The sequence below is a fragment of the Mesorhizobium sp. AR07 genome (assembly GCF_024746815.1).
In the GTDB taxonomy this organism is placed as follows: Bacteria; Pseudomonadota; Alphaproteobacteria; order Rhizobiales; family Rhizobiaceae; genus Mesorhizobium.
Map to the genome: position 1 here is coordinate 4,738,776 of NZ_CP080525.1, position 56,212 is coordinate 4,794,987.

Annotated in this window: 54 protein-coding genes and 1 tRNA gene (1 of these 55 running past the window's edge); 29 read left to right on the plus strand and 26 right to left on the minus strand. The window is 62.9% G+C overall.

Features of this window, described 5'->3' with window-relative positions:
- Positions 1–10 precede the first annotated feature (10 nt).
- The gene (locus tag BPNPMPFG_RS23930; protein WP_258591101.1) at positions 11–1,192 is read right to left on the minus strand and encodes an HlyD family secretion protein; all 1,182 of its coding nucleotides are present in this window, start codon (positions 1,190–1,192) and stop codon (positions 11–13) included.
- 126 nt (positions 1,193–1,318) lie between these two features.
- Here BPNPMPFG_RS23930 and BPNPMPFG_RS23935 point away from each other — a divergent pair, with 126 nt between their 5' ends.
- Complete coding sequence (locus tag BPNPMPFG_RS23935) at positions 1,319–2,050, plus strand: TetR/AcrR family transcriptional regulator (protein WP_258591102.1); 732 nt, start codon at positions 1,319–1,321, stop codon at positions 2,048–2,050.
- Positions 2,051–2,065: 15 nt separating this feature from the next.
- On the opposite strand, the gene yihA is transcribed toward BPNPMPFG_RS23935, so the two are convergent.
- The 3 genes from yihA to BPNPMPFG_RS23950 form a co-directional block, all read right to left on the minus strand.
- Positions 2,066–2,725 carry a ribosome biogenesis GTP-binding protein YihA/YsxC gene (gene yihA, locus BPNPMPFG_RS23940; RefSeq protein WP_258591103.1) on the minus strand — a complete coding sequence of 220 codons (660 nt, stop codon included), beginning with the start codon at positions 2,723–2,725 and terminating at the stop codon, positions 2,066–2,068.
- Complete coding sequence (locus BPNPMPFG_RS23945; protein ID WP_258591104.1) at positions 2,722–3,360, minus strand: CatB-related O-acetyltransferase; 639 nt, start codon at positions 3,358–3,360, stop codon at positions 2,722–2,724. Before BPNPMPFG_RS23945 ends, yihA begins: the two co-directional genes overlap by 4 nt.
- A 124-nt stretch (positions 3,361–3,484) precedes the next feature.
- A complete protein-coding gene (locus tag BPNPMPFG_RS23950; RefSeq protein ID WP_258591105.1) occupies positions 3,485–3,799 on the minus strand; it encodes a hypothetical protein in 315 nt (104 codons plus the stop codon).
- A 177-nt stretch (positions 3,800–3,976) separates the two neighbouring features.
- Here BPNPMPFG_RS23950 and BPNPMPFG_RS23955 point away from each other — a divergent pair, with 177 nt between their 5' ends.
- The 3 genes from BPNPMPFG_RS23955 to BPNPMPFG_RS23965 are packed head-to-tail and all read left to right on the plus strand — an operon-like array spanning position 3,977 to position 7,270.
- A complete protein-coding gene (locus tag BPNPMPFG_RS23955) occupies positions 3,977–4,441 on the plus strand; it encodes a MarR family winged helix-turn-helix transcriptional regulator (RefSeq protein ID WP_258591106.1) in 465 nt (154 codons plus the stop codon).
- Positions 4,434–5,726: an HlyD family secretion protein gene (locus tag BPNPMPFG_RS23960; protein ID WP_258591107.1), complete on the plus strand. Its 1,293-nt coding sequence runs from the start codon at positions 4,434–4,436 to the stop codon at positions 5,724–5,726. Before BPNPMPFG_RS23955 ends, BPNPMPFG_RS23960 begins: the two co-directional genes overlap by 8 nt.
- Positions 5,723–7,270, plus strand: a complete 1,548-nt coding sequence (locus tag BPNPMPFG_RS23965) for a DHA2 family efflux MFS transporter permease subunit (protein WP_258591108.1) — start codon at positions 5,723–5,725, stop codon at positions 7,268–7,270. The genes BPNPMPFG_RS23960 and BPNPMPFG_RS23965 overlap by 4 nt, the downstream gene beginning before the upstream one ends.
- A gap of 218 nt (positions 7,271–7,488) precedes the next feature.
- Here BPNPMPFG_RS23965 and BPNPMPFG_RS23970 read toward each other — a convergent pair whose 3' ends face one another.
- The 4 genes from BPNPMPFG_RS23970 to rpmH form a co-directional block, all read right to left on the minus strand.
- On the minus strand, positions 7,489–8,049 hold the full coding sequence (locus BPNPMPFG_RS23970) for a fasciclin domain-containing protein (RefSeq protein WP_258591109.1): 561 nt from the start codon (positions 8,047–8,049) through the stop codon (positions 7,489–7,491).
- 171 nt (positions 8,050–8,220) lie between these two features.
- On the minus strand, positions 8,221–10,035 hold the full coding sequence (gene yidC / locus BPNPMPFG_RS23975) for a membrane protein insertase YidC (RefSeq protein WP_258591110.1): 1,815 nt from the start codon (positions 10,033–10,035) through the stop codon (positions 8,221–8,223).
- 14 nt (positions 10,036–10,049) lie between these two features.
- Entirely contained in the window at positions 10,050–10,403 is a 354-nt protein-coding gene (rnpA, locus tag BPNPMPFG_RS23980; protein ID WP_258591111.1) for a ribonuclease P protein component, read from the minus strand.
- A 16-nt stretch (positions 10,404–10,419) separates the two neighbouring features.
- The gene (gene rpmH, locus BPNPMPFG_RS23985) at positions 10,420–10,554 is read right to left on the minus strand and encodes a 50S ribosomal protein L34 (protein ID WP_008833937.1); all 135 of its coding nucleotides are present in this window, start codon (positions 10,552–10,554) and stop codon (positions 10,420–10,422) included.
- Positions 10,555–10,833: 279 nt separating this feature from the next.
- Between rpmH and BPNPMPFG_RS23990 the strand changes: the two genes are divergently transcribed.
- The 17 genes from BPNPMPFG_RS23990 (at position 10,834) to BPNPMPFG_RS24070 (ending at position 31,440) form a co-directional block, all read left to right on the plus strand.
- Positions 10,834–12,321, plus strand: a complete 1,488-nt coding sequence (locus tag BPNPMPFG_RS23990; RefSeq protein WP_258591112.1) for a sensor histidine kinase — start codon at positions 10,834–10,836, stop codon at positions 12,319–12,321.
- A 287-nt stretch (positions 12,322–12,608) separates the two neighbouring features.
- Positions 12,609–12,685, plus strand: a tRNA-Arg gene (locus tag BPNPMPFG_RS23995).
- A 563-nt stretch (positions 12,686–13,248) separates the two neighbouring features.
- On the plus strand, positions 13,249–14,055 hold the full coding sequence (locus BPNPMPFG_RS24000) for a COG4705 family protein (protein ID WP_258591113.1): 807 nt from the start codon (positions 13,249–13,251) through the stop codon (positions 14,053–14,055).
- On the plus strand, positions 14,052–14,636 hold the full coding sequence (locus tag BPNPMPFG_RS24005; protein ID WP_258591114.1) for a dual specificity protein phosphatase family protein: 585 nt from the start codon (positions 14,052–14,054) through the stop codon (positions 14,634–14,636). Before BPNPMPFG_RS24000 ends, BPNPMPFG_RS24005 begins: the two co-directional genes overlap by 4 nt.
- 161 nt (positions 14,637–14,797) lie before the next feature.
- Positions 14,798–15,475 carry a winged helix-turn-helix domain-containing protein gene (locus tag BPNPMPFG_RS24010; RefSeq protein ID WP_258596894.1) on the plus strand — a complete coding sequence of 226 codons (678 nt, stop codon included), beginning with the start codon at positions 14,798–14,800 and terminating at the stop codon, positions 15,473–15,475.
- Positions 15,462–16,820, plus strand: coding sequence for a sensor histidine kinase (locus tag BPNPMPFG_RS24015; protein ID WP_258591115.1), 1,359 nt, complete (start codon positions 15,462–15,464; stop codon positions 16,818–16,820). The genes BPNPMPFG_RS24010 and BPNPMPFG_RS24015 overlap by 14 nt, the downstream gene beginning before the upstream one ends.
- A gap of 50 nt (positions 16,821–16,870) precedes the next feature.
- Complete coding sequence (locus BPNPMPFG_RS24020; protein ID WP_258591116.1) at positions 16,871–17,026, plus strand: hypothetical protein; 156 nt, start codon at positions 16,871–16,873, stop codon at positions 17,024–17,026.
- Between the two features lie 188 nt (positions 17,027–17,214).
- Positions 17,215–18,147 (plus strand): VirK/YbjX family protein, encoded by a 933-nt coding sequence (locus BPNPMPFG_RS24025; RefSeq protein ID WP_258591117.1) that lies wholly within the window; start codon positions 17,215–17,217, stop codon positions 18,145–18,147.
- A gap of 108 nt (positions 18,148–18,255) precedes the next feature.
- Positions 18,256–18,621, plus strand: coding sequence for a PepSY domain-containing protein (locus BPNPMPFG_RS24030; RefSeq protein WP_258591118.1), 366 nt, complete (start codon positions 18,256–18,258; stop codon positions 18,619–18,621).
- A 281-nt stretch (positions 18,622–18,902) separates the two neighbouring features.
- On the plus strand, positions 18,903–20,003 hold the full coding sequence (locus BPNPMPFG_RS24035; protein WP_258591119.1) for an efflux RND transporter periplasmic adaptor subunit: 1,101 nt from the start codon (positions 18,903–18,905) through the stop codon (positions 20,001–20,003).
- A 3-nt stretch (positions 20,004–20,006) separates the two neighbouring features.
- On the plus strand, positions 20,007–23,210 hold the full coding sequence (locus BPNPMPFG_RS24040) for an efflux RND transporter permease subunit (protein ID WP_319945951.1): 3,204 nt from the start codon (positions 20,007–20,009) through the stop codon (positions 23,208–23,210).
- A gap of 361 nt (positions 23,211–23,571) precedes the next feature.
- Positions 23,572–25,230 (plus strand): ATP-grasp domain-containing protein, encoded by a 1,659-nt coding sequence (locus BPNPMPFG_RS24045; RefSeq protein ID WP_258591120.1) that lies wholly within the window; start codon positions 23,572–23,574, stop codon positions 25,228–25,230.
- Positions 25,231–25,273: 43 nt separating this feature from the next.
- On the plus strand, positions 25,274–26,818 hold the full coding sequence (locus BPNPMPFG_RS24050; RefSeq protein WP_258591121.1) for a hypothetical protein: 1,545 nt from the start codon (positions 25,274–25,276) through the stop codon (positions 26,816–26,818).
- Between the two features lie 119 nt (positions 26,819–26,937).
- Positions 26,938–28,305, plus strand: coding sequence for a pyridoxal phosphate-dependent decarboxylase family protein (locus tag BPNPMPFG_RS24055; protein WP_258596896.1), 1,368 nt, complete (start codon positions 26,938–26,940; stop codon positions 28,303–28,305).
- Between the two features lie 166 nt (positions 28,306–28,471).
- On the plus strand, positions 28,472–28,645 hold the full coding sequence (locus BPNPMPFG_RS24060) for a hypothetical protein (protein ID WP_258591122.1): 174 nt from the start codon (positions 28,472–28,474) through the stop codon (positions 28,643–28,645).
- Between the two features lie 111 nt (positions 28,646–28,756).
- Positions 28,757–30,274 carry an ArnT family glycosyltransferase gene (locus BPNPMPFG_RS24065; RefSeq protein ID WP_258591123.1) on the plus strand — a complete coding sequence of 506 codons (1,518 nt, stop codon included), beginning with the start codon at positions 28,757–28,759 and terminating at the stop codon, positions 30,272–30,274.
- Complete coding sequence (locus BPNPMPFG_RS24070; protein ID WP_258591124.1) at positions 30,271–31,440, plus strand: glycosyltransferase; 1,170 nt, start codon at positions 30,271–30,273, stop codon at positions 31,438–31,440. The genes BPNPMPFG_RS24065 and BPNPMPFG_RS24070 overlap by 4 nt, the downstream gene beginning before the upstream one ends.
- Before the next feature lie 45 nt (positions 31,441–31,485).
- Here BPNPMPFG_RS24070 and BPNPMPFG_RS24075 read toward each other — a convergent pair whose 3' ends face one another.
- The 8 genes from BPNPMPFG_RS24075 to BPNPMPFG_RS24110 form a co-directional block, all read right to left on the minus strand.
- Positions 31,486–31,812, minus strand: coding sequence for a hypothetical protein (locus BPNPMPFG_RS24075; protein ID WP_258591125.1), 327 nt, complete (start codon positions 31,810–31,812; stop codon positions 31,486–31,488).
- Positions 31,809–32,915 carry an IS5 family transposase gene (locus BPNPMPFG_RS24080; RefSeq protein WP_258591126.1) on the minus strand — a complete coding sequence of 369 codons (1,107 nt, stop codon included), beginning with the start codon at positions 32,913–32,915 and terminating at the stop codon, positions 31,809–31,811. The genes BPNPMPFG_RS24075 and BPNPMPFG_RS24080 overlap by 4 nt, the downstream gene beginning before the upstream one ends.
- A 210-nt stretch (positions 32,916–33,125) precedes the next feature.
- Positions 33,126–33,380 (minus strand): DUF1344 domain-containing protein, encoded by a 255-nt coding sequence (locus BPNPMPFG_RS24085; RefSeq protein WP_258591127.1) that lies wholly within the window; start codon positions 33,378–33,380, stop codon positions 33,126–33,128.
- A 187-nt stretch (positions 33,381–33,567) separates the two neighbouring features.
- Complete coding sequence (locus BPNPMPFG_RS24090; protein ID WP_258591128.1) at positions 33,568–36,222, minus strand: FtsX-like permease family protein; 2,655 nt, start codon at positions 36,220–36,222, stop codon at positions 33,568–33,570.
- Entirely contained in the window at positions 36,219–36,899 is a 681-nt protein-coding gene (locus tag BPNPMPFG_RS24095) for an ABC transporter ATP-binding protein (RefSeq protein ID WP_258591129.1), read from the minus strand. The genes BPNPMPFG_RS24090 and BPNPMPFG_RS24095 overlap by 4 nt, the downstream gene beginning before the upstream one ends.
- Positions 36,892–37,554 (minus strand): ABC transporter ATP-binding protein, encoded by a 663-nt coding sequence (locus BPNPMPFG_RS24100; RefSeq protein ID WP_258591130.1) that lies wholly within the window; start codon positions 37,552–37,554, stop codon positions 36,892–36,894. The genes BPNPMPFG_RS24095 and BPNPMPFG_RS24100 overlap by 8 nt, the downstream gene beginning before the upstream one ends.
- Positions 37,555–37,556: 2 nt before the next feature.
- The gene (locus BPNPMPFG_RS24105; RefSeq protein ID WP_258591131.1) at positions 37,557–38,162 is read right to left on the minus strand and encodes a hypothetical protein; all 606 of its coding nucleotides are present in this window, start codon (positions 38,160–38,162) and stop codon (positions 37,557–37,559) included.
- Between the two features lie 156 nt (positions 38,163–38,318).
- Positions 38,319–38,822, minus strand: coding sequence for a DUF2127 domain-containing protein (locus BPNPMPFG_RS24110; protein WP_258591132.1), 504 nt, complete (start codon positions 38,820–38,822; stop codon positions 38,319–38,321).
- A 260-nt stretch (positions 38,823–39,082) separates the two neighbouring features.
- On the opposite strand from BPNPMPFG_RS24110, the gene BPNPMPFG_RS24115 reads away from it, so the two are divergent.
- On the plus strand, positions 39,083–39,304 hold the full coding sequence (locus BPNPMPFG_RS24115) for a hypothetical protein (RefSeq protein ID WP_258591133.1): 222 nt from the start codon (positions 39,083–39,085) through the stop codon (positions 39,302–39,304).
- Here BPNPMPFG_RS24115 and BPNPMPFG_RS24120 read toward each other — a convergent pair whose 3' ends face one another.
- From BPNPMPFG_RS24120 to BPNPMPFG_RS24150, 7 genes are all read right to left on the minus strand, one after another.
- The gene (locus BPNPMPFG_RS24120) at positions 39,305–40,153 is read right to left on the minus strand and encodes an undecaprenyl-diphosphate phosphatase (RefSeq protein WP_258591134.1); all 849 of its coding nucleotides are present in this window, start codon (positions 40,151–40,153) and stop codon (positions 39,305–39,307) included. It lies immediately after the preceding gene.
- Between the two features lie 248 nt (positions 40,154–40,401).
- Positions 40,402–40,617: a hypothetical protein gene (locus BPNPMPFG_RS24125; RefSeq protein WP_258591135.1), complete on the minus strand. Its 216-nt coding sequence runs from the start codon at positions 40,615–40,617 to the stop codon at positions 40,402–40,404.
- Complete coding sequence (locus tag BPNPMPFG_RS24130) at positions 40,614–41,369, minus strand: COG4280 domain-containing protein (protein ID WP_258591136.1); 756 nt, start codon at positions 41,367–41,369, stop codon at positions 40,614–40,616. The genes BPNPMPFG_RS24125 and BPNPMPFG_RS24130 overlap by 4 nt, the downstream gene beginning before the upstream one ends.
- 67 nt (positions 41,370–41,436) lie before the next feature.
- Entirely contained in the window at positions 41,437–42,480 is a 1,044-nt protein-coding gene (locus tag BPNPMPFG_RS24135) for an ABC transporter ATP-binding protein (protein ID WP_258591137.1), read from the minus strand.
- Complete coding sequence (locus tag BPNPMPFG_RS24140; RefSeq protein WP_258591138.1) at positions 42,477–44,306, minus strand: ABC transporter permease; 1,830 nt, start codon at positions 44,304–44,306, stop codon at positions 42,477–42,479. The genes BPNPMPFG_RS24135 and BPNPMPFG_RS24140 overlap by 4 nt, the downstream gene beginning before the upstream one ends.
- A 31-nt stretch (positions 44,307–44,337) precedes the next feature.
- Complete coding sequence (locus BPNPMPFG_RS24145) at positions 44,338–45,291, minus strand: ABC transporter substrate-binding protein (RefSeq protein WP_258591139.1); 954 nt, start codon at positions 45,289–45,291, stop codon at positions 44,338–44,340.
- Positions 45,292–45,416: 125 nt separating this feature from the next.
- Positions 45,417–46,340, minus strand: a complete 924-nt coding sequence (locus tag BPNPMPFG_RS24150) for a MurR/RpiR family transcriptional regulator (RefSeq protein ID WP_258591140.1) — start codon at positions 46,338–46,340, stop codon at positions 45,417–45,419.
- A gap of 262 nt (positions 46,341–46,602) precedes the next feature.
- On the opposite strand from BPNPMPFG_RS24150, the gene BPNPMPFG_RS24155 reads away from it, so the two are divergent.
- Positions 46,603–46,920, plus strand: a complete 318-nt coding sequence (locus tag BPNPMPFG_RS24155; protein WP_258591141.1) for a twin-arginine translocation signal domain-containing protein — start codon at positions 46,603–46,605, stop codon at positions 46,918–46,920.
- A 2-nt stretch (positions 46,921–46,922) separates the two neighbouring features.
- On the opposite strand, the gene BPNPMPFG_RS24160 is transcribed toward BPNPMPFG_RS24155, so the two are convergent.
- A complete protein-coding gene (locus tag BPNPMPFG_RS24160) occupies positions 46,923–48,032 on the minus strand; it encodes a LacI family DNA-binding transcriptional regulator (RefSeq protein ID WP_258591142.1) in 1,110 nt (369 codons plus the stop codon).
- A gap of 575 nt (positions 48,033–48,607) precedes the next feature.
- Between BPNPMPFG_RS24160 and BPNPMPFG_RS24165 the strand changes: the two genes are divergently transcribed.
- From BPNPMPFG_RS24165 to BPNPMPFG_RS24190, 6 genes are all read left to right on the plus strand, one after another.
- The gene (locus tag BPNPMPFG_RS24165) at positions 48,608–49,570 is read left to right on the plus strand and encodes a sugar-binding protein (protein WP_258591143.1); all 963 of its coding nucleotides are present in this window, start codon (positions 48,608–48,610) and stop codon (positions 49,568–49,570) included.
- Positions 49,571–49,746: 176 nt separating this feature from the next.
- The gene (locus BPNPMPFG_RS24170) at positions 49,747–51,285 is read left to right on the plus strand and encodes a sugar ABC transporter ATP-binding protein (protein WP_258591144.1); all 1,539 of its coding nucleotides are present in this window, start codon (positions 49,747–49,749) and stop codon (positions 51,283–51,285) included.
- 76 nt (positions 51,286–51,361) lie between these two features.
- Complete coding sequence (locus tag BPNPMPFG_RS24175) at positions 51,362–52,357, plus strand: ABC transporter permease (protein ID WP_258591145.1); 996 nt, start codon at positions 51,362–51,364, stop codon at positions 52,355–52,357.
- Between the two features lie 84 nt (positions 52,358–52,441).
- Positions 52,442–53,221, plus strand: coding sequence for an SDR family NAD(P)-dependent oxidoreductase (locus tag BPNPMPFG_RS24180; RefSeq protein WP_258591146.1), 780 nt, complete (start codon positions 52,442–52,444; stop codon positions 53,219–53,221).
- A gap of 8 nt (positions 53,222–53,229) precedes the next feature.
- Positions 53,230–53,814 (plus strand): SDR family NAD(P)-dependent oxidoreductase, encoded by a 585-nt coding sequence (locus BPNPMPFG_RS24185; protein ID WP_258591147.1) that lies wholly within the window; start codon positions 53,230–53,232, stop codon positions 53,812–53,814.
- Complete coding sequence (locus tag BPNPMPFG_RS24190; RefSeq protein WP_258591148.1) at positions 53,798–54,697, plus strand: aldose 1-epimerase; 900 nt, start codon at positions 53,798–53,800, stop codon at positions 54,695–54,697. Before BPNPMPFG_RS24185 ends, BPNPMPFG_RS24190 begins: the two co-directional genes overlap by 17 nt.
- Here BPNPMPFG_RS24190 and BPNPMPFG_RS24195 read toward each other — a convergent pair.
- A complete protein-coding gene (locus tag BPNPMPFG_RS24195) occupies positions 54,694–55,455 on the minus strand; it encodes an SDR family NAD(P)-dependent oxidoreductase (protein ID WP_258591149.1) in 762 nt (253 codons plus the stop codon). The two genes, BPNPMPFG_RS24190 and BPNPMPFG_RS24195, sit on opposite strands and share 4 nt — an antisense overlap.
- Positions 55,452–56,212, minus strand: the end of a protein-coding gene (locus BPNPMPFG_RS24200) for a sugar ABC transporter ATP-binding protein (protein ID WP_258591150.1). Its footprint extends 802 nt past the window's final position; only the last 761 of its 1,563 coding nucleotides appear in the window; its start codon lies off the right edge, out of view; it ends in the stop codon at positions 55,452–55,454. The genes BPNPMPFG_RS24195 and BPNPMPFG_RS24200 overlap by 4 nt, the downstream gene beginning before the upstream one ends.

The following is a 56,212-nucleotide window of genomic DNA, read 5'->3' on the forward strand; positions in this document are numbered from 1 at the left end:
CGGCGGCCGCTCAGTTCGACGCGGCCGGCGCGGTGCGGCTGTCGACGGCGACGACGACGCTCAGGCCCGCGCGCAGCCTGCCGGTCTTGAGCACGTCCGCCGGCACGTCGATGCGAACGGGAACGCGCTGCACGACCTTGGTGAAGTTGCCGGTGGCGTTTTCAGGCGGCAGCAGCGAGAACACGGCACCCGAAGCCGGCGCCAGCGACGAGACGGTTCCTTCGAAGTCCTGGCCGTCGGTCGCATCGACCGAGACCTTGACCTTCTGGCCGGGAACCAGCCGGGCAAGCTGTGTCTCCTTGAAGTTGGCGACGATGTAGAGCTTGTCCATCGGCACGATGACGGCGAGCTTCTGGCCGGGGCTGACGAGATCGCCCTGTTCGACCGAGCGGTTGCCGACGACGCCGTCATAAGGCGCCTTGAGCACGGTGAAGGAAAGATCGCGCAAAGCCTTGTCGCGGGCCAGCTGCAGCGATGCGAGCGTGCTCGCCGATTCGGCGCGCTGCGCCTGCAGCACGCCGATATTGGCCTGTGCCGCGGCGATCTGAGCGTCGGCGCCGACAAGCGCCGCATTGGCCTGCTGGACCGCCGTCTGGGCGTCGTCCAGCTGCGCCTGCGTGCCGACATGTGTCTTGAGCAGTTGCGAGGCGCGCGCCTCGACCTTCGCCGCATTGTCGGCCGCGGCCTGGTCGGCGACCTTCTGCGCCTGCGCCTGCTGCAGCGAGGCCCGCGCCGCTTCGGTCTGGGCGTCGATACGGTCGAGCGTCTTGCTCAGCGTGGCGATCTGCGCCTCGGCCTGGGCAACGGCTATTCTGTAGTCGCCGTCATCGACGACGAGCAGCGGGTCGCCGGCCTTGACCAGCTGGTTCTCGCTCACCCTGACCTGATCGACATAGCCCGAAATCTTCGGCGAGATGAATGCCATGTCGGCCTGGACATAGGCGTCGTCCGTCGAAATCATGAAGCGGCCCGTGGTCCAGTAATTGTAGCCGTACCAGGCGCCGGCGCTCAGCAGCGCAAGGCCGATGATCGGCAGCAGAAACGAGCGCGGCGAGCGCTTCTTCCTGGCCGGCGCTTCGACCGGCGCGGGTATGGCAGGCTGGACAGGCATTTCCGGCGCTTCGGTCGCAGGCGCGACCTTGGCATTGGGGAAAGGACGGACTTCGGCGGTGCTCGGCGCGTTGGAGGACATGACATCTCTCTAAAATTATAATACTGAACCGTTCGGTTCGATCCGGCCGTTGACATAGCGCGTAAAGAGGGCCATATCAAGGGCAATCGAACCGGTCGGTTCGAATTATTTTCGAGGTGTCACTCTATGGCCGAAACCTTACCCAATGTTGACACGGACCCGTGCGATTTGCCGGAGAGCCTGCGACGTGGGCGCCCGGCAGCGGGCCAGGATCCGGTCAAGCGCAGCCAGATCATCGACGGCGCGCGTCGTGTCTTCATCGACAAGGGCTTCGAAGCCGCCTCCATGAACGACATCACCCGCGAGGCCGGTGTCTCCAAGGGCACGATCTATGTCTACTTCGCCAACAAGGAAGAACTGTTCGAAGCGCTGATCGAGGAAGAGCGCGGCACGATCTTCAAGAACATGTATGACGTGCTTGATAACGCCGACGACCTGCGCGAGACGCTGGTGAAGTTCGGCAAGGTTCTTGCCCTCAAGATCACGTCGGCCAAGGTCATCCAGGCGCAGCGCACGGTGATCGGCGCCTCCGACCGGATTCCGGAACTTGGCGCGCGTTTCTACGAACGCGGCCCCAAACGCGGCCATGACAAGTTGATGGTCTTTTTCAATGCCGCCATCGAGCGCGGCCTGCTGCGGATCGACGATGTCGATCTTGCCGCCTATCAGTTCACCGACCTGTGCCTGGCCGGGCTTTTCCGCCAATGCATATTCGCTTACCGCACCAAAGCCCCGAGCCAGGATGAAATCGACCACATCGTCAGGTCGGGCGTCGGCATGTTCCTGAAGGCCTACGGCACCGAAAGTCTTGCCGCGGAAGAAAGCCACCAGATGATTGCACTGGAGGCGAAGCGCTAGCCATCTGGAATTGACCTAGCCACCATTGGCGGCAAGCACGATCGCGGCCTGCAATTCCTGGAGGCCCTCGGCCTTTTCCGAAGACGTCGCCAGAACGAACGGAAACGCCGCCGGCCGCTTCTTGATCTTTGCCAGCGTCTCCTCGATCAGCCGCGGCACGCCGGCAACCTTGATCTTGTCGGTCTTGGTCAGCACGATCTGGTAGGACACCGCCGCCTTGTCGAGCAGCGACAGCACTTCGTCGTCCTTGGCCTTGATGCCGTGGCGGGCGTCGATCAGCACATAGACCCGCTTCAGCGTGACGCGGCCCTTGAGATAGTCGAAGACCAGCTTGGTCCATTCGTCGACCTTCTCCTTCGGCGCGGTGGCGTAGCCATAGCCCGGCATGTCGACCAGCGCCAAGGGCGGCAGGTCGGCGCCCTCGCCGGAAAATCCATCCGGCACGAAGTAGTTGAGCTCCTGCGTGCGGCCCGGCGTGTTCGAGGTGCGCGCCAGCCCCTTCTGATTGACCAGCGCGTTGATCAGCGACGACTTGCCGACATTCGAACGGCCGGCAAAGGCGATTTCCGGAGGTCCCTCCGGCGGCAGGAACTTCATTGCCGGCACGCCGCGGATGAATATCCACCCGCGCGTAAACAGTTCGGTGCCGATCACAGTGCTGTTCAGAGCGTTCAAGCTGCTGCCTCCAGAAGAGAAATATTGGCACCCCGGATAGCATCGAGGTTGCGGCCGATCTTGTCTACCGGCCAGTCCCACCATGCTACTGCCAGCAGGCGCCTGATCGTCCGGTCGTCGAAACGCATCTTCACCACCTTGGCCGCGTTGCCGGCGACGATCGCATAGGACGGCACGTCATGCGTCACCACCGATTTCGCGGCGACGATGGCGCCATGGCCGATCGTCACGCCGGGCAGGATCACCGCCTCCATGCCGATCCAGACATCATTGCCGAGCATCGTGTCGCCGCGCACTTCCTTCGTCCATGTCGCCGGATCAAAACCCTTTTCCCAGCCATGACCGAAGATGTTGAACGGATAGGTCGAAAAACCGGACATGGCGTGGTTGGCGCCGTTCATGATGAAGCGCGCGCCCTCGGCTATGGCGCAGAACCTGCCGATGATGAGCTTGTCACCAATGAACGGATAGTGGTGCAGCACGCATTTCTCGGCGAATTTGTCCGGCCCGTCCGGATCGTCATAATAGGTGTAGTCGCCGATCTCGATGTTCGGTGCGCTCACCAGTGCCTTGAGGAAGCCGACGCGGGTGTGCATCGGGATCGGGTGCTTGATGTCGGGGTTGGGTCCGTCCATGTCGATGTCCGTCGAATAATTGGCCGTCAGGCGCCAAGCGACGTTCGCAGGCCCTGTTCAAAATAGCGTGATCCGCCCTATAGCACCAATCGGCCGGCGAGCGAGCCTTCCCAGGCTTCGATGCTCATTTGCCGCCGCGGCAGATCACGATCGGATTGGAAAGCGCGCTGTCGAAACCGCTGCCCTGGTAGACGGTGACATTCGAAGCCCCGGGCGGCAACATGAAGGTGCCTTCGACGATTTTCTGATCTCCTGCCGGCGTGTGCAAGGCCCAGCTATACGTACAAAACTGAGGCGGCGCCTGGGGTTCGACGTGGCTGCAGTTCAATTGCGCTCCACCCAGCATGGCGGCGCCGCCGCAGCTGACCGCCTCCTTTGCGAGCGCAATGCCAGGCCATCCTGCGAAGGCCGCCACGGTCGCGATCTTGAGCCAATTCATCGTCATACCCTCGTCCGGCAACTGCCTGCCGCCGGGCCTTTCTGTTGCGCCGCGGCACGTGCGACATTTTTTCCGAGCCGGCTTAGTCCGTCTTGCGCACCACGTCCAGCAGGATTATGTGCATGATGATAATAAGCATGCTCACTAAAAGTCGCGCCAAGAAATCCAGCCCCTCCCATGCTATCCTCGCCCAACATCAGCTTCATACTGCACGATGTCGCGCGTCTGCTTCGAAAGCGGTTCGAGCAGCGTTCGCGGGCCTCGGGGCTGACCTGCGCCCGGTGGCAGGTGCTGGCCTGTCTTTCCCTTCATGAAGGCATCCACCAGAACAGACTGGCCGACCTGATCGAGATCATGCCGATCACGCTCGCCCGGCTGCTCGACAAGATGGAAGCGCGCGGCTTCATCGAGCGCCGGCCCAATCCCGCCGATCGTCGGGCATGGCTGCTTTACTTGACGCAGCGAGCCCATCCGTTGCTCGAAATCATGCGCGGCAACGGCCAGAAAACGCGCGACGAGGCCTTCGTCGGCCTGTTAGCGGACGTCCAGCTGCACCTGCTGAAAACCCTATCCCTCGTCAAATCCAATCTGCTCGAGGCTTGCGCCCAGCCAGCCGTCGACCGGGAGAAAGTACATGGCTGAACCAACCGCACCAAAGAAGCTCGCCGGGGATGCACTTTCCGCCGATCGGAAGAGCGACCAGATCATCCAACTGGACAGCGAACGCGAGCAGAGGCGTGCCAACGCCGTCATCGCCGATGACGAGCTGGAAGTGCCGGTAGCCCTGGAACCGGCGGCACTCGAGGCTCCGTCCAGGGAACCGCAGCAGCAAGCCGCGGTCGCCGTTGCACCACCGGCGCCGGTCAAGCCCAAGCGCAGCCGGACACGGCCGATCCTGTTTGCCCTGCTTCCGGTCGCGCTGATCGTCGGCGGCTACTACTACGTCGTCGGCGGCCAGGTCATGACCACGGACAATGCCTACATCCAGGCGCAGTCACTCGGCGTTTCCACCGACGTCTCCGGCACCGTGCTCGAGATCGACGTGCATGAGAACGAGGCGGTGAAGAAGGGCCAGGTGCTTTTCCGGTTGAGGCCGGCTTCGTTCGAAACCGCTCTCGCCGCCGCCCAGGCCCAGCTCGGGACCGTCCGCAACCAGGTGCTGACCTTGCAGGCGAGCTACCAGCAGTCGCTGGCGCAGATCGAGCAGGCGCAAGCCGACATTCCCTATTACGAGGCCGCATTCCAGCGCCAGCAGGACCTGCTCAAGACCTCGACCGCCTCCAAGGCGACCTTCGACAGCGCCCAGCACGACCTCGTCGCCGCCCGCCAGAAAGTGGCCGTCGCCACGGCAGTGGCCCAGGCGACACTGGCCCAGCTGGGTGGCGACGCCAACCAGCCGGTCGAGAAGAACCCCTTCTACCTGCAGGCCCAGTCGGGCGTTGACGATGCCCAGCGCAACCTTGACGATTCCGTCGTCAAGGCGCCGTTCGACGGCATCGTCACCAATGTCGACGCGCTGCAGGTCGGCAAGTACCTGCCGGCTTCGCAACCGGCGTTCAGCCTGGTTTCGGCGACCGATCTGTGGATCGCGGCGGAGCCGAAGGAAACCGAACTGACCTATGTGCGGCCGGGACAGACGGCGACGATCAGCGTCGACAGCTACCCTGGTGCCGTCTGGCACGGCACGGTTGCCTCCATCAGCCCGGCGTCATCGTCGAGCTTCTCGCTGCTCCCGGCGCAGAACACCACCGGCAACTGGGTCAAGGTCGTGCAGCGCATCCCGATGCGCGTGACGGTCGATGATCTCCAGGGCAAGCCGCCGCTGCGCGGCGGGATGAGCGTCGTCGTCGGCATCGACACCGGCCATGCGCGCGGCCTGCCGGACTTCGTGACGGATCTCATCAACCGGTTCGAGCAGAAGTCATGACCAGCGCGTCCGCGACAGGTGGCACATCGGTGGTCGCCAATCGCGGCGCCATCACTGCCTGCGTGATCCTGGCCGTGATCATGCAGGCGCTGGATACGACCATCGCCAACGTGGCGCTTCCCTATATCCAGGGCAGCGTTTCGGCGAGCGCCGACCAGATCAACTGGGTGCTGACGTCCTACATCGTCGCGGCGGCCGTCATGACGCCACCGTCGGGTTACCTTGCCAATCGTTTCGGCCGCAAGCGCATCCTGCTGACGTCGATCACCGGCTTCGTCGTCGCCTCGGTGCTTTGCGGCTTCGCGCAGTCGCTGCCGCAGATCGTCGGCTTCCGCCTGCTGCAAGGCCTGTTCGGCGCCGCCCTGGTGCCGCTGTCGCAGAGCATCCTGCTCGACATCTACAGCGTCGAAGAGCGCGGCTCGGCCATGGCATTGTTTGGCGTTTCCGTCATGGTCGGACCGGTGCTCGGGCCGGTCATCGGCGGCTGGCTGACCGAAAATGTCAGCTGGCGCTGGGTGTTCTACATCAACGTGCCGATCGGCGCGCTGGCTTTCGCCGGCGTGTCGATGTTCGTCCAGGAAACCAAGACCGACCTCAAGGCGAGGCTGGACTGGCTGGGCTTCGGCATGCTCAGCCTCACCATCGCGTCGCTGCAGATGTTTCTCGACCGCGGCGAGCAGCTCAACTGGTTCTCGTCATCCGAGATCATCGTCGAGGCGCTGATCTGCGCGTCGGCCTTCTACATCTTCCTGGTCCACACCTTCACCGCCCGCAACAGTTTCGTGAATCCAAGGCTGTTCCTCGACAGGAACTTCGCCGTCGGCATGGTCTTCATCTTCATCATCGGCATCACCTATCTCGCCTCGCTGGCCCTGATGACGCCCTATCTGCAGACGCTGATGGGCTATCCGGTGGTGACCGCCGGCATCGTCATGGGGCCGCGCGGCCTTGGCACCATGGCTTGCATGTTCCTGGTCGGCAGGCTGGTCGGCAAGGTGGATACGCGCTGGCTGCTGTTGACCGGCCTGCTGATCACGGCCTGGGCGATGTACGACATGACCGGCTGGACCCCTGATGTCTCGCAATGGACGATCATCAGCACCGGTTTCATCCAGGGTGCGGGGCTCGGCTTCCTGTTCGTTCCGCTGACCACCATCACCTTCGCCACGCTTGCGCCGGAGCGGCGCGCGGAAGGCACGGGACTGTATAATCTGTCGCGAAACATCGGCTCCAGCGTCGGCATATCGGTGGTCACCGCGCTGCTGACGCAGAACGTCCAGATCAACCACGCCAACATCGCTACCTATGTGACGCCCTACAACCAGGCGTTCAGCAACCCGGCGATCTTCCAGGCGATGAACCCTTACAGCGCCGCCGGCCGCGCCGCGCTCGACGGCGTGGTGACGCTGCAGGCGACGATCATCAGCTACATGAACGATTTCAAGCTGATGATGATCCTGTCGCTTGCTGCCATCCCGCTGGTTCTTTTGCTGCGCAAGCCGGCGACGCCGGCCAAGGTCGACCACAGCGCCGTCATGGAGTGATGTTTTCAGCGGTCGAGGCCCGTCTGCCGGGACAATCCGCTGCCTTAAAACAGCCTTCGAATGTCAGACAAAAGAAACCGGGGTCCTGTGAGGGACGCCAGGACCCCGGCCCGTGCCGATACGGCTTCCCAAGAAACATGGCACCTCGTCTGAGGTGGGGATGGCAGGCCGAGAAAAGCCCCAACCGGCCTGCCATTATCCCCTTTCGCCGGAAGCCGTTACTTCGGCAACAGCACCTTGTTGACGACGTGGATGACGCCGTTCGACTGGTTGACGTCGGCGATCGTCACCTTGGCCTCGCCACCGGACTCATCCATGATGTAGAGGTTGCCCTTCTTGACCTCGGCGGTCAGCGTGTCGCCGGAGACGGTTTTCATCTCATATTTGCCGCCCATCGCCTTGGCCTTGGCCATCATCTCCTTGCCGGAGATTTTGCCGGCGACGACATGGGCGGTCAGCACCTTGGTGAGCTGGCCCTTGTTCTCCGGCTTCAGCAACGTGTCGACGGTGCCCTTGGGCAGTGCCGCGAACGCTTCGTTGGTCGGCGCGAAGACGGTGAACGGGCCGGCGCCCTGCAGCGTGTCGACAAGGCCGGCGGCCTTGACGGCGGCGACCAGCGTCGTGTGATCCTTCGAGTTGACGGCGTTCTGGACGATGTTCTTGGTGGCGTACATCGGCGCGCCGCCAACGTTCGGGTTCTTGGCGTAAGCTGGAGCGGCAATTGCCACGCCGGCGACGAGTGCGGAAATCGCGATGATCCTGAATGACGGCAAGCGCATGTGGTCTTCCTCCGGGTGAGGGCTGATCGGAATTGATAGCCTTTGGAAACGCACAGGCAGTCACGCCCGGTGATGGCTTTCAGTTTCGCCGATCACGGGAACGTGAACGGACGCCGGCCCAAACAAAAAGCCCCGGACCAGCCGGGGCTTTTTGACAACAAGAGAGGCCTGCTATTCCGCCGGCGAGGGTTTCTTTCGAAACAGGGCTACCAGATTGTCCCACAGTTCGATCTTGGCGCCCTGGCGCTTCATGATCACGCCCTGCTGGAGGATCGACAGCGTGTTGTTCCAGGCCCAGTAGATGACGAGACCTGCCGGGAAACCCGCCATCATGAAGGTGAAGATGACTGGCATCCAGGTGAAGATCGCGGCCTGCGTCGGGTCCGGCGGCGTCGGGTTCATGCGCATCTGCAGGAACATGGTGACGCCCATGATCAGCGGCCACACGCCGATCATCAGCATGTGCGGCAGAGTGACCGGGATAAGGCCGAACAGGTTGAACAGCGATGTCGGATCCGGCGCCGCCAGATCCTGGATCCAGCCGAAGAACGGCGCATGGCGCATCTCGATGGTGATGTAGAGCACCTTGTAGAGCGAGAAGAAGACCGGGATCTGCAACGCCACCGGCCAGCAGCCGGCCAGCGGATTGATCTTCTCGGTCTTGTACAGCTCCATCATCGCCTGCTGCTGCTTCATCTTGTCGTCCGCGTATTTTTCGCGGATCTCGAGCATCTTCGGCTGCACCTTCTTCATGTTCGCCATCGACGCGTAGGACTTGTTGGCGAGCGGGTAGAAGATGGCCTTGACGATGACGGTGGTGGCGAGGATCGCCAGGCCGAAATTGCCGAAGAATTTGTAGAGCGTGTCGATCAGCCAGAACATCGGCTTGGTGATGAAGTGGAACCAGCCCCAGTCGATCAGGAGGTCGAACCGCTTGATGTGACGATCTTCGGCATAGGCGTTGATCTTGGCGACCTCCTTGGCCCCGGCGAAGACCTCGCTCTCGACCGTCGCCGATTGACCGGCATCGATGGTGATCGGGTCGGTCAGGAAGTCTGACTGATAGCGATGGCGGCCGTCCTCGAAATAGGCGTAGCGCGGCTGGAACGGCTGCTTCTCGCTCGGCACCAGCGTCACCGCCCAGTATTTGTCGGTGATGCCGAGCCAGCCGTCGGTCGACTTGCCTGGCATCGCCAGCTTGTCCTTTTCGATCGAGGCGTATTTGTGCTCCTGCAGGCCTTCCGTGCCGGTGAAGCCGATCAGACCTTCATGCAGCACATAGGTGCTGGCGACAGCCGGCTTGTCGAACCGGGTGACACGGCCGTAATTGGACAACGAGACGGCAACCGCGCCCGAATTCTGGATCGTATCGGAAACCGTGAACATGTAGTTGGTGTCGACGGAAAAGGTGCGCTTGAAGGTCAGGCCCTTGTCGTTCGAATAGGTCAGCGTGACCGGCGTCGTCGGGGTCAGCGTCGCATTGCCATCGACGGACCACACAGTCTCGGGACCGGGCACCGCGCCGGTCTTGTCATTGCCGACAAAGCCGATCTCGGCATAATAGCCATCGGGCAGTGCTGCCGGGTTGAGCAGGCTGATCTCGGGCGAATTCTTGTCGACCGTCTCGGTGTAGTGCTTGAGCTTGAGGTCGTCGAGACGGGCCCCGGTCAGGTTGATCGAACCGGCGAGGCTCGGCGTGTCGATCTTGATGCGCTTGCTGGTCTCCAGCGCCTGTTCGCGGCCGGCCGGCGTCACGGCATCGGTGCCGGGCGTGCTGGGAATGGCGCCAGGCGCGGCGGGCGTTCCGGCATCAGTGCCGGGATTGGTGCCTTGGGCCGCCTTCTTCTGCTCTTCGATGCGCTGCTGCTCGATACGGGCCGCCTCGCGCTGCGCTTCGCTGCGCGGCAACACATAAAAATATTGCCACACGGCCAGGATCAGCACCGACAGCGCGATGGTGATGAAGAAGTTCCGGTTGTTTTCCATCGAAAGCCCTTGGCCTATCGTGTTCCGCGCAGTCGGCGGGAGAGTTCGGCCTTCAACTGGCCGAACGGAATGGTAAGCACGTCTTCACGCCCGACGATGACATAGTCATTGCCAGGCGCCATGTCACTTGCCGCATGCGTGCGGACGGCCTCTCGCAGCCGCCGCCGGACGCGGTTGCGGACAACCGCATTGCCGACCTTCTTGGTGACGGTGTAGCCGACGCGCGGCGACAGGCCGTCGCCGCGGTCGAGAACCTCAACGAGAAAAAGCCGCCCGCGTCGCTTTTCACCACGACGGACAGCCAGGAATTCCGCGCGCTTCAGAAGCCGCTTGGGATCGGGTCCCACTGGCTTGCCGGATGCGGGCAACGATCTCGTCTTCCGTTCAGGCGCTGAGCCGCTTGCGACCGCGGTTGCGGCGGGCTGCGACGACGCCGCGACCACCCTTGGTGGCCATGCGGGCACGAAAGCCGTGCCGACGTTTGCGGACGAGTTTGGACGGTTGGTAGGTACGCTTCATTTGTTTTAATACCGCGGGGTGCGGCCCTTCTTGATTCTGTCACTGTGTAACAGGAGCTTTGCCGGGCCGGTTTTGGCGCGATCGAAACCGCGCCGGGACGAATGGCCCGAGCGTGAGCGGGCTTATAGAAAGAAGGGTTTTGGAAGTCAATCCGGTGTCGACGGGCGGCAGTCGGTCGTCATTCAGGCACCTTTATGTTTCCGACGAAGGATGAAATTGGCAAAAAAGCCGTAATCGCCTAATCTGCGTTGATCAAGTGATCGTGAAGACATAAGCCGCATGAGCGAAACCATACAAGCGGAGGAAAGGGTCAGCACGGCGCCAGCCGCCGGGCGCACTGTGCCGTTGTCGCGCGGCCTGTCGACAAAGTTGCTGCTCCTGACCATCGTCTTCGTGCTTCTGGCCGAAGTGCTGATCTTCCTGCCCTGGATCGCCAGCTATCGGCTGAGCTGGCTGAAGGAGCGGCTGAGCACGGCCGCCGCGGTGTCGATCGTGCTGGTGCAAGGTGAATCCACCTCGCTGTCGCGCACGGCCCAGAACGACGTGCTGATGGCGATCGGCGCCAAGGCGATCGCGGTGCGCGATGGCGGCGTCTCGCGGCTGCTGGTGGTGGCCGAGATGCCGCCGCAGGTCGACGAACACATCGACATCGCTTCGATCGGCATGATCAAGGGCATGACCGGCGCGCTGGACACATTGTTTTTCGGCGGCAACCGGATGCTGCGCGTCTTCGGCCCGGTCGGCGACAGCGACAAGGAGTTCGAGCTGATCATGCCGGACAACAGTCTGCGCAATGCGATGCTCAGATATTCGCGCAACGTCGCCTTCGTCTCGCTGCTGATCTCGCTGTTCACCGCAATGCTGGTCTATGCCGCGATCGACCTGATCATGATCGGGCCGATCCGCACGATGACGCGCTCCATGCTGTCCTTCTCGGAAGCGCCCGACGATCCCGGACGCATCATCCATCCCGCCGCCCGTGCCGACGAGATCGGCGTTGCCGAGCGCGAGCTGTCGCAGATGCAGGAGCGCCTGCAAAAGATGCTCTCCGAGCAGAAACACCTTGCCGACCTCGGCCTGGCGGTCTCAAAGATCAACCATGACATGCGCAACATCCTGGCGTCGGCGCAGCTGATGTCGGACCGCCTGCGTCAGGTCAAGGACCCGACGGTGCAGGCCTTCGCGCCGAAACTGCTGCGCGCGCTCGATCGCGCCGTCTCCTACTCCGAAGGCGTGCTGGCCTATGGCCGCACCCAGGAGCCGCCGCCTTCGCGCCGCAGGCTGAGGCTGCGCCAGCTGGTCGAGGACGTGCATGGCCTGCTCGACATCGAGCAGGGCATCGAATTCGTCAATGCGGTCGAGCCGGCCTTCGAGGTCGACGCCGATTCCGATCAGCTGTTCCGCGTGCTCACCAATCTGTGCCGCAATTCCGTTCAGGCCATGGCGGCGGACACCGAAAGCGCGCTAATCCGCCGTCTGGCCGTGTCAGGCGAACGGCTTGGCAGCGTCAGCCGCATCGTCGTCACCGATACCGGCCCCGGCCTGCCGCCGAAGGCGCGCGAAAACCTGTTCGCGGCCTTTCGCGGCTCGGCCCGCAGCGGCGGCACCGGCCTTGGCCTGGCGATCGCCCATGAGCTGATCCGGGCGCATGGCGGCACGGTGGAACTGGTCGAGAGCATTGGCGGGCGCACCACATTCGCGGTCACCATCCCCGACCAGCCGGTCCGGCTAGACCAGGCCCGCAACGGCCTGCGCCGCCCGGCATGATGGCTGGCTTTCCGCCCGGCAACCTTTTCCTTCCAAATACATGTCGCCTCCAGAAGTGGCTCCGGCTTTGGGAGGACGGAATGCGTAAAACAACCCGCCCAGACACGGCGCGCTTTGGCTGTTTTGAAGCGCTGCGAAACGGGTTGTCATTGCCGGACGAGACGCCTTTGACAAAACTTTTGCCGGATCGGCTTGCTTTTCGGAAATTCAGTCGCTAGGGAACACGTCTCGTCGCGGCCGGTCGTTCATGATCGGCTTGCGGGGTCATGGAAAGCATGGCCTGTTGCGCGCCCGTAGCTCAGCTGGATAGAGCACCAGACTACGAATCTGGGGGTCAGGAGTTCGAATCTCTTCGGGCGCGCCAACTTCAATGAAAATCATGCGTCAAGCCGTCCCGGCTTAAATGCAGGAACAGAACCGCAACTTGCGGCGCTTTTTTTCGTACAAAATCCGTACAGAGGTCTCGGTTCATCCCTCGTGCCAGATCGGCCTGCGGTCACCGATGGCCGCGCATTTCGGGGCGGACAGGATGCACCGGCTGATGGCTGATGATGGCAGCGCCAGCCCGCTGAATGAAGCAGCAAGCGGACCCTCGCGGGCGGGGGACAGTCGGTCCCGCGTCCCGCGGCCGGAATTATTGTGCGGCGTGCGAGGCAAGGATGTTTTGCCAGCCTTGCCGGGAACATACCGATCCGCAAGCGGGCCGACCTTACGAAATAGTATGCTCGGGGAAAGGTGCTTGCAAAGGAGCTGTCCCATGGTCGGGTGCCGGCAAACAGACGGCGCTTCGACGAAGGATCACCCATGAAAATCCGTACCATCGCGCCGCTCTGTGCCATTGTGCTCGCGCATGCCGACGATTTCTTCAAGCAGGCCATGGACCTGCAGGGCAAGTAACCGGCTCCGGCCAGAACTGGAGCGACATCAATGCTTGCGATTCAACGTTCACCGAACCCGTCAGTCAACCGGGTGCCGGAAGTCACCGTGGAATTTTGGCTCATCAAACTCATGGCGGTCACCATGGGCGAGACCGCTGCCGACTATCTGGCGGTCAACATGGGTTTTGGCCTCAGCGCCACATCTGCATTGATGGTTGGGGTGCTGTGCATCGCCCTCGTCATCCAGTTCAGCAAAAAGCGCTACGTCCCGTGGGCCTATTGGCTGGCCGTCGTCCTGATCAGCGTTGTCGGCACCCTGGTTACCGACAACCTCTCGGACAATTTTGGCGTCCCCCTCGAAACCAGCACAATTCTGTTCACGGTGTTGCTCGCGGCAACGTTCGCGGTCTGGTACGCGCTCGAAAGGACGCTCTCGATCCACACCATCTTCACGACGCGGCGCGAAGCTCTCTACTGGCTCGCGATCCTGTTCACCTTCGCGCTCGGAACGGCGTCGGGCGATCTCGTCGCGGAGCGGTTCGAGGTTGGCTACCTGACCACCGGGCTGCTCTTCGGTGCCGTCATTGCCCTCGTCGCGGCCGCGCATTACCTGCTCAAGCTGAATGCGATCCTTGCATTCTGGCTGGCCTACATCTTCACCCGGCCGCTGGGTGCTTCGTTCGGCGATTTGCTGAGCCAGCCGATGGAGTACGGTGGCCTCGGCCTTGGCACGACGTATACGAGCCTGCTGTTCCTGACGGCCATCGTGCTCATCGTTATGTGGATAACGATCCAGCGCGGTCGAAACGAGGATGGAGCCGTGGAGCCGGAACCCGAGCCCATCGGTCCGACATGACAGCCATGGGCAATCCGGGAACAAGGCGACGCCGCATCGCCATCTGGATAGCCTCGGGGGCGGTGGCCCTGGCTCTGACGCCGGCCGCCGCCCCCCACATCAACAACAACTTCCATACACTGGTGGAAGGGGAAGCCTATCGCTCGGCGCAGCCTATGCCCGAAGAGATCCGCAGCTATTTCGGCCAGCACAAGATTGCGACGATCATGAACCTGCGCGGACCCAGCCCAGGCAGTCCATGGTATGACGACGAGCTCCGGACGGCCAAGGAGCTCGGCATCACGCACATAGACTTCGCCATGTCTGCCCGTCGCGAGCTGACGCCGCAACAGGTTCTCCAACTCGTTTCGATCATGAAAAGCGCAGCCAAGCCGCTGCTCATTCATTGCCAGGCCGGGGCGGACCGAACCGGCCTCGCCTCGGCACTCTACATGGCTGAGATCGCCGGCCAAGGCGAGGCGGCATCGGAAAGCCAGCTCTCGCTCCGTTACGGCCATTATGCCATCCCGCTTGTCGGGACTTGGGAGATGAACCTGACCTGGGAGAAGGCGGAGCCATTTATCGGGTTCTCGAAATCCTAATGCATGTCGCCCAAAAGTGGCTTCGGTTTGGGAGAACGACATGCATGAAAACAAAGACCTGAAGCGCGGCGCCTGAATCCGTTCAAACACGACGCGCTTTAGGCTCACGTAACCTGTCGATGAAATTGTTCATTCACAACCAGCGAAAGCCAGGCAAGGGCATGCGTATCCTGCTTATCGAAGATGATCCCAAGACATCTCACTATATTGCGCGAGGCTTGTCGGAAGCGGGACACATCTGCGATACTCTCTCCGACGGCCGTGACGGCCTCTACGCCGCCACCAGCGGCGACTACGACGTCATCGTTGCCGACCGGATGCTGCCGGGCATCGACGGACTATCCCTAGTCAGATCGGCGCGGGCGGCCGGTATGCGTACACCGGTCATTTTCCTGACTTCTGTGTCCGGCGTCGACGACCGTGTTGAAGGCCTCGAGGCGGGAGGAGACGACTACCTGGTCAAGCCCTTCGCGTTCTCCGAACTCCTTGCACGCGTGAATGCTCTCGGTCGCAGGCCGCCACCGCAGGAGCAACAGACCGTTCTGCGGGTAGGCGATCTGGAAATGGATCTCATGTCCCGCCGCGTGACCCGGGCAGGCGAGGATATCGATTTGCAGCCCAGGGAGTTTCGCCTGCTTGAAGTTCTGATGCGAGCGACCGGGCGGGTGATCACCCGCACCATGCTTCTGGAGCAGGTCTGGGACCTGCACTTTGATCCGAGGACCAGCGTCGTCGAGACTCACATCAGCCGTTTGCGCAGTAAGATCGACAAGCCGTTCGCGTCCCCGCTGCTGCAGACGGTACGAAACACAGGATACATGTTGCGTGTGGGCGGCTAGAAGCCTCGCACGGAGCACGCCGTTCCGCCTTGCGGTGACGTTCGCGGCGTTCCTGATCCTGGCGTTCCTGCTCGCGGGAATTGTCGTCTACCAGCTCATGGACAGTGACCTCACCGACCGCGTCGACGAGGATCTTCAAAAAACCTACTCGCTGCTGTCGGCAACTTATGACCAGAACGACCAGGAGGACCTGGTCTCCACTGTACGGCAACATGCGGCTCTATCCACCGGCGGGAATCAGTTGTTCGGCCTTGTCGCTGCCGACGGCACGCGTCTGGCCGGCACTTTGAACGTCCCGCCCGGCGCGCGGATCCCCGGCTTCGCAACGGTTTCCTCGGACGAACTTGGTCAGAACAATGACGATCCTTACCGAGTGCTCTCCGGTAAAGTCGGCCCGAACACGCTGATCCTCGCCTTCAGCTACGGTGACACCAACGAATTGCGGATGATCGTTCTGTCCGGCTTCGCATGGGCCACGATCATCGTCGCGGTCCTCGCGGTCGCCGGTGGCGCGCTGGTTGCCGCCCGTATCCAGCGAAGGCTGGACGCCATAGCCAGCACCATGCACAAGATTTCACAGGGACGCCTTGACGCCCGCATCCCGCTGATCGGCAATCAGGATGATGTCGATGCGGTCTCGTCGCAGGTCAACGCGGCGCTTGACCGTATCGTTGCGCTCATGGAGGGCCTGCGGCAGGTCGGTTACGACATCGCGCATGATCTGCGCACGCCTCTCAACCGGCTGCGCATCGCGCTCGACAGTGCCGTTCAGAAGGCCGATGCGCCGGCGATCGTGGCAGACCTCGAAGAGGCGACGGCCGAACTCGAGCGCACCACGCAAACCTTTGATGCACTGCTGCGCATTGCCCAGATCGAGGCCGGCGCGCGCCGTGCTCGATTCCAGTCCCTCGACCTGGGCGAGGTCATTGGCAGCGTCCATGAAATCTACGAGGAAGTCGCGATCGATCACGGCAAGACCATCTCGACCAAGGTCGACCCGGTTCCGACGCTGCAGGGTGACCGCGAGTTGCTGGTGCAGCTGTTCGCAAACCTTGTCGAAAACGCGCTCAGACACACGCCCAGCGGCGTCGATATCCTTATCGGCTGCAGCAAGATCGGCAGCCAAATTCAAGTGTCGGTGGCTGACAATGGTCCCGGCATCCCGGCCCAGGAACGCGGAAAGGTGTTTCAGCGTCTTTATCGCATGGACAAGAGCCGGACCTCGCCAGGCAATGGTCTCGGGCTCAGCATGGTCAAGGCGATCGCCGATCTTCACGGAGCAAGCGTTACCCTGGGAGATGCAGGACCGGGGCTGATCGTGACTGTCACGTTTCAGTCGCCATGATCTTCAGCTCGGTTCGAACGGTCACTGCCGCATGGAATTGGCGCTGCGGCATGTTGTCCTCGACCATCGATCCCGGCGCGCTGCTCGACCACGGGACGATGGCCCCAAGGTCAGGAACCGCTTCCGACGCCGCGAGCAGGAACGGCCACGCCGGCGGCAACAGGATGGTCGGCCGCCTGGTGAGCCACGCCCCAGACCCGACCTGAGAACATTGTCCGCACTCCGCTTGGAGCCTGGTCTCAAGCGGGCAAACTCACTACGATTTTTCCGCTTGCTAATTCGCAAGGCAGCCCTTTAGCAGGTGCTTTATTACAAATCGGTATTGTCGCGGTGAGGCGCCGGTAAGGTCAGGTGCCCGATAGTGCAGACCGATAATGGGGGAGGATGACTGTCGATGGAGGCAATGGGGCGATCACCGCCAAGCGTCAGGCGACGACGACAGCCGTCCAGATTCAGGCATGGGCTGAACCGATGGGTCCACAAGATCAAGTGGGCCGCGCTTCGGCGGATATTTCGCGGGGATATCGCCGCCATCCAGTCCAAACTCAGTGCCGAACCGTTCGCTGTGATCCTTGGCCGGTATCCCGACATTCCCCTGAAACCCGTCCGGCCCTACCTGACGGGCGGCCTGAACCGCCGGCATCGTCGGGGCGCTGTCATTGGTCACTATGCCGCGGCCGCAAGGCTTCTGACCGACGCGGCGGTGGTCAGTAGCCACACTGGCGGCCAGCAGCTGTTGAGTGTTTCGACCGCTGAGGGCGAGGTCACGGTCGAGCTGACAGGCCAGGATGGCTTGTACAGGGAGGCCGAGTGGCGTTTGCTCCTGCGCTTGGACGGGCGGCCGATTACCGAGATGGGCCTCGCGATCGTGGACAGGCCGCTTCTGCGCATCGATGGCGAGGGACAGGTGCTCTGGATAGGCGCGCTAAAGTCCGCGTCGGCCGGCGTGCAAGGCCTTGATGATGCCCGCATCCTGACGAAGGCCATGGAAGGACTGCGACCCAAGAGCCTGCTGCTGCTGGTGGCCCAGGCTCTTGCGCGCTCGCTTGATCTTTCCGGGCTCGTTGCCGCGTCGAACGCGGGCCATGTCTTTGCAAGCGACCACAGCCTGCGCCGCCGCATTTCCGCCGATTACGACAGCTTTTGGGTTGAATCCGGGGGCAGCCGAGTGCGCCGGATCATGTTTGATCTGCCCATCACGAAGGCGCAACGCGACCCGGCCGAGTACAAGCCCAACAAGCGGGCGCAGGTACGCCGGCGTCACCACCTCGAGCTCGAGATCGCTCGCCGCGTGGCCGAGGCTATCAGGCCAATGCGCCGGACCTGAAAGCCCTCTCGTGAGGATCTTACGCAATGGTATGCGTCCGGCAAGCTGCTCGTCAGAACTGGCGGGCAGGGTGTGACGGAGGGGATCAACCGTCACAAGGAGAATATCATGAACAGCAACAGTCTCACCGCACTGATCTTCGCAGCCGGCATGCTGGCCGTCGCCCTGCCCCACGCGAACGCGGAAACTGGCGGCAACGAAGCGAAGGAATTGCAGGCCGTGCAATCGGCCAAGATCAGTGTCGAGGAGGCGGCCAAGGCCGCGAAGTCGAAGGTCGACGGCACGGTTTTGTCGGTCCAGATTTACGAAGTGTCCGGGAAGGCAGCCTATCATGTTGAAGTCGTCGGTACGGATGGCAAACAGCATGATCTTTTGGTCGATGCGACCACCGGTGATGTGAGCCAGATGGCTTCAAACCAGGAGAATGACCAGGAGGGCGCTGCGGGTGAGGGGGCCGACGGTTCACAGGACTAGCATATGGCCGAGGCCTCGGCATAAAGATGGGGGCGGCATTTCGATGCCGCCCTTTATCGAATGCATGTCGCCCAAAAATGGCACGCCGGCTGCCGCGACACCTCGGCAAATTACCTTACATATCGGTAAGCCACTTGTCAGACGCTGGTAAGGTTGGGCCCGTAGGATGCATGCTCGCACGACCGTGAGTTGACGAGGACGCGCTGCGCGTCGATTGTGGAACCGAGAACCGGACGGACGTGAAATTGAGTATGATCGCCCGCCGGTTCAGGACCTTCCGAATGCTTCGGATAGCTGCCATCGGCTCGCTCATGTTGGGTCTCGCAAGCGTTTCGACGTTGGTTGACGCATTGGCGGCGGATGCCACCATTCCCGTGGTGGCGGATGTCGCGCGCACCGCCGACGTCCCGGTCTTTCTCGTAGGCCTTGGCTCTGCCCAGCCGCTACGCAGCGTGACCGTGACCAGCCGCATCGACGGCCAGTTGCTCAAGCTGGACTTCGCCGATGGTCAGGATGTGCATGTCGGCGACCTGCTCGCCGAAATCGACCCGGAGCCCTTGCAGGCCGCGCTCGCGCAGGCGCAGGCCACCAAGACGCGGGACGACGTTTTGCTGGCCAACGCCAGGCTCGACCTCGCCCGGGCGCAGACGCTGACCACCAAGGGTGTCGGCTCGACGCAGGCGCTGGACACGGCAAAGGCCGCCGTCGCGCAGCTTGAAGCAACCGGCAAGGTCGACCAGGCTGCTATCGACATCCAGCAGGTCCAGTTGCGCTTCACGCAGATGCGCTCGCCATTGGACGGCCGCGCCGGTATCCATACCGTCGATGCCGGTGCCATCGTGCGCGCCAGCGACACCGGCGGCATCGTCCGGATCAACCAAATCCATCCCATCGCCGTCGACTTCTCGCTGCCGTCCGACGATCTTCCCCAGATCCAGGGCGTGATGAAGGCGGGCGACGCTCCGGTGATTGCGCTGGACAATGGCGGCCAGCAGCTGGCCGCCGGCCGCCTGAGCGTCGTCGACAACCAGATCAACAACGCCACCGCGACCATCAAGATACGCGCCGTCTTCGACAATGCCGACGACCGGTTGTGGCCGGGACAATTCGTCAATGTCCGCGTCCAGGTGGAATTGCAGCGCGGCGTCACCACTGTGCCGGTGACGGCGATCGTGCGCGGCCCGGATGGCACCTATGCCTTCATCGTCGGCAAGGACCGGCACGTCGTCAAGCAGCCGGTGACGGTCGGCTATTCGAACGCCGAGCTTGCCGTCGTCGGCAAGGGCATTCAGCCCGGCGACACCGTCGTCACCGATGGACAGTATCGCATCCAGGAGGGAGACCTGGTCGACGTCACCGGCCCGGCCCAGGCGGCGGACTAGCGCATGAACATCTCGGCGCCGTTCATCGTCCGCCCGATCGCCACCACGCTGCTGGCCATCGGCGTGACGCTGGTTGGGCTGGTGGCGTATTTTCTGCTGCCGATCGCCGGCGTGCCGCAGGTCGAGATTCCGACGCTGCAGGTCTCGGCCAGTCTGCCCGGGTCGAACGCCGAGACGATGGCGACGACGGTCGCCGCGCCGCTCGAAAGGCAGCTGGCGCTGATTTCGGGCGTGACGTCGATCAGCTCGAGCAGTTCGCTCGGGCGCACCTCGATCCAGGTCGAATTCGACCTCGACCGCAGCCTCGATGGCGCCGCCCAGGATGTGCAGACCGCGATCAGCGCCGCCAGCGGCGACCTGCCCAAGGGCCTTCCCAGCCCGCCGACCTACGAGAAGGCCAATCCGGCCGACGCGCAATTGATGTCGATCGCCGTCACCTCCACCGACCTGCCGATCGACAAGGTCGACGACTATGTCGAGAACTACCTGGCGCTGCAGCTGTCGCGGATCACCGGCGTCGGGCTTGTCGATTTCCATGGCGAGCAGAAATCGGCGGTCCGCGTCCAGGTGAACCCGTCAGCAGTCGCCGCGCTCGGCCTCAGCCTCGAGGACATCCGCGCGGCGATATCGAGCGCCAGCGTCAACGCGCCGAAGGGCACGCTGAACGGCCCGCGGCAATCGCTGACGCTGGCGGCCACCGACCAGCTGTCCAACGCGGCCTCGTTCAATTCGGTGATCATCGCCTACCGCAACGGCGCGCCGGTCCGGGTCAGCGACATCGGCACCGCCGTCGACGGCGTCGAGGACATCAGACAGGCGGCGTGGCTCGGCAGCCAGCGGGCAGTCATCATGGACGTCCACAAACAGCCCGGCTTCAACATCAATCAGACCGTGCAGTTGATCAAGGACGCGCTGCCCGAGCTTCAGCGCACGCTGCCGCCGTCCGTCAAACTGCAGATCCTGGGCGACCGCACCCAGACGATAAGGGCCTCGGTTGGCGAGGTTCAGTTCACCATGGCGATCAGTGTCGGCCTCGTCGTGCTGGTCATCTTCCTGTTCCTCAGACATGTGCGCGCCACGCTCATTCCGAGCATCACAATCCCGGTGTCGCTGCTGTGCACCTGCGCGGTGATGTATCTGCTCGGCTACACGATCGACAATGTGTCGCTGATGGCGCTGACCATTGCCGTCGGCTTCATCATCGACGACGCCATCGTCATGGTGGAGAACATCATCCGCCACATCGAGAATGGCGACACGCCGCTGCAGGCCGCACTCACCGGATCGCGCGAGATCGGCTTCACCATCATCTCGATGACGCTGTCGCTGGTCGCCGTCTTCATTCCGCTGCTGCTGATGGGCGGCCTTATCGGCCGGCTGTTCCGCGAGTTCGCGGTCGCCGTCAGCATCGCAATCATGATGTCGGGGCTGATTTCGCTGACGCTGACGCCGATGATGTGCGGCTGGCTGTTGAAGCCGATCGACCGCAATGCCCGCGAGAACATCGCGTCGCGGGCGCTGGAGTCGGCCTTTGCCGGCATGCTTCACCTCTATGAGGTGGGCCTGCGCTGGGTGCTGCGTCACAAGCCGGTGATGCTGCTGTTCATGGCGGCGACGCTCGGCGCCACCGTCTATCTCTACCAGGTCATTCCCAAGGGGTTTTTCCCGCAGCAGGACAACGGCACCATTTCGGGTTCCTCCGAGGCGGCGCAGGACATCTCCTATGACGCGATGGTGCAGCGCCAGCATGAATTGGCCAAGGTGGTAACCGCCGACCCGGATGTGCAGACGGTCTATTACTGGGTCGGCGCCAACCCGACCGTCAACAGCGGCCGGCTGATGATCGATCTCAAGCCGCTGAGCGAGCGGCATGCGACGGCAACGCAAGTGATCGCCCGCCTGCGCAAGGCCGCGGCCAAGGTCGAGGGCATCGCGCTGTTCGGCCAGGCCCGCCAGGACGTGCAGATCGGCGCGCGGGTCAGCAAGACGCAATACCAGTACACGTTGCAGGATCCCGACGTGAACGAACTGTTCAAATGGGCGCCGATCATGCTGGCCAAATTGCAGACCTTGCCCGAACTGCAGGACGCGACCGGGGACCTACAGGCGAGCGCCCCGAGGATGACGCTGAGGATCGACCGCGACCTGATCGGCCGGCTCGGCATCACGCCGCAAGCCGTCGACGATACGCTGTACGACGCCTTTGGCCAGCGCCAGGTAGCGACGATCTTCACCCAGCTCGACCAGCACCATGTGGTGCTGGAACTGCAGCCGCGCTTCCAGGAGGACGCCTCGGCACTTGCGCGCCTGTTCGTGCGTTCCGCCACCAGCAGCCAGATGGTGCCGCTGTCGGCGCTCGCCCGCTACGAGACGTCGGTGTCGCCGCTGACGATCAACCACCAGGACCAGTTTCCCGCCGTGACGCTGTCGTTCAACCTGGCGGCCGGCCATTCGCTCGGCGACGCGGTATCGGCGATCCAGCGACTGGAACAATCGATGATCCTGCCGCCGACGCTGACGACGCGCTATCAGGGCTCGGCCAAGGTCTTCCAGTCGTCGCTGGCCAACCAGCCCTATCTGATCCTGGCGGCGATCATCGCCGTCTATATCGTGCTCGGCATTCTCTACGAGAGCTTCGTGCACCCGATCACCATCCTGTCGACACTGCCATCGGCCGGCGTCGGCGCTTTCCTGGCGCTGATGCTGCTTGGTTATGATTTCTCGCTGATTGCCCTGATCGGGCTGGTGCTACTCGTCGGCATCGTCAAGAAGAACGCGATCATGATGATCGACTTCGCCCTGGACGGTGAGCGACGAAGGGGTTTGTCGGCGCAAGAGGCGATCTATCAGGCCTGCGTCCTGCGCTTCCGGCCAATCATGATGACGACCATGGCGGCCCTTCTCGGTGGCCTGCCACTGGCGCTTGGCAGTGGCGCCGGCTCCGAGCTGCGCCGGCCGCTCGGCATAGCCATCGTCGGTGGGCTGCTGCTGTCGCAATTCCTGACGCTCTACACCACACCCGTCGTCTATATCTATCTCAGCCGGTTCAGCCATCTGCGATGGTTTCGGCGTCGCAAGATCGACCCGGAGATCATCATGCCAGACGCCGCTTCAGCGCCGGCCCAGCGCCGGATTGAAGACACCGGCAGCCCGGGGATAGAGGCTCCGGCACAAAGACCGCATGTGCGCGGAGTGGCAGCGAAATGACCGTCTTCAAAGGCACGGCCGGACCAATCGATCACCCGTCTTAAACTTCGTCGGAAGCCTTTCCCGCTTGAAAACCGCCAAACGGCGGCTGGCCGGCCGGCAACGCTTGTCGCTCCGGGTTGAGCATCTCGCCTTCATTGCCTTTCGTGCCAGCAATAAGCGAACCAGCTGTTCATTCGCGGTGCGCGCATCAGGCGTCACAAGGCTCGCACAAGCACCAGCAGCGAAAGTGAAACGGCACGTGGTGTGCTAGGCAGCGGAGTGAAGGCTTGATCGGCCGCAGCTACCGCCTGGTGGAAGGCTTGATGGCTTGAAAAGCGCGGCGGCTCAAATAGAGACATTTGAAGATTCGAACCGCATCATGGGCAAGGCGCCCATCGTGCGTGCGGTCTTTGAGGGACGAGATATCTCCCCCTTGTGGAACACGCTGTTCGGCCGTGTTTCCGCCGATATCACCGATGCCGCGGCGTTTCTGGATGTGTCGATCCTGCTTCATGCGATCGGCGAGGAAGACAAGGCGGTGCTCAGCCAGAGGGCTGCACTCGATATCAGTCGACACTACCGGATACGCAACGGCCTCGGCACAGGACCCAACGTTCTTGTTTTCGTGACAGCCGGCGATTTCATGGCGAACACGCCGATCGAATTTCTGCTGGAGGCATCCGACGCGAACATCCTGCTCCACTATGTCGACGCTGACACCGAGGACCTGAAGGATGTTCCCGAGCATGACGTCGCCTTCGTGGCAGTCGGCGAGTCCGCGGCAAATCTTGCCGTGCTGGAGAACCTTGACCGGCTGCTGCGCGATTGGGCGGGCCCGATAATGAACAACGCGCCACGCCACATCATGGCCCTGTCCAGGGATGGCGTCGCGGAGGCGCTGAAGGACGAACCCTCGATACTTGCGCCCGCCGCTGCGCGCGTTCATCGAAGCGTGATCGAGAAACTGGCATCCGGGGAAATCGAGGTTGCCTCGATCCTGGAGGCAAGCGCCTTCCCGGTGATTGTCCGCCCGTTCGGCACGCATGCCGGCAAGGGAATGGAGAAAATCTCCACACCCCTGGACCTTTCGGCCTACCTGAAGTCTCAAGCGGACGCCGAATTCTATATCACGCCATTCATCGATTATAGCGGGACAGACGGCAAATTCCGCAAGCAGAGAATCGCGTTCATCAACGGGCGGGCCTTTGCCAGCCATCTCGCGGTTTCCGAGCATTGGATGGTTCACTATCTGAACGCCGGCATGACTCAGCACGAAGACAGGCGTGCCGAGGAAGCTTTGTGGATGGCCACCTTCGACAGCGACTTTGCGGTTCGTCACGCGCGCGCGTTCGATGCCCTTCATCGATGTCTCGGCCTGGATTACTTCGCCATTGATTGCGCCGAACTCGCCGACGGCCGCCTGCTGGTGTTCGAAGCGGATGTCGCGATGATCGTTCATTCTATGGATTGGGAGAGTATCTTTCCCTACAAGAAGAGCGCCATGAGGAAGCTCTTCGCGGCATTCGAAAACGCGCTGTCACGGCGCGTGGCGCGGGTGATGTCGACACCGACGATCACAAGCGCCCATACGGGAAAACCCGCCGTTTATCAGCGAACACAGGACGACTGCCTGGTTTGTACCCTGGCGATGCTTACGGGCCGAACCTACGAGGAAATCGAAGCCATCGCGCAAAGCTGCGATCCGGCATATCCGCTCGGCGGCCCGATGAGCCATTCCATCATGCGCGGCGTTGCCAACAAATGCGGTTTCGTTCTCCTGAGCAGCATCTACATGCTGTGGGAAAAGCCCGCGATCATAGGCGTGGTCTCGCCGACCATTCCCAACACCGGCCACGCCGTTCTTTGGGACGGTGAGAAAATCATCGATCCGGGTTTCTGCGAACGCGTCGATCGATCCTATGTCGACCGATGCGGGTTGGAATTCACGCAGCGGGCGAGCGATCTCCAACCGCTGATCAGCCATGAGTCTCGGATCTCCTACCTGGCCGGTGCCGTGGCGGCCAATGAACCGCTTTGATCGAGACCAGTTCGCTGCCGCCGCCGTGACCACGGAGACCATCATGCCCGCAATTCAGATGGGAATCCTGCAGGTGCCGGCGAACCCGGCGCTGGATATGGCTGGCCTGGATCATCTTTCCCATTCGCTGGCGTCCGTTTCATTCCTGCTTGGGACGGGTGGCGACAGACGCATCTGGCCGGATCCGATCTCGCGGCGTAACCGCTATGGAACGCGCGCAACCCCGGCGCACGATGAGATCTCGTTCTCGTCGACAACGGCGAGCAACATTTCCGACGACGGCTTCCTGGCGGCAGGGGTCGAGTTGGGGCGCCTCGTCGATCTTGAATCGCCTTCCCCTGTCGCATTCGATCAATGGTTTGCCGACATCCGAGACCGGATTGCGAGCAGTCTTGGCTGTGCGGGCGCACAGGTCATTCTCGCAGCTTCCGGAACGGATGCGGAGCTTCTTGCTCTCTGCATGATTGCCGGCGTTTCCAAACGCCCCTTGACCAATGTGCTTGTCGCACCGGACGAAACGGGAAATGGGGTTCCACGGGCGGCCGCGGGGCGGCATTACTCGGATGTGACCGCGCTCGGCCGCACTGTGGGGGCTGGCACGCCGCTTGAAGGCTTGCCAGTGGACCGCATCGAAGTGCGCACGATTGCGATCCGCAACGCGACGGGTGAGCCTCGACATCAGCATGAAATCGATGACGACGTCATCGCAGCTGTCGAAGCGGAACTCAGGCGAGATCGTGATGTCCTTGTTCACGTGCTCGATACGTCGAAGACAGGATTGCCGGCGGTAACGCGGCAGGCTGCGCGCCATGCCGCCGCCCTGGCCCCCGGACGCGTACATATTGTTGTCGATGCCTGCCAATTCCGCGGCCCGATCTCGCGGCTGAGGCAGGATCTGGCGGATGGCTTCGTGGTGGCTTTGACCGGATCCAAATTCATCGCCGGGCCACCTTTTTCCGGCGCCCTTCTTATCCCTTCGGCGCTGGCCGAGGATTTTGCGGCAAGGTCCGATGTTCCCGCAGGGCTGGCGGAATACAGCGCAGCTCAAGACTGGCCGGCGGCACTGCGCCACCGGATGCGCTTCGCGTTCAAGTCGGAACTGAATCTGGGACTGGGTTTGCGGTGGGTCGCGGCCTTGGCCCATCTCGACAGCTATGCCGAGATCGATGAATCGCGGCAACGCCTCGTCAAGGAACAGTTTGTCCGCCTGGTGCGTTCTCGAATTGAGGCCGTCAGAGACATCTCGCTTCATCGGGACGATGACGGCGACCATCTCGGCTCACGCGCAATGGTCCCGTTGACCGTCACGAATGGCGCCGGTGCTTTCGCTTCGTTCGAGCACTGCCAAAACATCCAGGTCTCGATGCGCGGTCTCGGCGGGGGTCCGATCTGCCATGTCGGGCAAGCCGTTCGTCTGGGTTCGCGCACGGTGTTGCGCGTTGCAGCCTCCGCTGCCGATGTCGTCGACGTTTCGGCGAGGATGACGGCTGGCCAGTCGCTGCATCAGGCATTCGGGCCGATAGAATCCAGGCTCGACGTCTTCTTCCACAAATTGTCGACAGTGCTTCACCAGTTCCGAGGTGCCTGATGTCGCTGGCCATCCAGCAGGAGCGCGGTGCGGAAAGCGGTGCAGCCGAGACGGCCGCCAGCTTGGACCCATCGAACTGGGATCAGTTTCGCGACATCGCGCATGGCCTGCTGGACGACATGATCACCCACATCGAAACCATCAGGCAGCGGCCGGTATGGCAGGAGCCTGCCCGAGAAACGCGCGAGAGGTTTACCCGGCCGTTGCCGAATGAGCCGCGCGACCTTGGCGATGTCCTGGACGATGTGCGCAGGCACATCATGCCGTTCGCAACCGGCAATCTGCATCCGTTGTTCATGGGTTGGGTCCACGGGGCGGGCACGCCGATCGGAATGGTGGCCGAAATCGTCGCGGGCGGTCTGAACATGAACTGTGGCGGCCGCGACCATGCCGGTCTGGCCGTCGAACAGCAAATCGTCCGCTGGATGAGCGAAGCGCTCGGATACCCCGATGGCGCGAGCGGATTGTTTCTCACCGGCTCTTCGATGGCCAATTTCGTCGCCGTCACCATCGCCAAGACCGAAGCGCTGGGCCAGTCGGTGCGGGAGACCGGCTTGCGGAACTCCGATCGCGAGCTTGTCGCCTATACGTCCGCCGAGGCCCATTCCTGCATTGCGCAGGCAATGCAATTGTCCGGCATCGGATCGGCAAATTTGCGAACCGTTGCGGTTGATGCCGCCGGCAGGATGCTCCCCGACGCCTTGTCCGCAAGCATTGCGGAAGACCGTGCGAAAGGATTTCTGCCTTTTCTCGTGGTCGGGACCGCTGGGACGGTGAACACCGGGGCAATCGATCCGCTTGCGGAAATCGCTGAAATCGCGTCCAGGGAAAAACTCTGGTTTCACGTCGACGGGGCGATCGGTGCACTGGCCGTGTTGTCCAGTTCCTTGCGTGATCTGTTCAAGGGCATGGAGAAGTCGGCGTCGGTGGCGCTTGATTTTCACAAATGGGGGCAAGTTCCCTATGATGCCGGATTTCTGCTGGTGCGCGATGGCGGCGCCCAAAAGCGTACGTTCGCGCAGCCGGCTGCCTATCTGCAGCGAGCCGATCGCGGACTGGCGGCCGGCGAAACCTGGCCTTGCGACCTGGGTCCGGACCTGTCGCGTGGATTCCGTGCGCTGAAAACCTGGATGACGATCGAGACGCTTGGTGCCGACAACATCGGGAAGTCGATCGCTCATACCTGCATGCTCGCGCGCCATCTCGCTGACCGTCTCAGCCGCCACCCGGCATTTGTACTGAAGGCGCCCGTTGCCCTTAACATTGTCTGTTTTGGCATTCGTCGAGGCGACGCCGGGTTCGTCCGGAATCTGGTGTCGGATCTTCAGGTATCCGGCCTGGCAGCGCCGTCGTGGACCACCCTCGACGGCGAACCGGTGGTGCGCTGCGCCATCGTCAACCACCGGACGACGACAGCGGACATCGATGGATTTATGGATATTCTCGACACATATTTGGCCGAGAGGCGGGAAAAGCTCCAGAATTGATGCGGCACGCTCAAATCCCGGCCGAGCGAAACCGCAATATCCTCGCCAATCGAGGCTCCGTCTTACCGATTTGTAAGAACGCGGCAATTCTCCAGTATGGTTGACGGCGCAGAATCTCTCCAGAACCGCTGCGGCTAGACATCTCTCTACAAGCCGAAGGCCTGTCGTGTTCGAGAGGTGGCTTTTGCAGATGCTCGGTCGCGGTCATGCCTTCAGGCAGGGCAAATGGATATGGGTCACCACGGTTCTGGTGCTGCTCACCCTTACCTGTGTCCTGATCGTCATATCCAGAAATGAGCCGGCCCCGGACGAGCGCTCGCATCTGCTTTGGATCTGGTAACGCCCGATGTACCTGGATCAGTCTGATCGTGGCGCGGCTGTCGGAAAGCGGTCTTTATCCGACCTGGCAAGACAACCGCTGACATCTCCGGTTTTCCAGATGGCATGTCTGGTGGTCGCGTTTCTGATCTTGCGGATCGGACTTGCCTCGACAATTCCGCTGTCGATCGACGAGGCCTATGCGGTGGTGGTGTCGCGCAGCCACTCGCTTTCCTATTTCGATCATCCGCCGCTCGGCTTCGCGCTTGCCCGCCTGATGGCGGATATCTCCGGTTGCGAATGCCAGCTCCTCATGCGGCTTCCCTATGTGGTGTTGGGCTCGCTGTCGGCGCTGCTGCTGTTTTCGCTGACGCAATCCGTCTATGGCGCGGTTGCCGCGTTCTGGGCCGTAGCCTGGTACACGGTTGCGCCGTTTTTTCTGATTTCCGCCGGACACTTCGTCGTTCCGGACGGGCCGCTCAACTTCTTCCTTCTGGCCAGCGCTTGCCTGGTGGCGCCAATGCTTCTCGGCGCAAAGCCACGCTTCGCGCTGCTCCGTTGGATCGTCGCGGGCGTGGCACTTGGCTTGGCCTTGATGTCCAAATATCAGGCCGGTCTTTTCGGCATCTCGGCCCTGCTTGTCCTGCTGTTGACGAAGCCTGGTCGAGACCAGCTGCGGACGCCCGGGCCCTGGGTCGCCGGCCTAATCGCGGCACTCGGCCTGGTGCCGGTCGTGCTGTGGAACATGAGCCATGGCTGGATCTCCTTCGCGTTTCAGTCCGGTCGCGGCATGGCCGCCGACGGCCATGTTCTGCATCCGGCAAATCTCGCCATTACGCTGCTCGGCCAGGCTGGCTATTTGTGGCCACCGATCTGGCTGGTCGCGATGGCCTGCCTGTGGCGCGGCGCCAGAAGCGACACCGCGGCCGATCGCTTCTTCGTGCTGCTGTCGTTGCCAACGGTCGCGTTCTTCGACCTGATCGCCCTGATCAGTGCCCATTCGCTGCCGCATTGGTCGATGAGCGGTTTCCTGTTTGCGTTTCCGCTTGTCGGTCAATGGTGCAGTCGTTTTTCGCAACGCCGGCCGACACGGCTGGCGGTCTCCTTTGTCATCGCCGCCCTTGTGGTGCCGCTGCTGGCTACAGGGTTCGCGGTCCAGGCAAGGACCGGGGCCTTTACGCGACCTTTCTATGACCGGGCTCCAAAATTCGATGTCAACTGGCAGATTGTCGACTGGTCCTCATTGACGGATGTGGTGGGTGGCCACGAGATCGGGGACGCCGACACCTATGTCGTTGCCTCGAACTGGATGCAGGCGGCGCGGATCGCCTATGTCCTTGGACCAGGTATTCCCATCGAGGTGCTTCCGGGAGACCCGCGCCACTTCCAGTTCATGGATGACAGGCGCCTTGAGGGCCGCAGCCTCGGCCTCTTCGTCGGAGCTCTGAAATTTGGCGACGAAGCCGCCGGTGAAAAGGCTTATCGCGACAGTCTCGGCGGTCTCTTCGCTGTCGACGGACCTCCCAGGCATATCACGCAGCGCATCGCGGGCTTTCCGGTTTTCGACATTCTGATCCTCCCCGTCAGGAGGACGCTGCAAGCGCCCCTCCACGACGGCGGCTTGCCGCGGGGAAACAAAGTTCTCCCATGAACCATGTGACACACAAGACATCGAGCGGGGCCATGGAGCCGGCAGCGCACGCAGGATTTCCCGTGACAGAGCGGCAGCGCGGTGGCGCCGAACTGACGATTGTCATTCCGACGCTGAACGAGCGCGCCAACATCGGCCTGCTGGTCGGCCGGCTGCGGCAGTCGCTGCGTCAAATCGAGTGGGAAGTGGTCTTTGTCGATGACGATTCGAAAGATGGAACGATAGCGGCGGTGCGCGACATCGCCGCCGGCGATCATCGGGTTCGCGGCATCAGGCGTATCGCCCGTCGCGGTCTTGCAGGCGCCTGCCTGGAAGGCATCCTGTCCAGTTCGGCACCATTCGTTGCCGTCATGGACGGGGATCTGCAGCATGACGAGACGTGTCTTCCCGCCATGTTCGAGATCATGCGGCGCGGTGAAGCCGATCTGGTGATCGCCAGCCGGTACGAAAATGCGGGGAGCGCCGACAGAGGATTGACGCGGTTGCGTTCAAGCGGCAGCCGGCTGGCGACGCGCTTGGCGCGCTTGCTGTTGAAGACGCCGATCAATGACCCGATGAGCGGTTTCTTCATGCTGCGCCGGGACATCGTCGATGCCGTGGCGCCGCGGCTTTCGCGGCAAGGGTTCAAGATCCTTCTGGATATCGTCGCCTCTTCGGCTGCGCCCCTGCGCATCAGGGAAATCCCTTACGTCTTCGGTCCGCGCCTGCATGGACAAAGCAAGCTCGATTCGCTTGTCGTGCTGGAATATGCCGGCTTGCTGGTCGCCAAGGCCTCCGGCGATCTGGTCTCGACGCGGTTTCTGGCCTTTGGCCTGGTCGGGTCCGCCGGTGTTGTTGTTCATCTTTCCGTCCTGCATGCGTTGCTGCCACACGGCGTGCCTTTCGCCCTGGCGCAGACCGCCGCCATGTTCACCGCAATGGCCTTCAACTACACGCTGAACAACACCTTCACCTACCGGGACCAGCGCCGGCGCGGTTGGCGATTTCTGACCGGCTTCGCCATGTTCGCCGCGCTGTGCAGTTTTGGCGTCATCGCGGGGGTTGGAGTGTCGACGCTTCTCTACACCAGCCCGTCACGCTGGTGGGCGGCGGGCCTTGCCGCGGCCGCTGTGGGCGCTGCCTGGAACTACATCACCAATTCCGCCATCACCTGGCGTGCGCGGTAACGACCGACGCGCCATCTGGGGCACCCGCCGGCAGGGATGGGATACCTAGCAGGCTGTTGAAGAAGTCCACTTGCGAGCGACGAAGTCTGCTTCGTCGCCGCCATGGAAGCAGATTTGTCCGTTGATAGAGCCGTCTGGTTGGATTTCAGCCCAGCCATTGCCTTGGGCTTCGTCCATTTCGTCATTGCCTAGCCAGGAGAAGGCTACATTGTTGCCGTTGCCCGCGCCGAAGATCTGCCCGGTAACGCAGCCGAAGGCGAATTCGCTGGAGCCATCCGCCGCGAACTCAATGTAGGCGGGCGCCATCATATCGCGATAGTCCTCGACATAGTCGGGCATCGCGACGATCCGCCAGCGGCCGGTGAGGCTCATGCCGGCGCCGCCAGCAGCTTGGGCAAGCGGACCAGATTGTAGGCCGCAAGGTTCAGTGTGAAGGCCGCGCCCACACGGGCGCATCCTCGCAGCTTGACCTTGGCCATGCCGGCCGAGGTCTTGATCCAACCGAACACCTCCTCAATCCGTTTGCGGCAGCGCTGGCTGACCGCATAGCCGGCGTGGCAACGCGTGCGGCCATCGATCGCCGTCACGCGAGGCTTGCCGGTTTTGCTCAGATGGCCGTCGACGGCGATGTGCGGTGTGACCTTGCGCTCACGCAGGTCCTTGACGAACTGGCGTACATCATAGGCCTTGTCGGCGCCGAGTGTGATGCGCCGCCGCGACGCTCTGCGGTCTAGCATGGCGAGCGCGGCATCACGCTCGCCCGTGCCCGTGGCCTGGGTAATGCCGCCATCGACCGCCAGCCCATGACGGTTCTCCATCAGCGCATGCCCCATGTAGCACAGCTTCGCCGGCTGCCCGTCGCCCTTCTTGTAGAGCCGCGCCTGTGGGTCGCTCGTGCTCTGGTGTGTATCGTTGGAGCGCTTCTCCTTATGAAAGCCGCGCTCCGCGTTACGACCCGCTCCATCCGGGTCGTTGTCGTCTCCGTCCTTGCGGCGGAAGCTCTTGATCGAAGCCCAGGCCTCGATCAGCGTCCCGTCCACCGAGAAGTGATCCGACGACAAAAGCCGCTTCACCCTTGGCTGAGCAAGCACCGCACGCAGAAACTTTGCCGCGATCTCACCCTCCAGCAACCGATCCCGGTTCTTGGTGAAGCTCGAATGATCCCAGGCCGGATCATCAACACCAAGCCCCACGAACCAGCGAAACAGAAGATCGAACTCCATCCGCTCCATCAATTGACGCTCCGAGCGAATGCCGTAGAAGGCCTGCAGCAGCATCGCACGCAGCAACCGTTCCGGCGCGATCGACGGGCGGCCGAGCCCGGGCGGATAAAGCACCGCAAAATCGCCGTCCATCTCCACAAGAGCCGCGTTCACGATCTCCCGTATCGTCCGCAGCGGGTGGTCGCGTCGAACCCGCGCCTCAAGGTCGACATACGAAAACAGCGAGCCTGTCCGTTCGTCTAAGCCGCGCATCACAAATCCCCAATCGTCCGGGGAGCAGTGAATCACGCTCCAAACAACCGCGCCAGAACTTCTTCAACAGCCTGTTAGAGCGGTTCATCGTTTCACGGAAACGCCGAACCGCTCTATCTCTTTGTTTTGACACAATTCCGGACGGAAAACCGTTGCACACTTTTCCTGGAATTGCTCCAGCCTGCCGACGAGCTTCCACGCCTGACCCGATTACTTGGCTGCGTGAATACTCGAAACCACCAGCTTGCCGGCCTTTGTCGAATAGGTGACGATCACCTTTTCACCGACCTGAAGCGTCTCGGCTTCAATCCCTTCCGGCAAGGTGAACGTCTTGCCGTCCGACAGCGTGATCGAGTCGCCCTTCTTGTCGACGCTTGCGATCATGCCGGTGATCGCTTTGGCGAAGGCGCCGCTCGAGGATGCGACTGCCAGCACCAGTGCGGTTGCGATGACTGATTTGTTCATGTTCGTTTTCCCGTTGGTCGCGTGCGATGCCGAAGGAATGGTGGTTCCAGACGGCAACGGTGACGATCCGAAGCGGTTGGCTTGCGGATCATCTCTCTCACCATGAGAGAAGATCATCGAGCCTACGCCGCAGAGTTTTCGGTAACTTGGCCGGGACTTTACAGATGGGTAAGTCGGGCGGAGACGATCAGAGATCCCGCAGGTGCTCGACGTCCTGTCCGGATGATCGCCTGACCGACAGCACGGCGGCGACGACCGAAGCGGCGACCAGACCGAGCATCACCCCCAGATAAGTCCAAGGGATCGACAGGGCCTCGGGCGGCGGATCGAACACGCCGGTCAACAGCTTCACCAGCATCCAGGCCGTCAGCAATCCGGACAGAAGACCGAATGTGAAACCACCGACAATGATCAGGATGCCTTCACCCCACAGAAACGCCGCCAGTTGCCGTGGCTTGGCGCCGATTGCGTCCAGTATGGCGAAGGTCCGGCGGCGTTCGACGAACCCCAGCGCCAGCATCAGGCCGGCCGCGGCAGCCGCCATGACGACGGCAAATCCCAGCTCGATCGTCGTCAATCCGCCGAGGTCGACCGCCGTCAGGCTCGAGCCGATAAGGTGGGCGGCCTGGCCGATGTCGGCGACCTTCAGCGAGGGGTCGAAGGCGAGCACCGAAGCGGCCTGTCGGGCAAGCTTTGTGGGATGATTTTTTGCCCGCATCAGCACATATTCGGACGCATCCGACCCGGTCATGCGGGCGACATAGGCGGCGTTCGCGACGAGGAAGGAGTCTTTCGGCGCGGTGGGAAATTCACGCGCAACCCCGATGAACTTGAAGGCGACGGGATGATACTGGTGATCCCTGGCATCGACGAGCCGCAAATTGATCGTGTCGCCTTGCTGAAGCTGGAAGTCCTGCACCGTCTCTTCCGACACCAGAACACCGTCGGGCGTGGCGGCGAGCTGGTCCAGGGTGCCGGCCGCGCTGGCACCACTGAAATAGGCGTCGGAAAGGCCCGTTGCACGTTCGATGCGACCGGGGTTGATGCCATAGAGGTCCTGCAGGTCGGCGCCGACATAGGCAAAGCGATGCTGCATGGGTTCCGCGGCGGCCGTCTCGGACAGCGAGGCCAACGCTGCCAGATGTGCTCCCGCTGGCCTGTCCGATGTGCCGAAGACGGTGACGTCGGATCCGTTCGTCAATTCAGCATCGATACGCGCCTGGGCATTGTATGTTGTGTTGAAGATCGCGGTCGACGTCGCGAAGGAGATGGCCAGGGCGGTCATGGCGATGCCGATCGTCAGCCGTTGCGATTGGCGCGACAGCGCGGCCGACACGACAGGTGTCAGCGTCCCGGCGACCGGTGCAATCATCGCTCGCAGGCTTGCTCCGTTCCGGGAGATGATGGCGCCGGACAGCCGTACGGTCAGCAGCGCCATGCCAAACCAGAACAACGCTGGCGCCATGAATGCCTTGTAGTCGACGGAGGTCGCGGCGACGCCCTCGGGCGCAAGCACGATCTGGTACCCGGTGCTCGCCGACTGCCAGAAAAAAAGACCGGCGGCTGCAAGCAGAAGCATGTCCAGCCACAGGCGCCGCCACAGTGGCGCCTTCGTCCGACCGACGATACGCCGGGCCGCACTGACGCTGGCCCAACGCGCGTCGCGCCAGGCTGGAAACAGGAAGGCAACGAAACCCATCAGCAATCCGAACAAGGCGACAACAGACAGCGTCGCGCCGCTCATGCTCAACGCCCCGTGCGGGCCCGGAGCGACGAGACCAAACAGCACTGCAACGGCGACGCCGACCATGGTCCCGCAGACAGCGGCAATTGCCGCCTCGATAGCGGACAGGGATAGGATTTTTTGCGTGGTGGCGCCACGTATGCGAAGCAGCGCCTGCTCCGTCCGCCGGCGTGCGGCGCCGGACGATGTGATCGCAAAGGTCAGCGCGACGGCCAAGGCAACGCCGGGCAGTCCGAGAAACAGGAACAGGACGGAGGCATAGAGCGCATCCTCGCGGACTGCTCCGAGGCGGGAGCCGAGATTGTCGGCTACCAGGGCCTGGCCGACCGTCCGCGCCTCGAAATTCCTCTGCGCGTTGGTGACGAAAGTGAAGGCGCTGACCGGATCCGCTGGCAGTGCCGCGCGGGCGATGCGCACGTGAAACTGCGACCGCACGGTGTCGGGGCGTGCTGTCTGCTGCGGATCGAAGAGTTGCTGCCAGTCCTGCGGAGGCAGCACGAGAACATTGTCGGGCGGTGCCTGCGGAGCAGCCTGGGGCGGCAGGCCGACTGCCTGGAACAGCGAATCGGCGTCGGGAAGGTCGATTACCCCCGCGACCTTCACCTCTGCCGGCGGCAGGCCGATCCGCTTGATCGACACCATGTCGCCAGGGCCGACATGAAGATTGGCCGCCGTCTGCTGGGCGATGAGAACACCATCGGTCTTGCCGGAAAGTGGCCGGACTTCCGCCGGGAAGTCTTTTGCATACAGATTGTCGAAGGCAATCACTTGTCCCGGTCCGGTGGTCTGCGTCGTGCCGCCGGTCTGCGCTTCGAGGCCAGCGATATCAGCATAGCGAACCTGATGGACGGCCTTCACCGGAGCGCTTTCTCCCAGTGCCTTGCCGATCATCTCCGGATTGGCGCCTGGGATCACCTCCACCTGCCAGTCGATCGGCACCGCCGATATGGCTCGCGCCGTCATCGAGGTGCTGGCGTTGGCGAGAAAGAGCGCCATGGTCGCCAAGAGCGCAACCGTCAGCGCGACGCCCGCCGCAGCGCCTGCGACACGCAGGAATCGGCGAGCGAGCACGCCGCGAATCCAGAGCAGAAGCATCATGCGGCCTCGCTGCTGGCGCGCCCGATGATCAGCCGACCGTGGTCCATCGTCCACCGCGTCGCCATCCGGGCGGCCACGGCTTCATCATGCGTTGCGACAACCAGGGCTATGTCAGTCCCGTCCAGGCGATCCAGCACGGCGTCGAAGAAAAGCTGCGCTGTCATGCTGTCGAGCTGCCCGGTCGGCTCGTCGGCAAGCACGAGCTTCGGCCCTACAGCCAAGGCGCGCGCCATGGCTATTCGTTGCGACTGTCCGCCGGACAATTCCTCCGGCAGTTTGTCGCCGAGCTCGCCAAGCCCGAAGGATTGCAGCAGAGCCGCCGCTGTCCTGTCCGCCGCGCCGCTTTCGCCGACCAGCACCATGGGCAAGCCAACATTCTGGGTAGCGGTGAGCGCGGGGAACAGGCTGGGCGATTGGAACACAAATCCAATCTGGCGCGGCCGCAATTCCTCATACGACCCGAGCCCTGGCCATGTGATGGCGCCGGCCGTCGGTATGTCGAGCCCGCCAAGAATGTGGAGCAGTGTTGTCTTGCCGCTGCCGGAAGGTCCGACCAGTGCAATGCGCGCGCCGGCCGCGATCTCGCAGTCGACGTCGCGCAAAACCGTCATCCGGCCGGCATTTCCATCCAGAAAGTCGCGACCAAGACCCTTGCCGGACACGAGCGTTCTAGTCACCGTCGATCCTTCCGTCTCTCAGCCTGATGATCCGGTCTGCCCTCAGCGCCAGCGCTTTGCTGTGGGTTGCGAGCAATGTCGCCAAGCCAGCTTCGCGTCTCGCCTCGAAGTGCTCGATCAGCCGGGATTCGGTGTCACGGTCGACCTCCGCGGTTGGTTCGTCGGCGACCAGAATGGGCGGATTCGCGGCCAGCGCCACGGCAAGGCCGGCGCGCGCCGTCTCGCCGCCCGAAAGCTCGGTCGGAAAAGCCTGTGCGCGATGCGAAAGGCCGACGCTTTCGAGCAGTGCGCCAATTCGTTTCTCGTCAGGCTTTCTCGCCAGCAGCATTTGCAAGAGCACGTTCTGGGCCACGGTAAGGTGGCCAAACAGATTGCCGGACTGCAGGAGGATGCCAAAACTGGCGGCGCGAATGCGCGTCCGTTCGGCTTCCGATCGCCGGGTCAGGCGCCGGCCAGCCACCTCGACATGGCCACCATCCGGCTCGTCCAGTCCGGTCACGCAGGCCAGCAAGGTGGATTTGCCGCTGCCGGATGGCCCGGTCAGCGCCACGATCTCACCGGCCGACAGCTGGAAACTCACGCCACGCAACGCGGCGGTCTCGTCATCGCCGATATGGAAGAAGCGATAGAGCTCGTGCGCCTCCAGCGCATGCATTTTCATTTCCACTGGAACGAGGTGGACATCAATTGCCATTGATCGACATTGTCGGCGCCTTTCGGAGCATAGAGCTCGAGCGTGACGAGTTTGCCGTCCTTGAAATAGAGGTAGCGCTCGTTCTCCAGACGGACCTGCTTGTTGGTCACCGCATTCGGTTCGGAGTTGGACGTGTAGATGATACGGATTGCCGATCCGGCCGGCAGCTTGACCTGCTTGACCGCCGTCACCCGGATGGCTCGTCCGGCCGCTTCCAGCTTCGGAACATAGTCTGTCTTGGCGCTCTCAACGGTCGGCGCGGCATCCGCCTTCGCCACGGAGACAACGACACCGTCAAGCTTGTCGACAAAGCTTGCACCGTCGGCATGGTCCGACCGGGCCCAGCCTTCCGGTACCTTCATGGTGAACCCGCCTTGCGCGGCATAGTCGATGAAGACCTGCGTGTCGGGAATATCGCCAGGCGGGTTCTTTTCGGCCGGTACCACCTTTTCCGCGGCGAATACCGGCAGGTTTCCAAGATCTGGAGAAAGCGAACCAGCGGCGCTGACACTCGCCGTGATCATGAGAATCGAAGCAATGCGGCGTATTTTGCCATGAGTGGAAATCATTTTGTCGGCCTTTCCCAATTGAACGGCGAGTGCGTCCATCATGGCGCGTCAAGCTTACCGGCGTGTCGCTCCGTTCATACGATTTGGTAAGATTGCGGACGGCCAGCAATGGCGTAGCGGCGCCTGCTGCGCTGCACCCCGACGCGCTTTGGATGCCTAGCCGAGGTGGCGCGTGGGTTCTGCCGCGTCATGACGACGTACGATCCTCCACTCATGCCAGATCAGCACGATAACGATCGCATCGAAGATGGTCAGGACAAGCAGCCCGGCGGAGTGCGTGTATGAATACCGGTATAGCTGGTACGCCATGAAGGCACCGAGCGCTGCGAGAGACGCCGGATAAGACCATAGTTTGTTTCTCAAAAGCCCGATAACCAGGAGTAGTTTTATCAGGCCATGACTGAGCAGGTAGAAGGCGTAAAATTGCTTGCTGGCGACGGAAAACTGGCTGGCCATCTGCCAAAGGTGGCCGGCTATGAAGTCGTTCGGATCATTGTTCAATTCCTCTCGGGTGAGGAAATTGACCCAGGAAACGATGGCGTCGGTAGTTGCAAAATAAAGTACGACGCCGCCGAGACACTCGATCAGGGCGTGAATACCCTTCAGCCAGACGCTGACCTCGAATATCTGGTGGATGCGGTGTTCGTCGAAAGGCTTCAAGCGTCACCTGTCGGGCACTAGCCTAGTCCCGACCATTCGATCGCGCCAGTCGAGAAAGCGCGGGTTCAAAAGCGCGGGTTCATCCGACCTATGGGCTCCACCACATGATCGTGGTACGCACACTTCTCGCCGTTCTTTCCGGAGGCTTACGAATTTGTATGGTTTGCCGCGCGGGAAAATCGGCGACAGATTCTTGCCGCCCGCGTTAAACTGGCCATCTGGCGTTACGGTCGCCCCCAATCCATGAGGAAAGTGGTTTCATGAATCGAACGATAACCGGTGCGGCAGTTCTGCTCGGCATTCTCTTCATCATTCTTGGCGTCGTTTACTGGATGGTCCCCGCCGGTTCATTGCCTGGATTCCTGCCCGGCTTCGAAGCCGGATCGCCGCATGTTCATTTCAAGCATGGCTTGGGCTCGGTCATCGTCGGCCTCGCTTTGTTTGCGTTCGCCTGGTTCCGGAGCGGCCCCAGGCAGGCCTGATCAAAGCCTGATCAAAACCAGCGCCAGACACCCCGCCACGAAACAATAAATGGCGAAGGGTGTCAGCGTGCGCGTTTCGAAATATCTGAGCAGGAAGCGAACCGACAGGTAGGCGCTGGCTGCTGAACAGACCGCGCCGACGAGGGCGGTGGGCAGCCCGGTCGCGCCATTGGCAAACAGGTCCGGAACCTTCAGCACGGCAGCGGCGAGGATGATCGGCGTGGCCAGCAGGAAGGAGTAGCGGGCGGCGTTGTCATGGGAAAGCCCGCTGACCAGGCCGCCGGCAATTGTCATGCCGGTGCGTGAGAAACCGGGGATCAGCGCCAGACATTGCGCCACGCCGATGACGACGCTTTTCGACCACGACATTCCGGCCAGCTTTTGGTCGTCATAGGCGCCTTCCTCGGCGTGGCGTTTGCGCAACCACTCCACCCCATAGAGGGCGATGCCGTTGAGGATGAGTGCCGTCGCGATGATATCGGCGGCGGAGAAAAGATCCTTCAGCCGCTGCTCGAACAGGATGCCGAGAATGCCCGCCGGTATCGTGCTGACCACGATCAGCCAGCCGATTTTGGCATAAGTGTCTTCCGTCTTGATCTGCCGGGCGGCCAGGGACCGCAGCACGCCGCTGACGATCGCCACCCAGTCGCGCCAGAAAAAGCCCAGCAGCACAAGGGCCGTGGAAAGATGCGTCAGCACCAGGAAGGACAGGAAGGCATCGCTCGATTGGTCGATATTCCATCTCAGCAGCATGGGAATGAGCACGCTGTGGCCGAGGCTCGATATCGGGAAAAGCTCCGAGAAACCCTGTAGCAGCCCAAGCACTATCGCCTGAAAATACGAGACCATCTAACGCCTTTCTTACCGTGGCGGCGCAAGGCGCATGCCCGAGAACAAGGTTTAGTTCTAACAGCGGGGAGGGGGGATGGCACCCGCCCGAGGATTACAATTTCGTAAGACCAAGCGACAAACCGGTCCGGCGCGGCCCGCCGGGACGTGTCGGAGCATGGTTGAAGCAGCCATCGCGGTCTGATCGAAAGGATAGAGGTTCCCAACGGGCCACGAGCCGTCGCGACGCGGTTCCTTTGCTCAAGTCTCTAACGCCCGGTAGCGCGCGCCGCGCGGCGAACGCTGAGCAGCAGGATGGCGAGGCAGCCTGCCAGCAGCGCGACGCCGCCAAACAGTGGCGGAACCGCCAGAAGCTTGACCGCCGCTGTCACCGCGACGATCAGGATCAGCGCCAACAGTGCCAGATTGCCGTCGTCGACAAACATGCCGATGAGTTCCTTCAGGACGAGACGAATGACGTTCATCGGGCGAGCCCTCCTGTGAGTGCGGGATAGGTGCTGCGTAGCCAGCGCACCATGACGAAGGATGCCAGCGCAACGATGGCGAAGATGGCGAGCAAAGCCAGATCGGCGCCAGGCCAGTCGGCGCCGATGCCCTCGCCGGTCCAGAAGATGCCGAAGCTGGTCAGCATCAGTCCAACCACGAATTTGAGCGCATTTTCCGGCACCTGCGCCAGCGGCCGGTGCACGGCGAACCCGATCAGCATCACCAGCACGAACGCGGCCAGAGCACCAAGGCTGGCGTAAAGCGTCTGCCCATGCGCGGCGCCGACGGCAATGACGATGAAAACGACCTCGACGCCCTCGAGCAGCACCGCCTTGAACGACGCCAGCCCGGCAAGGTAGTCGGCGCGGCGGTCGTTGGCCTGCTGGTGCAAGGCGGCGGTTTCCTTGGAAAATGCTGCCTCCTCGTCATGCAGGGCGATGACACCGACGCTGCGCAGGATCGCCTTTCGCAGCCAGCGCATGCCGAAAAGGATCAGCAAGACCCCGACGACGAACTGCAGCGTGGTGATGGGAATGAGCGCAAGCAGCGGGCCGAATGCCAGAACCAGCGCCGCCAGCACCGCCAGCGCCAGCGCGGCACCGATCAGTGCCGGGCGCCAGCTGCGCGTGACGCCCACGGCGAGCACGATGGTGAAGGCTTCGACAACCTCGACGACGGACGCCAGGAAGGCAGCAGTGACTGTCGAAAGGATAGGGGTCAGTGTCTGCATGAAGGCATCCTTTATGGTCTCGTTTGATCATATGGCTTTGAAAAGCGGTTTTCCAAGTCCGGACTCACTATGCGGTCAGCACCACACAGCGCTCCGGTGGCAGCGAAAAAGCAAGCGAAGCGCCAACCGGCGGCGCTTCGGGCCAGTCGAGGCGCACGCGCTGCGGCCCCAGATCGACCGCCAGCCGCCAGCATCGGCCCTGGAACGCGCTCGACAGAACCCTGCCTTGCAGGCGGTTGCCGGGATAGGCGTCGGCCGGGCGCGCATCCTCGGGACGAACGACCAGCATGCCGGCGCCGGACCGGGCGCCTGGGGTGCGCAGAGTTTCGCAATCGCTGTCGGCGATCTTGAACAGTTCGTCACGCACCTGGCCGCGAACGATCGAAAAGCCACCGATGAAGCTGGCTACGAAGGAATCGGCCGGCGCTTCGTAGATCGCGCGCGGCGTATCGAACTGGACGATCTCGCCTGCCCGCATGATGGCGATGCGGTCGGAGACCGCCATCGCCTCGGCCTGGTCATGCGTTACATAGACAACGGTAATGGCCTCGCGACGCACCAGCTCCATCATCTCGATGCGCATGTCCTCGCGCAGCGCCGCGTCGAGATTGCTGAGCGGCTCGTCGAACAGCATCAGAGCCGGACGCGCCGCGAGGCAGCGCGCGATGGCGACGCGCTGCTGCTGTCCGCCGGACAATTCGGTGGGATAGCGATCCCTGTAGGGTGCAAGGCGGGTGACGTCGAGCGCGTGGTCGAGACGCTGGGCGATGTCGTGATCCGAAAGCCGCTGCGCCTTGAGCCCGAACGCCAGATTGCTGGCGACCGTCATGTGCGGCCACAGCGCATAGTCCTGGAAGACCATGCCGATGCGCCGCCTCTCGGCCGGTATGACCGACTTTTCGCTCCACACGACACGTCCATCCAGCGTGATCAGGCCTTTTTCGGGTTCGACCAGTCCGGCTATGATGCGCAGCAGCGTGGTCTTGCCGGACCCGCTGGCGCCAAGGAGGGAGACGACTTCGCCAGCATCGATCTTGAGATCGAGGTTGGTCAGGATGGGGCGCCCCCCGAGCGACTTGCAAATGCCGGCGCAATGCAGCGAAGCGGTCATGACAAGGTTCCCGCTCTGGCGGCTTGACTATTGCCCGCATCGACATGCCCGGCACTTCGACGCGGTTTGACGAACCGTTGAAGCGGGTACCAGACCAGGGCCGCGCCAATACCCGCGGCCGCCATGGCGACCAGCGCGATGGCGGATGCCAATCCGTCCCGGTCGTGGCTGAACAGTCTCACGATAAGCGTCGGCGCCGGCGGGCCGCTTTGGGGGATGAGCATCTGCGAGATCGGCAGTTCGAACACGGTGCGGATGAACGTCAGCAGGAAGGCCGTCACTACGCTCAGCAAGACAAGCGGCAAGGTGATCGCCAGCAATCGCCGCATTGTCCCAACGCCGTTCAGGCGCGCCGCATCCGTCAGGCTCGGCGCCAGCTGGCCGACGGCTGCAAGGATCACCACCAGACAGTAGGGAAGCGCTGCCGCGACATAGCCCATGACCAGCAGCGAGCCATCGCCATAATGGGGAAACGGCCAGTCGCGGAAACCCGGCAGGCGGTTCCAGACAAGGATATAGCCGAAGCCCAGCACGATGCCCGGTATTGCCACCGAGCCCAGCGACAGGCCGACGACGGCGCTGCGCAGAACCGGGCCCGCGCGGTCGAGCTGCGCCGACAGGAGCAGAGCGAGGCTACTGGCGATGACCGCCGTCAGCCCGGCATAGAAAAGGCTGCGCAGCAGGCCGTCATTGGCCGGGGTGTTCGGGCTAAGCGCCGCCACCACATTGGCCGAGGTGAAATTGCTCCAGATCAGCCCATGGCCGAGTGTTTGCGTCAGGGCGCGCGCGGCGATCGCGGCGAGCGGCAACACGAGCGCCAGGAAAGCGACGGCAAGGGCTGCCGCCATGGCGAGCCGGCGCCATTTGCCGAGATTGTATAGGCGGGCCGGCCTGGAGCGGCCCGAAATCAGTCGCGGGTCGGCGCGGCGACGCAGCAGCCTGTCCGCCACCACGACGAGCAGAACAAGGCCAAGCAGGACGAGAGCCTGGGCGCCGGCGGCGGGAAAGTCGACCGGATATTCGCTGGCCGCCGCGTAGATGCCATAGGTCAGGACGCCGAAATTCGACATTCTGGCGATGGTCGAGGCAAGCCCGAAATCGGAAAGCACCTCGGCGAAGGTGGCGATGAAACTCAAGGCGATGGCCGGTGCCAGCAAGGGACCGTTTATGCGCAGCCAGATCCTGAGCGGAGCGGCGCCGGAGAGCCGCGCGGCATCCTCCAGTTCGCTGCCCAGCCCGGCCAGCGCGTTGCCGATGATGAAGACCGCCAGCGGAAACAGGCTGAGCGTGTGAACGAACACCAGGCCGGTCAGGCCGAAAAAAGCCGAGCCCAGCGAAGCTGGCAGCAGGCCAAACTGCGCCAGATAGCCGCCGGGCGACATCAGCAGCACCCAGGCGAGCGCCTTCAGATAGGACGGCGTCAGGAAAACCAGCCAAGGCACCGTTGAAATCACTATCCGCAGAGGTATGTCGCAGCGTTGGACCAGGATTGCGAAGGCGCCGCCCAAGGCCGTGGTCGTGCAGGCAACAAGCATGCCGAGTTCGAGCGAATGCAGGACCGAGCCGGCGACATGGGGCGAGTTGAAGACACGGGCCAAGGGCTCGAAGCTTAAGGCGTTGCTGCCGTCTTGCGCGGCAAACAGGCCCGGCATGACCGCCTGGACCAGCACCAGGGCAAGCGGCAATCCGATCAGCAAGGCAAACACCGCGTAGATGGCAAAAGGTCCGCCGCAGCGAACGAGCGCCGACCGGCTGCCTTGCAGCAGCCTTCTGGCACCGACGCCGCGGGCAGAAGCCGCGGCGCCGGTATGCCGAATGATCGTCATTGCCACAACAACCGGGGGTCGGACAGCGGGGTCACTGGACGAAGGTTTCCTTGTACCACTGCTTCCATTCCTTCTCGTGGGTGGAGGCTGCGGCATCGTCGAGATGCGTATAGGCGATGTTGGTCACGCGACCGGGCTTGGCATTGATGCCCTTGATGATCGGAATGTAGAAGAAGTCGGTGTCGTCGCCATTCAGCATGACGGCCTGGCCTTCGGCGCTGGTGACGAAGTCGATGAATTTCCGCACCGCGTCCATGTGCTGGGTCTTGGCGCTGATGCCGAGCCCTTGTGGCAAGGATACCGAACCTTCGCTCGGGTAGACCGCGACGACGGGTTCGCCCGCCGCGATCTTGGAAAAGATCGAACTGTCCTGATTGATGCCGACCGAGGCGTCTCCGGTCAGGACGGCCTTGTCCACCTTGCCGCCGCTAGACAGGCCGGCGAACGTTTTGTTGGTCAGGATTTTCGCCAGCAAGGCCTTGCCGGCGTCCTCGCCATTCGTCTGGAAGAAGCCTGCCAGCCACTGATAGGCCGGGCCTGACAGATTGGGATCCTTGGCCGCGACGCCGCCGGCGAAGGACTGAAGATCGGCCCAGGATTTCGGCATCTTGTCGGCCGGCACCTTCTTGGTGTTGACCTCGATGGCCGTGGTGCTGGTGCCGGTCGGCAGGAAGGCGTGGCTCCGCGGGATCAGCGACTTGCCGAGATCCGTGAAGGCCACCTTGTCGTAGGCGGCGGCGGGAACCGCCTGCAGCACGTGGTCGGCCGCCATGCGTTCCATGACGGCGGAGCCATCAAGCCAGACGATGTCGAATTGCGGGTTGTCGCCTTCGGCGGCGATCTTGCCCAGCGTCTCGCCGGTGCTGCCGGGCTCGACGACATCGACGGTGAGGCCGGTCTTGGCCTGGAAGGCCTTCGCTACCGCGCCGGCGAAATCGAGCGCGTCGTAAAGCACCAGGTCAGCTGCCGAAGCAGGCGCTGCCATGGAAAGCGCGCTCAAGCCAATTGCAAAGCATAATGTTGTGCGGATTTTCATATTGTTCTCCAGTAGATTGTCATGGGTACAGTAAGTCCCATCCTATCATGCCTGTGAAGCTTGAATGTTTTGTGTCATTTGCGAGATCGATTCGAATTATTATTTCGAACTCCTCGTTTTATCCATGCTTTGTCAATTGAGCCACGCAGCGTGCTCAGCCGTTCAAGGCTGTCGAAGGCGGCTTCGCTGCCTCGCTTCGCCAGCCCGATGATCATCGCCTCGATGAGAACGATCGTGCCGCCATGCATGGCCAGATGATCGGCCTTGCCCCGCGGAACCGGCAGCGTTTCCGCCACCTTGCCGGAAACCAGCGGCGCCAGATTGTCGCTGATCAGCACGACAGGAACATCAAGTTGCATGGTCTGATCGAGGACGATCTCGACCTCGCGATAGAGCGGTGCGTAGGCCATCATCAGCACGGCATCGCCCTTGCCGAGCCACAGCAAGCGGTCGGCGAGCGCAATTCCCGATACCGACAGCGCGCTGGTCGGCAGGCCGATCCGGTTGAATTGCAGGCTGGCATAATCGGCCATGGCGCCTGACGGGCCGATGCCGAAGACATGGCGGCGATTGGCTCGCGCCAGAATGTCGACGCTGCGCTCGAACGCGGCCGCCATCTCCGGACGCTTGAGCACGTCGAGCACGCTCTCATGGATGTCGATCACGTGCCGCAACGCCCCGGCGCTGCCGTCGCCGGTCTCCTGCAAGGTGCGCGCCAGGCGCTTGCCGGGGGATGGTATGCCGGTCAGGTCCGACAACAGCATCTGGCGAAGCGCTGAAAGACTTTCAAAACCAAGCGAACGCGCCGTGCGAACGACAGTCGCGTCGCTGGTGCCGGCCAGCTGTGCGATCTCGGCTGCCGACCCCAGCAGGACGGACTGTTTCTGGTCGACGAAAAACCGTGCCATGCGCTGCTCGGCGGGTGGCAGGCTTTCCAGCACGGCCTGAACACACGCGTCGACCGTCATTTTCCGATCTTGCGAGACATTGTAGGTCATGATGGCGGGTCCGTTTCGCTGCGCTGTAGTGATTGCAACGGAAACCAACATCCGAAATGTCTATTACAAGGATATGACAGCCGGCATTTTCCGCCCGCGTTGCGGATCAGGCGCTTCGCCCGGCCCCCCGTCGCCGGCTTCCTTCAGTGCCTCGCAAGGGCCGATCGCGATGTCAGCCGCTATCCCCAAAATTCCCCCTGGCCTTTTGAATCGACCGCGCTATCTCGCTTTTGTTAGTTTGTCTCGCTGATGGGAGGTTTTGATGGATCGGCGATCATTTTTGACGGCATTGCTCGGCGTTGCAGGGGCTGCGGCCGTTGCCGGCGCGGTTCGGCCTATTGAAGCCATGGCCGGGATTCCAAATGTCGGGAACGGCATTCTCGATGAACTCGACGCGCCGGACACAGGCCCCTTCGGCGACGAAGGCAATCAGGCGCAATTGCAGCCTGTCTCGCATCGCCGGGGACACCGGGGGTACTACCGCCGCCGCCACCACAGGCGGCCGGTCTGGAGAAGGGTCTGCCGTCGTTACTGGCGACATGGCCGTGTGCACACAAGGTGCTATCGCAGGCGTGTCTGATTCTAGGACAGGCCAGCCACGGTCCGCACCGATTCCCGCTCCACCAGCGGGCACTCCAGCTTGGTGATGGGATAGCGTCCCCGCCCAGGCGGGGACGGCGCCTCCAGCTGCTCGATCGCCCATTGGCCCATCGCCATGTGCGGCAGGATCGATGTCGTCAGCGGCGGGAACAGATGCCGGGCGATTTCCTCGTCGTCATAGCCGACGACGGAAATATCCCCAGGGATGTGCAGGCCGGCTTCCTTCAGCGCCTCGTAACAGCCGATCGCGGTGCGGTCGTTCTGGCAGAAGATGGCGGTCGGCCGGTCGTTCAGTGCCAGAAGCTTGACGGTCGCGGCATAACCGGCGCTGGCCGACCAGTCGCCTTCGACGACCAGCTCAGGATCGAACGGGATGTCTGCGGTGGCCAGCGCCCGGCGGTAGCCCTTCAGCCGGTCTTGTGCTGCCTGCATCCACGGTTCGCCTGTGATGGTGGCGATGCGGCGGTGGCCATGGCTGATCAGGTGGCGGGTCGAGTTCTGGCCGCCGGCGATCTCGCTCGGCACCACGGCCGGGAAGGCATAGTCCGATGTGTAGCAATTGAGCAGGATCACCGGAATGTCGAGGCGGTAGAGATAGTCGGGCGCCGTGATCTCGCGGGTGAAGATGGTCATGTAGATCAGCGCCGAAATGCCTCGCTTGGTCAGCGCCGCGATGGCGCGCGGTTCCATAACGGAATCGCCCAGCGTCTGCGCCACCAGAAGCACGTTGCCGGCGTTCCACGAAGCCTGACGCGCACCCTCGATGGCGACGACGGCTTCCGGGCTGGTGGCGAGCTGATCGACGGCGAAGCCGATTACCCCGTCCAGCCCCTCGAAGGCTGGGGTCGGCTTGTGCAAGGCGACGAAGGCCGGCGGTGAATAGCCGAGCGTGCGCGCGGCCTCGATCACCCGCTGGCGCGTGAGCTGCGACAGCCGGATGCCCGGCGTGTTGTTGAGCACGAACGACACCGTCGCCTGCGAACAGCCGGCGGCCCTGGCGATGTCGGTCATGGTGACCCGACCCTTGGGCTTCGCCGGCACCTTGCGGCGCCTCGATGTCTCGGGATCGCTCGGATCCGTCGGTTCGCTCATGTCACTCCCCATCCCGGCCCGATGTCTAGACAGCGGCCGCCAGCGCCGCAAGGCCGTCCGACACCGATTGTTTATATCGCGGCAGAGCTTGATAATAACTATTATCAGCCTTTGGCGCACCGGTAGTCCAGCTCGCCAACCGCGTCGATGCGACAATTTCTAGTCAAATACTCAGCTTTCACTCGGCCCCGGCGATCTAGCTGAGGCCCGGCGGATACTTCGCGCCGTCGTCGTTCCGTGATCCTCCCGATCAAAAAACTAATAACTATTTACTAATATCCGGAAGCCCTATAATGTCAAATCGTCAGTCCGGCTCGGGTCGTTCCGGGGTGGCGGGCAGGCCAGGCGTGAAGCCCCGGCCGGCGCATGGCAGCCGACAGGGGATCATTCTTGCCAATTAAATGTCAGGCAAATTTGGCAAATGTCAGACAAATCAGATTATTTACGAGTGCCGCATGAGTCTGTAAGGTCGAGGTCGTGACGGAAGGCTTCCGGGAGGAGGTCGAAGCCACATCGGCGAGTTCTGCTCAAGCGAAAATGTCAAACAGGCGAAAATGCCAAACGGGAGGTTCAACATGAAATCTGTCATTCGAAATGCGTCGGTCGCCGTAGCAGCCTTTGCTGTCGGCCTGTCGGCGACAGCAATCGCGCGCGCCGCCGACAAGCCGACGCTGGCCTTCGTCGTCAACGGCGCTTCCGATTTCTGGAAAGCCGCCGAAGCCGGCGTCAAGAAGGCGCAGGGCGAGCTGCCGGACTACACACTGGAGCTCAAATATCCCGAGCAGTCCTCGGTCGCCATCCAGCAGCGGCTGATGGACGATCTGGTGACGGCCGGCGTCAAGGGCATCATGGTCTCGGCCGTCGATCCCAAGACCTCGACCGACGGGCTGAACAAGATCGCCTCGCAAACGGCGCTGTTCACCACCGACAGCGACGCCCCGCAGACCAAGCGTGTCGCCTATATCGGCTCGTCCAATGTCGATGCCGGCAAGCAGGCGGCCGAGATCGCCAAGAAGGCGATGCCCAATGGCGGCAAGTGCCTCGGCTTCGTTGGCCTGCTCGGCGCCGACAATGCCAAGGAACGCATCCAGGGCATGAAGGACGGTCTCGCCGGCACCAAGATCGAACTCGTCGACGTGCGTGGCGACGATATCGACCAGGCGCGCGCCAAGAAGAATGTCGAGGACGCGCTGGTCGCCAGCCCCGACGTCACCTGCATGGTCGGCTTCTACTCCTACAACACGCCGCGCATCTATGAAGCGCTGCGCGACGCCGGCAAGCTCGGCTCGATCACCGTCGTCGGCTTCGATGACGATCCAATCACGCTGGGCGGCGTCAAGGAAGGCACCATTGCCGCCACCGTCGTGCAGCAGCCCTTCGAATGGGCCTATCAGGGCATGAAGCTGATGGCTGCCTACCTCAAGGGCGACAAGTCGGGCATCCCGGCCGGCGGCCTCATCATCATCCCGACCAAGATCATCGGCAAGGGCGACGTCGATACCTATGCCGCCAATCTGAAGGCGATGTCTGGAAACTGAGGCTACATGCAGTTCAGCCGGCTCAAGTGCGCCTTGAGCCGGCTGCTCGCATTGACGAACCCGGTTGGGGTCGTCAGTCTGCAGAGAGGGTCGCAAAGCATGATCCCGAAAAGTGGGAACCGGTTTTCGGAGAAGATCATGCTCGGACGTTGGCCCACCGGCTGCTGTCAGGCACGATGAACTATTCCGACACATCCATCGCAGCTTCCACCCCGTTTCTCAGCCTCGAGAACGTGCGCAAGACCTATCCGGGAGTCGTCGCGCTCGACGGCTTTTCCATGGAGGTCAGGCCGGGCGAGGTCATCGGCCTCGTCGGCGAGAATGGCGCCGGCAAATCGACATTGATGAAGATCCTCGGCGGCGTCACCACGCCCGACATCGGCACGATCACCGTCGATGGCTCCGCCCACAAGGGCCTGACCGTCGAAGCCAGCCTGGGTTCCGGCATTGCCTTCGTCCACCAGGAACTCAACCTGTTCGAAAATCTCGATGTTGCCGCCAACATCTTCTTCGGTCGCGAGCCGTTGCGCGCCGGCCCGCTCAAGCTCGTCGACCGCGCAAGGCTGCGCGCCATGGTGGCGCCGCTCCTGAAGCGTGTCGGCGCCAATTTTTCCGCTGACACGCCTGTCTCTGCCCTGTCGCTCGCCCAGCAGCAGATGGTCGAGATCGCCAAGGCACTGTCGATCAAGGCAAGGCTGGTCATCCTCGACGAGCCGACGTCGAGCCTGCCGCTCGCCGAAACCGACAAATTGCTCGATGTCATCAAGGCGCTGAAGGCCGACGGCATCAGCGTCATCTTCATTTCGCACCGCCTGCACGAGGTCGAGCGCGTCGCCGACCGCGTCGTCGTGCTGCGCGACGGCATGCTTGCCGGCACGCTGCAGAAGCGCGACATCAACCACGACCAGATGGTCAAGCTGATGATCGGCCGCATGCTGAAGGAGCGCGAGAAGGCCTCGGAGGCGGCACGTGCCCCCGGCGCGGTTGCGCTGTCGGCCAAGGCCATCCGCACGTCAGCCTATCCCGGCCGGCCGGTCGATCTCGCTATCAGGCGCGGCGAAATCCTTGGCCTTGCCGGCCTTGTCGGCTCCGGCCGCACCGAACTGGCGCGGGTGTTTTTCGGCATCGACGGCAGCCTGGGCGGCGCGCTCGAACTCGACGGCAAGCCGCTTGTTCTCGGCTCGGCGGCGGATGCCGTCGCGCATGGCATCTTTCTGGTGCCCGAGGACCGCAAGCTCACCGGCATCCTGCTCGACCTCTCGATCGCCGAGAACATCTCGCTGCCCAATTTGCCGGCGCATGCGCGCCATCAGCTGGTCTCCGTAAGTGCCGAGACCGCGACCGCGCAGAAGCAGAAGACCAATCTCGGCATCAGGGCGCCGTCGGTGCAGACGCGCACCGGCACGCTGTCGGGCGGCAACCAGCAGAAGGTCGTGCTCGGCAAATGGCTGGCCATGAACCCCAAGGTAATGATCCTCGACGAGCCGACGCGCGGCATCGACATTGGCGCCAAGGCCGAGATCTACGGGCTGATGCGGGCGCTCGCCGATGCCGGCGTCGCCGTGCTGATGATCTCCAGCGACATGGAAGAGGTGATCGGCGTGTCCGACCGCATCGCCGTCATGCATGAGGGCCAGATCTCGGGCATTCTGGACAAGGACCGGTTCAGCCAGGAAAACGTGCTGTTGCTGGCGGTGGGCAAGCAGCCGAAATAGTCTTTGTCTTGCCGCGGGGTCCGGTCGCGCGGAATGCTTTTGAGGAATCTGCTCAGGCAGGCATTGGGAGAAGACGATGAGCAAGAAAGATCTCGGCCTGCTGATCCTGATCCTGGTGGTCGGGGCGGTCGTGGCGATCATCAATCCGCGCTTCCTGTCGGCAATCAACCTCGCCAACACCTCGAACCTGGTCGCGCTGTTCGGCATCCTCTCGATCGGCCAGGCCTTCGTCATCATCACCGGCGGCATCGAGCTGTCGGTCGGCTCGCTGATCGCCTTGCTGGGAACGCTGTTCATCGACTTCATCGCCGTGCGCGGCATGGGATGGCCGGTCGCCTTCGTGCTCATCCTTGTGCTCGGCGGTATCATCGGGCTGGCGCATGGCTGGCTGATCACAAGGCTCAAGCTGCAGCCCTTCGTCGTGACGCTGTGCGGCCTGCTGATCTATCGCGGCGTCGCGCGCTTCTACACCGCGGACGGCACGGCCGGTTTCGCCTTCGGCCAGAATTTTCCGGAACTGGAGTTCCTGACGGCCGGAAGGTCATGGGGCGTGCCGAACAGCTTCATTGCGCTGATCGTCATTTCCATCGTCATGTGGGTGGTGCTGCACCGCTCGGTGTTCGGCCGCTATCTCTATGCCATCGGCAAGAACGAGGAGGCGGCGAAATATTCGGGCATCCGCACCGGCCGCGTGGTCATGGCCGCCTATGTCATCTGCGGCGTGCTGACGGCGCTGTCGGCAATCTATTTTGCCATGTACACGCGCTCGATCTCACCGGCCAGCCACGGCCAGTTCTACGAACTCTACGCCATCGCGGCCGCCGTGCTCGGCGGCTTCTCGTTGCGCGGCGGCGAGGGCTCGCTGATCGGCGTCATCCTGGGCACGATCCTGCTGCAGGAGTTGCAGAACCTCGTCAATCTGCTTGGCATTCCGTCGTCGCTCAACTTCGCGGTGATGGGCGGCGTCATCCTCATCGGCGTGCTGGTCGACCAGCAATGGGGGGTGTTCCGGGCCCGGCGGCTGATGATCGACGCCACCCGCAAGAATGCCGCCGGTGCGGCCGCGGAATAACCGCCTTGCCGCGACGCACCTGCTTGTCCGCGCTTTGAGATTATTATAATAGCATAACCCGAATTTGTCGGGAGCGGACGGGACATGCGCTGCGATTTGCGAGGCAAGGTAGCGCTTATCACCGGAGCCGCCGGCGCGATCGGCAGTTCGATAGCCAAACGCCTGTCCGACAACGGTGCCGCGGTGGTCGTCGCCGACATCGACAGCGAAGGCGCGACGCGGGTCGCGGCCGGTTTGAGCGATGCGATGGCCTGCGTCGCCGACATCCGCAACGCCGCATCGGTGGACAACGCGATCGCCGCACTCATGGATCGCTACGGTCGCCTCGACATCCTTGTCAACAATGCCGGCGTCAACACGCTGGCGCATCGCGTCACGCTGGATGAATTTCCGCCCGAGGAATGGGACCGCATCACCGGCATCGACCTCGACGGCCTCTACATCATGAGCCGCGCGGCGCTTGGCCCCATGCTCGCCGCCGGCAAGGGCGGCCGCATCGTCAACATCGCCTCGGTCGTCGGGCTTGCCGCCATGCGCCTGCAGAGCCCGTTCGTCGCCGCCAAGGCCGGCATCATCCATCTGACGCGCTCGATGGCGATCGAACTCGGGGAAAAAGGCATCCTGACCAATGCGATCGCGCCCGGCTCGGTGATGACGGCGCTGACCGCAAAACTGTTCTATGGCGACGATGGCAAGTTCGCCGGCCGCACACAAGAATTCCTCGCCCATGTGCCGCTCGGCCGGCCGGCCCAGCCGGAGGAGATCGCCGAGGCCGTGCTGTTTCTGGCCTCTCCAGCCGCAAGCTACATCAACGGTCAGGTGCTGGCCGTCGATGGCGGTTGGACGGCGGGATACGTGATGTGAGTGCCGCCATGGAAATCGATCTCGAGGGCGTTTCGGTGGCACTTGACGGCGACAGCAACCTGATCGCCGAAGCAGCGCTCGCAGCGTTACAGGCCAATGGCGGCCAGCTCGTCGAGGGCTCTCATGCGCGTGAAGCCGATATATTGCTGATGTCCTGTCCGTTGCGGCCGGGAACGGTGGCGGGAGATCCGAGATCGCTTTATGCCGACGCGCGCAAGGCAGCCGTGAGCATGACCGAGCGCGGCAGCGGACGCATCGTCTTCCTGCTGTCGGCGACCGCCGGCATGCCGATGCGCCGCCATCCGCGCTTTTCCATGGAGAACGCATCGATCCTCGCCGGCATGCGCACGCTGGCCATGGAGTTCGGCCCCAAGGTGCTGGTCAACGCCGTCGGTGTCGGTGCGGTCGAAGGCGAGACCATGGTTTCGGGCGACAAGGCGATGCTCAGCCACACGCCGGTCGGCCGCGCCGGCAGCATCGAGGAAGCGGTTGCAGCCGTGTTGTTCTTCTGCGATCCACTGAACACCTATACGACAGGCCAGATGCTGGTTGTCGATGGTGGATGGACGGCAGGCTATGGGCGCAATTTCTGAACCGTTGACGCTCAAGGCCGGGGCACTTGAGGTCGGGCTGGTGCGGCAAATCGGCGGCAGCGTGAGTTCGCTGCGCTGGCGCGGCATCGATCTCATGCGCCGGCTTTCGGACGAAGATAGTGACACCGGCAATGTGCTTGGCGTCGCCATGTTCCCGATGACCCCCTACGCCAACCGGATCGCCGGAAATGCCTTCGACTTCGCGGCGAAACGCTGGCAGGTCCTGCCCAACAATCCGCCGGAAAAATTCAACGTGCATGGCAGCGGCTGGCAACACGCCTGGACTGTCGCCAGTGCGGGTGCCTTCTATGCGACATTGTCGCTGGACATCGCCACTGGAGCAGATCCCTACTCCTACCGCGCGACGCAGGCTTTCGTTGTCTCCGACGAAGGCCTTGGCGTTAAAATGACTCTGACCAACACCGGGCCGGTTTCCCTGCCGTTCGGTTTTGGCCTGCATCCCTGGTTCGATCGCGATCCCGACGTGACGTTGCAGTTCAAGGCCGGGCGTTTCCACCTCGAAGAGCCCGAGGGCGTTTCGGGCGAACCGGTCACGCTTCCACCGGAACTGGATTTCGCCGAGGCCCGGCCTCTGCCGGGCGGCTGGCGCAACAACGATTATGGCGGCTGGGCCGGCGAGGCGACGATCCGTTTCCCAACGCGCGGCGCCGGCTTGCGCATCAAGGCCGATCCGGTGTTCAAGCACCTGATGCTCTATGCCGATCCCACAAAACCCTATTTCTGCATCGAGCCGCAGACCAATGCCTCGTGCGCGTTCAACCGGGGCCGATGGGACGATCCGGACGAGGGCATCATCGTGCTTGCCCCGGGCGAAAGCACTGCCGGCACCGTCTCATTCATGCCTTTTGCGCTTGAGTCTTAAAGCAGCCGCGCCAGCAGGCCACCATCCACTTGCATGGCGCTGCCGGTGACGAAGGACGCGGCGTCCGAAATCAGGAAGCCTATTGCCGTGGCGATCTCGGAAGGGTTGGCGATGCGGGCGATCCTGTTGGGCTCGAAGGACAGGCCCAGCGCTTCCGCGCCGCCGGCCGCTTCCAACCCGTCCAGCGTCATTCTTGTGGCGACGGAGCCGACCAGCACGGCGTTGACGCGGATGCGGTCGACGGCATAGTCCAGCGCCATCTGCCGCGACAAGCCGACGACCGCGGCCTTCGTCGCCGCATAGGCCGGCACGCCGGGAACGGTGGCGTCGGCGTGCACCGAGGCGATGTTGACGATCGAGCCGCCGCCGGCTTCGCGCAGCAGTGGCAAGGTCGCCCGGCAGACGCGGAAAATGGCTGTCAGGTTGACGGCTATGGTCCTGTCCCATTCCGCGTCGGAAACCTGTTCAAGCCGCTTGCCGGTCGGATAGATGCCAGCGCAGTTGACCACCGCGTCGAGGCCGCCAAAGCGCCCGGTCGCGGCAGTCACGGCCGCTTGAACGTCGGCTTCGCGGGTGAGATCACTCTCGCGAAAGATCAACTGGCTTTCGGCGTAGCGGCCGGCAAGCGCCTTTCCTTCTTCGCCGTCCAGCCCGGTACCAAACACCTTGGCGCCCTGGGCGACGAGATACTCGGCCGTTGCCCGGCCGATGCCGGTCGCCGCACCGGTGACGAAAACGCGTTTGCCGGCAAACATCATGACGAAACCTGTAAAGCCATCGCGTGGCGTTGCGCCTGCGCCGCGGTCACCGAGCGCAGCACGCGATCCTCGCCGCCTTCGCCACGGCGGAATTCGTCGACGAGGCGGCCGTCGGCGACGACGAGGCAACGGTCGCAAAGGCCGATCAGTTCCTCGAGTTCGGAGGCGACGATCAGCAAGGCCACGCCCTTCTCGGCGAGCTCGACCACAAGCCGGTAGATTTCGTGCCGAGTGGCCGCGTCGACGCCCTTTGTCGGCTCGTCGAGCAGCAGCACCTTCGGCGCGCGCATCAACACGCGGGCGAACAGCAGTTTCTGCTGGTTGCCGCCCGACAGATGCGTGACCGCGGCCTGTGGCGACGATGCCTTGACGTTAAGCGCGCGCATGGCGCCCAGGATCGAACTGCGCTCAAGCCCGCCGCGCACCATGCCGTGCCGCGACAAGGGCGCGAGATTACCGATGGTGATGTTGGCGCCGACCGGCAGATTGAACAGCAAGCCATCGCGCTTGCGGTCCTCGGTCAGCAGCGCGATCCCGGCGGCGCGGGCATCGCCTGGCGATCTGATCGCTACGGGCTGACCGGCAACGCGGATTTCGCCCTCGGCCGGCACGCGGCCATAGATGCCGTGCAGGATCTCGCTGCGGCCGGACCCAAGCAGCCCAGCCAGCCCGACGATCTCGCCGGCGGCGACGGAGAGGTTGATGTCCTTCGCGCCGTGAACGGCGCCGCTGTGGCCGGCGACAGTGAGCCGGCGAA

Coding starts and splice junctions, on each gene's coding strand:
- BPNPMPFG_RS23935 (WP_258591102.1), top strand. CDS start 1,319: ATGGCCGAAACCTTACCCAATGTTGACACGGACCCGTGCGATTTGCCG.
- BPNPMPFG_RS24195 (WP_258591149.1), bottom strand. CDS start 55,455: ATGATGTTTGCCGGCAAACGCGTTTTCGTCACCGGTGCGGCGACCGGC.
- BPNPMPFG_RS23955 (WP_258591106.1), top strand. CDS start 3,977: ATGCTATCCTCGCCCAACATCAGCTTCATACTGCACGATGTCGCGCGT.
- yidC (WP_258591110.1), bottom strand. CDS start 10,035: ATGGAAAACAACCGGAACTTCTTCATCACCATCGCGCTGTCGGTGCTG.
- BPNPMPFG_RS24170 (WP_258591144.1), top strand. CDS start 49,747: ATGAACTATTCCGACACATCCATCGCAGCTTCCACCCCGTTTCTCAGC.
- BPNPMPFG_RS24115 (WP_258591133.1), top strand. CDS start 39,083: ATGAATCGAACGATAACCGGTGCGGCAGTTCTGCTCGGCATTCTCTTC.
- BPNPMPFG_RS24025 (WP_258591117.1), top strand. CDS start 17,215: ATGGAGGCAATGGGGCGATCACCGCCAAGCGTCAGGCGACGACGACAG.
- BPNPMPFG_RS24000 (WP_258591113.1), top strand. CDS start 13,249: ATGCTTGCGATTCAACGTTCACCGAACCCGTCAGTCAACCGGGTGCCG.
- BPNPMPFG_RS24035 (WP_258591119.1), top strand. CDS start 18,903: ATGCTTCGGATAGCTGCCATCGGCTCGCTCATGTTGGGTCTCGCAAGC.
- BPNPMPFG_RS24040 (WP_319945951.1), top strand. CDS start 20,007: ATGAACATCTCGGCGCCGTTCATCGTCCGCCCGATCGCCACCACGCTG.
- BPNPMPFG_RS23970 (WP_258591109.1), bottom strand. CDS start 8,049: ATGCGCTTGCCGTCATTCAGGATCATCGCGATTTCCGCACTCGTCGCC.
- BPNPMPFG_RS24030 (WP_258591118.1), top strand. CDS start 18,256: ATGAACAGCAACAGTCTCACCGCACTGATCTTCGCAGCCGGCATGCTG.
- BPNPMPFG_RS24180 (WP_258591146.1), top strand. CDS start 52,442: ATGCGCTGCGATTTGCGAGGCAAGGTAGCGCTTATCACCGGAGCCGCC.
- BPNPMPFG_RS24010 (WP_258596894.1), top strand. CDS start 14,798: ATGCGTATCCTGCTTATCGAAGATGATCCCAAGACATCTCACTATATT.
- BPNPMPFG_RS24050 (WP_258591121.1), top strand. CDS start 25,274: ATGCCCGCAATTCAGATGGGAATCCTGCAGGTGCCGGCGAACCCGGCG.
- BPNPMPFG_RS23965 (WP_258591108.1), top strand. CDS start 5,723: ATGACCAGCGCGTCCGCGACAGGTGGCACATCGGTGGTCGCCAATCGC.
- BPNPMPFG_RS23990 (WP_258591112.1), top strand. CDS start 10,834: ATGAGCGAAACCATACAAGCGGAGGAAAGGGTCAGCACGGCGCCAGCC.
- BPNPMPFG_RS24070 (WP_258591124.1), top strand. CDS start 30,271: ATGAACCATGTGACACACAAGACATCGAGCGGGGCCATGGAGCCGGCA.
- BPNPMPFG_RS23945 (WP_258591104.1), bottom strand. CDS start 3,360: ATGGACGGACCCAACCCCGACATCAAGCACCCGATCCCGATGCACACC.
- BPNPMPFG_RS24190 (WP_258591148.1), top strand. CDS start 53,798: ATGGGCGCAATTTCTGAACCGTTGACGCTCAAGGCCGGGGCACTTGAG.
- BPNPMPFG_RS24055 (WP_258596896.1), top strand. CDS start 26,938: ATGATCACCCACATCGAAACCATCAGGCAGCGGCCGGTATGGCAGGAG.
- BPNPMPFG_RS24085 (WP_258591127.1), bottom strand. CDS start 33,380: ATGAACAAATCAGTCATCGCAACCGCACTGGTGCTGGCAGTCGCATCC.
- BPNPMPFG_RS24130 (WP_258591136.1), bottom strand. CDS start 41,369: ATGCAGACACTGACCCCTATCCTTTCGACAGTCACTGCTGCCTTCCTG.
- BPNPMPFG_RS24135 (WP_258591137.1), bottom strand. CDS start 42,480: ATGACCGCTTCGCTGCATTGCGCCGGCATTTGCAAGTCGCTCGGGGGG.
- BPNPMPFG_RS24005 (WP_258591114.1), top strand. CDS start 14,052: ATGACAGCCATGGGCAATCCGGGAACAAGGCGACGCCGCATCGCCATC.
- BPNPMPFG_RS24120 (WP_258591134.1), bottom strand. CDS start 40,153: ATGGTCTCGTATTTTCAGGCGATAGTGCTTGGGCTGCTACAGGGTTTC.
- BPNPMPFG_RS24080 (WP_258591126.1), bottom strand. CDS start 32,915: ATGCGCGGCTTAGACGAACGGACAGGCTCGCTGTTTTCGTATGTCGAC.
- BPNPMPFG_RS24155 (WP_258591141.1), top strand. CDS start 46,603: ATGGATCGGCGATCATTTTTGACGGCATTGCTCGGCGTTGCAGGGGCT.
- BPNPMPFG_RS24165 (WP_258591143.1), top strand. CDS start 48,608: ATGAAATCTGTCATTCGAAATGCGTCGGTCGCCGTAGCAGCCTTTGCT.
- BPNPMPFG_RS24100 (WP_258591130.1), bottom strand. CDS start 37,554: ATGCATGCGCTGGAGGCGCACGAGCTCTATCGCTTCTTCCATATCGGC.
- BPNPMPFG_RS23950 (WP_258591105.1), bottom strand. CDS start 3,799: ATGAATTGGCTCAAGATCGCGACCGTGGCGGCCTTCGCAGGATGGCCT.
- BPNPMPFG_RS24125 (WP_258591135.1), bottom strand. CDS start 40,617: ATGAACGTCATTCGTCTCGTCCTGAAGGAACTCATCGGCATGTTTGTC.
- BPNPMPFG_RS24145 (WP_258591139.1), bottom strand. CDS start 45,291: ATGGCAGCGCCTGCTTCGGCAGCTGACCTGGTGCTTTACGACGCGCTC.
- BPNPMPFG_RS24150 (WP_258591140.1), bottom strand. CDS start 46,340: ATGACCTACAATGTCTCGCAAGATCGGAAAATGACGGTCGACGCGTGT.
- BPNPMPFG_RS24185 (WP_258591147.1), top strand. CDS start 53,230: ATGGAAATCGATCTCGAGGGCGTTTCGGTGGCACTTGACGGCGACAGC.
- BPNPMPFG_RS24175 (WP_258591145.1), top strand. CDS start 51,362: ATGAGCAAGAAAGATCTCGGCCTGCTGATCCTGATCCTGGTGGTCGGG.
- BPNPMPFG_RS24075 (WP_258591125.1), bottom strand. CDS start 31,812: ATGAGCCTCACCGGCCGCTGGCGGATCGTCGCGATGCCCGACTATGTC.
- BPNPMPFG_RS24090 (WP_258591128.1), bottom strand. CDS start 36,222: ATGATGCTTCTGCTCTGGATTCGCGGCGTGCTCGCTCGCCGATTCCTG.
- BPNPMPFG_RS24105 (WP_258591131.1), bottom strand. CDS start 38,162: ATGATTTCCACTCATGGCAAAATACGCCGCATTGCTTCGATTCTCATG.
- BPNPMPFG_RS23960 (WP_258591107.1), top strand. CDS start 4,434: ATGGCTGAACCAACCGCACCAAAGAAGCTCGCCGGGGATGCACTTTCC.
- rpmH (WP_008833937.1), bottom strand. CDS start 10,554: ATGAAGCGTACCTACCAACCGTCCAAACTCGTCCGCAAACGTCGGCAC.
- BPNPMPFG_RS23930 (WP_258591101.1), bottom strand. CDS start 1,192: ATGTCCTCCAACGCGCCGAGCACCGCCGAAGTCCGTCCTTTCCCCAAT.
- BPNPMPFG_RS24160 (WP_258591142.1), bottom strand. CDS start 48,032: ATGAGCGAACCGACGGATCCGAGCGATCCCGAGACATCGAGGCGCCGC.
- BPNPMPFG_RS24140 (WP_258591138.1), bottom strand. CDS start 44,306: ATGACGATCATTCGGCATACCGGCGCCGCGGCTTCTGCCCGCGGCGTC.
- BPNPMPFG_RS24020 (WP_258591116.1), top strand. CDS start 16,871: ATGTTGTCCTCGACCATCGATCCCGGCGCGCTGCTCGACCACGGGACG.
- BPNPMPFG_RS24045 (WP_258591120.1), top strand. CDS start 23,572: ATGGGCAAGGCGCCCATCGTGCGTGCGGTCTTTGAGGGACGAGATATC.